Raw genomic sequence first — 57,671 nt, 5'->3', positions numbered from 1 at the left:
CGGCGAGCGAGACGGCGTCGGCGAAGATCCGCCGGGTGCTGCCCAAGCAGGTGGCCCGCCGGCTCGACGTACTCCTGGACTCGCTGGCCTTCACGGATCAGCCCGGTGGGTTCGACACCCCGGACGCCGACGTCCTGCTCACCCTCGCCGACGCGGTGAGCCACTGCCGGCCGGTCGCGATGAGATACACCGGCGGCGACGGCCGGCGCAGCGAACGCACGCTGCACGCCTACGGGATCGTCGCCCACGCGGGCCGGTGGTACGTCACCGGGCAGGACGCGGGGAGCGGTGAGGACCGTACGTTCCGGCTCGACCGCATCGCGGACGCGCGGACGCTGCCCGGGTCGTTCGCACCACCCGAGGGACTCGACCCGGCCCAGCGGGTGGTGACGGGCTTCGCGACGGCCGAGTACCGCTACGAGGTGGCCCTGCGGATCCAGGGGACGCCCGAACAGATCCGCGCCCGCCTCCCCGCGAGCGTCGCCACCCTGGAGGAGGCCGACGAGGGCTGGCTGCGCGTGCGGCTCCGGGCGGAGCACCTCGACTGGCTCCCCCCGGTCCTGGCCTCCCTCGACCGCCCGTTCGTCATCGAGACCCCCGAAGAACTACGCACCCTGACCACCACATTCGCCACCCGCCTGACCTCCTACGCCAACCACCCCTGACCCAAGGGGCGCAGCCCTGAAGGGGCGCGGGGAACGGCGCAATCTTCGGCCTTCCGCCGTCAAGGGCGCGGGGAACGGCGCAGTCTTTGTGTTTTTAGGGGCGCGGGGCTGTGTCGATATGCGGCTCCGCCGCGTGCGCGCGACCAGCCACAGCGAACCCGCACCCGAAGAACCACGCCCAGCCGCCCCAGGAACCCAGGTTCACCCCGAGAACGCCTCGGCGAACGCCCCGGCCTCCTGCTCCACCCCGCTGCAATTCGTCGCCGCGTCGTCCGAGGCCGCATCGTCCCCTTCACACCGCTGGTCCCGGAACGTCGACCACATCGACACCCACGCAACCCCCTTCTCCTCCGCGAACGCCCGCACCTCCGCCGCGTCCGCCAAGGAGAACGTCTCGTTGTCCACGTCGTTCACACCCAGCATCGACGTCAGGGCGAGCCCCTTCCACGCCCCGGAGTCCGACAGCCCGAAGACCTTCTCCAACTGGTCGTGGGCCGCCTGCGCCGACGTCTTCGCGTAGTCGCCCATGTCCTCGTCGTACGAACTGCCGTAGTTCATGGTCATGATGTTGACCGTGGAGACCACGACGCCGTTGTCGTTGGCGGACTCCAGCAGCGCCACGCTGTCGTCGTCGAGCCCGGACGGCATGACGGGCAGCGTGAAGGTCACCGACAGATCCGTGCGCTCCTTCTGCAGCAGCGCGATCGCCTCGGAGCGCAGCGCCACCGAGTCGGAGTCGGCCAACTGCGTGCCCTCGACGTCGAAGTCCGCCTCCGTCGCCCCGGCCGCGTCGAGCGCCTTCCCGTACGCGGCGGCCAGCGCCGACGCGCTGTCACAGGTCGAGGCCAGCTCCTTCCCGGACGCCCCGCCGAAGGAGACCCGCACGGCCGAGCCCGACTCCGTCAGCGCCGAGATACGGGATTTCACCGCCGAGTCGCCGATCGCGGTCGTCCCGTTCCAGGAAGGCGTACAGGCGCTGCCGTCCGCGATGACGAAGGCGAGGTTGTACGTGGAGGGGGAGCCGGCCGAGTCGTTGTCGGAGGCGGTGGTGGCGCTGACGTACGGGGCGTAGGCGGTGCCAGAGGAGTCGCCGGACGCACTCCCGGAGGGTGACGCGCTGTTCTGCGGACGGCTCGTGGAATCCGGGCCGGAGGAGTCGTCCGTCCCCGAGGAACACCCCGCGGTGGCCAGGGCGATGACACAGGCGAGCCCGGCAGCCGGCTTCAGGAAAGTCCTCATCGCGCGTGCTCCCACTCTCGTGATTCTCGTCTCAGGATGGAAACAAACCGCGTTTCCGAAGTGAAAATGTCTCACGGACGGCCCCGCTCCACGAAGACAGCATATTCAGGGGAACCGCACGGAAACCGCCCGGCAAACAGGGCCAACCGGACATGAATATAGGGACATTGGGCACCTTCTCGGCGCCCGCCGCCCTGTCCGGCGATCAAGGATTCTCTCAGGGAAAAGACAGACTCGGTCGTTTCTCATGGCCGTCTCACAACAGAATCAGAGTTTCGGACACATAAAGGCTCCCTAATATCCGGGGAATGCATTCCGAGCCTGCCATCGAATCCCGCGCCGCCGTGCGCGGCCGCCGCCGCAAACGCGGCAACGGGCCTGAGGACGGTCCCGTGTTCGTTGACAACTCCGGTCGCAGGGCCAGGCTTCTGCGCCGGATCGGCACCCTCCTCGGTGTCGTCTGTATCGGGTACGCGGTCGTGCTCGGCATGGCGTTCATGGGGTGGGGCCCCTCGCTCACCCCGTCCTCGCTGCTGCCCTTCGGGGACGGCGGTCCGAACGGCAGTCAGAACTCCGGACCCGGCGGCGGGCTCCAGCCGCAGGGCGGTACCGGCAGCCCGCCCGCGCGGCCCACCGGCGCCCCGCCCTCGGGCGTCGCGACCGGCGCGGCACCCACCGCCGCCCCGACGGCGTCCGTCTCCGCCCCGTCCGCGTCCGCCTCCGCGGCCGCCAACTGACCGGAACGGACCCACATCCATGGCTACTACGACGCCCTCGCGCGGCCGCAGGCGGGCTCCCTCCCGGATGACGCGGGCCGCGGGCAAGGCAGCGGCGCTGCAGAAACCGCGTGTCATCCTCGCCCTGCTGCTCCTGCTCGCGCTCACCAGCGTGATGCTGCTGGACGGCTATCTGCGCTCGGAGGTCGGCGGCGACGAGCGCGTACGCAGCGACGCCAGCTCCAGCAAGGTCCCGGACGACGTCATCGACGGCGGGCCGATCCTCTCCTTCAGGAACGGTGAGCCACGGTCCACGTCCGTCCCGGAGAAGACCATCGCGCTGACCTTCGACGACGGCCCCAATCCCACGTGGACGCCGCAGATCCTGAAGATCCTGGAGGAGAACGACGTCCCGGGTACGTTCTTCCTGGTCGGCTCGATGGTCTCGCGCTACCCGTCGATCGTGAACGACCTGGTGGACCAGGGCAACGAGGTCGGCATCCACACGTTCACGCACGTCGATCTCTCGTACCAGAGCAACGCCCGGATCGAGCGGGAGATGGACCAGACGCAGCTCGCCCTGGCGGGTGCGGCGGGCATCACGACGACGCTGTTCCGTGCCCCGTACTCCTCGGAGACGGACGCCATCGACAACTACAGCTGGCCCGTCTACAAGAAGCTCGGTGCCGAGGGCTACACCAGCGTCTTCGTCGACACCGACAGCGACGACTGGAAGCGGCCCGGCGTCTCGAAGATCATCAAGTGGGCCACTCCGGCGGAGAACAAGGGCGCCTCGGTGCTCTTCCACGACGCGGGCGGCGAGCGTTCGCAGACGGTGAAGGCGCTCGGCACGTACATCAAGAAGATGAAGGCGAAGGGCTACTCCTTCACCACCATCAGCGGTGCCACCCAGCAGGCGGACGCCGCGGAGCAGCAGTCGGACGCCGCGGACCAGCAGGCGAACGGCGGGCAGCCGGGCAGTGGCGAGGCGCCCGGCGGCCGGCAGGGTCAGGGGCAGCAGGGCCAGGGGGCCCAGGGCGGCAACGCGCTCCAGGCCGCCCACCGCACCGCCACCGGCACCACCCTCTACGAGGGCAAGGCGCTCGTCGCCGCGGTCGCGGTCGCCGAGTGGACCGTACCGGGGCTCGCGACCGGGCTCGCGATCGTGGGCGTCGCCGTCATGGGCCGCTTCGGGATGATGCTGATCCTCGCCCGCAGGCACTACCGCAAACGCAACAGACGCCGGTTCAGCTGGGGGGAGCCCGTCACCCGGCCGGTCAGCGTGATCGTGCCCGCGTACAACGAGAAGGAGTGCATCGCCAACACCCTGAGGTCGCTGGCGCAGAGCACCCATCCGATCGAGATCATCGTGGTGGACGACGGTTCCACGGACGGCACCAAGGAGATCGCCGAGGCGCTCGGCATGCCGAACGTGCGCGTCGTCCGCCAGGAGAACGCGGGCAAACCGGCTGCCCTCAACAACGGTGTGCGGCAAGCCAGTTACGACATCGTCGTGATGATGGACGGCGACACCGTCTTCGAGGCGGACACCGTACGGCAGCTGGTCCAGCCCTTCGCCGACCCCGGCGTCGGCGCGGTCGCGGGCAACGCCAAGGTCGGCAACCGCAACACGATCATCGGCGCCTGGCAGCACATCGAGTACGTGATGGGCTTCAACCTCGACCGCCGCATGTACGACCTGCTGCGCTGCATGCCCACCATCCCGGGCGCGATCGGCGCGTTCCGCCGGGAGGCCGTGCTCGCGGTCGGCGGGATGAGCGAGGACACCCTCGCCGAGGACACCGACATCACCATCGCCATGCACCGGGAGGGCTGGCGGGTCGTCTACCAGGAGCACGCCAAGGCCTGGACCGAGGCACCCGGCTCCCTCAAGCAGCTGTGGTCCCAGCGCTACCGCTGGTCGTACGGGACCATGCAGGCGCTGTGGAAGCACCGCAAGTCCCTGATCGACAAGGGTCCCTCGGGCCGCTTCGGCCGGGTCGGGATGCCGCTGGTGGTGATCTTCCAGATCGTCACGCCCGTCTTCGCCCCGCTGATCGACGTGTTCACCGTCTACTCGATGATCTTCATCGACTTCAGGGCGTCGCTGCTCGCCTGGCTGGCCGTCCTCGGCGTGCAGCTCGTCTGCGCGGCGTACGCGTTCCGGCTCGACAGGGAGAAGTACCGGTATCTGCTGATGATGCCGCTGCAGCAGCTCGCGTACCGGCAGATGATGTACCTCGTCCTGATCCACTCCTGCATCACGGCCCTCACGGGCGGCCGGCTGCGCTGGCAGAAGCTGAAGCGCACCGGAGAGGTCGGCACGCCGGCGGGGGTGGGCTGATGGGCTCGCACCGCCGGGGCGGACCCCCGGTCGCGGGGCCCGCCGCGGTCGCGGACACGGCCCGCCTGCCGCGGGTGGAACCGGAGCCCTTGCCGCAGTCCCCGTCGGAAGCCCCGTCGGAAGCCCGGTCGGAGGCCCGGTCGGAGTCCCTGCCCGAGGCGCGTACCGGGAAGGGGCGTGACCGGTACTTCGACACCCTCCGGGCCGTCGCCCTCGTCCGTGTCGTGACCTACCACACCTTCGGCTGGGCCTGGGCGGGCATGGTCCTCCCCTCCATGGGGATCATGTTCGCGCTCGCCGGCACCCTGATGGCGAAGTCCCTGGAGCGGCCCGCCCCCAAGGTGATCAGGAGCCGGATCCGCCGGCTCCTGCCGCCCTTCTGGTTCTGGGGCTTCTTCGTCGTGGTCGCGATGCTGATCCACGGCTGGATGCCGGGCCGGCAGATCGTCTACTGGGTCGTGCCGCTGGGCGATCCGCCGGGCAACGCGTGGGGCGAGCAGGCCTGGGAGATCCTCTGGTACCTGCGGACGTACCTCTGGTTCGTCCTGCTGTCGCCCCTGCTGCTGAAGGTCTTCCGGCTGGCCCCGGTCGCCGTCCTGGTCCTCTCGCTCGCCCCGATCGTGGTCCTCCAGTTCCTCTGGGAGCCGCCGGACGACCGCTTCGGCGTCGGACTCCTCGACCTGGCCACGTACCTGTTCTGCTGGATCCTCGGTTTCGCGCACCGCGACGGCGTCCTGGAACGGCTCAAACCGTTCGCCGTCGTCGTCCTGTCGCTCGCCGCGATCGGGTACGGCGGCTGGTACGCCTTCACGCACCAGGCCGAAACCGGCTCGTACGACCTCGACGACATCCCGTACGCCCAGGCGTTCTGGTCGGCCGGGTTCGTGACCCTGCTGATGTACGCGAAGGCGCGCCTCGGGATCGACTTCGCGTGGCTGGCCCGCTTCGGGCGCCTCGACCGGATCGTGCGGATCTTCAACGCCCGCGCGGTCACGATCTACCTCTGGCACGAGCTGGCGCTGATCCTCGCCATCCCGCTGATCGACCAGTTCTGGAACGTCCCGGCCTTCGAGACGTATCTGCCGCTGGAGAGCCAGTGGTTCATGTTCGGCATCGGCTGGATCCTCATCGGCGTGTTCATCCTGCTGTGCGGGTGGGTGGAGGACGTGGCGGCGAAGTCGAAGCCGCGACTGCTGCCCTGAGCCGGGTTCACGGGATGCGTACTGCCACAATGGGTCCGTGACCCGCGCATCCCTGAACAAACAGCCGCACGAAGTCGCCTCGATGTTCGACGACGTCGCGGAACGCTACGACCTGACGAACGACGTGCTGTCGCTGGGCCAGGACCGGGTGTGGCGCAAGGAGGTCGCCAAGGCGGTCGACGCGCGGCCCGCGCAGAAGATCCTGGACCTCGCGGCGGGCACCGCCACCTCCTCCCTGCCCTTCGCGCGCACGGGCGCGTACGTCGTCCCCTGCGACTTCTCCCTCGGGATGCTCAGGGTCGGCAAGAAGAACCACCCCTGGCTGCCGCTCACGGCGGGCGACGCGACGAAGCTGCCGTTCAAGGACGACACCTTCGACGCGGTGACGATCTCCTTCGGCCTGCGGAACGTGCAGGACACGGACACCGCGCTGCGGGAGCTGCACCGCGTGACGAAGCCCGGCGGACGTGTGGTGATCTGCGAGTTCTCGCACCCGACGTGGGCGCCGTTCCGCACGGTCTACACCGAGTACCTGATGCGCGCGCTGCCGCCGGTTGCCCGCGCGGTCTCCTCGAACCCCGAGGCGTACGTCTATCTCGCCGAGTCGATCCGTGAATGGCCCGACCAGCCCGCCCTCGCCGAGCGGCTGATCAAGGCCGGCTGGTCGAAGGTGGCCTGGCGCAACCTCTCGGGCGGCATCGTCGCGCTGCACCGCGGTTTCAAGCAGGACTAAGGGCTGTCCCGTAGGGCCCGTCCGGCAGTTCCTGTCCGCCGCAGGCGGTTCCGGGCGGCTGCCCGGCGCTCACCCGAGGAGTGCGAAGGGGTCGTGCGGAGGGTCGAGTTCGCGCTGCAGGCCACCCGACGGCGGCTGCGGCAGCCGCGGCTCACGTACACCCGCGCCCCCGCCGCCCTCACCCTCGCCGAGGTCGAACCACACCGTCACGACCGCCCCGCGCGGCACCTCGGAACCGGGCAGCGGGTACTGGCGTACGACGTAGTCGACGACCATCAGGTCGAAGTCGGGCCGGTCGGGCGCGGCGAGGAGCACCCCACGCGCCTCGGCCGTCTCGCGCGCGTCCACGGCCATCAGGCCGACGAGCCGCGGTACGCGCACTTCGGGTGTCTTGCGTGGTATGCGCACAGACGTCACCCCCAGCGGTACCGGCAGGGTAAGCCCTTGCCGGGCCCCGCCGGAAGGCGTCGGCGGGCGGACCGCCGCCGGCCCGGGCCCTTCAGAGAGCCAGCCGGTAGCAGTGCCCGAACTGCTTCGACTTCGGTGAGGTGAACGTCTCCGCCAGCTCCATGCCCAGGCGTCTGGTCACCGCGATCGAGCGTTCGTTGCGGGAGTTCACCATGGCCACCACGCTCGTGACGCCCGTCGCGCGCACCCGGTCCAGCGTGGCCTGCGCCGCCGCGGTCACGTACCCCTTGCCCCAGTACTCCCGGCCGAGCCGCCAGCCGATCTCGATCTCGCCCTTCGGACCCCACTCGTACGGCCACGGCTGGGCGCCGGTGAAGCCCATGACCCGGCCCTCCTCGTCGAGCATGGTCCAGAAGCAGAAACCGTGCTCGGCGTCGTGCCGGCGCTGGCGGGCGGTCAACTCCTCGTAGACGGACAGTTCGGCGGATTTCCCTCCGTGGAACTCCATCACGTCCGGGTGGTCGAAGGCCCGGTGCCAGGCGAAGGCGTCCTCGTCGGTGGGGACGCGCAGGTGTACCACGGGGAGAGCTCGGTTCACGGGGCAGCCCTTCAGCCAGGTGATCAGTACCGCTGCATAGACTGCCCATGTCCCGTGCCCGTCAGCACGCGGATTTCGAGACTTCGCGCTACGAGATTTTCGAGCCTTCGAGCCTTGGGGAGACCCCGCCGTGACCGAGTCCCAGTCCCAGCCCCTCTCCGAACACGCCGCGCCCCTGTCCGAACACTCCGCCGATGTGATCGTCGTCGGGGCGGGGCCGGCCGGTTCCACCACGGCGTACTACCTGGCCAAGGCCGGGCTTGATGTCCTGCTCCTCGAAAAGACGGCGTTCCCGCGGGAGAAGGTGTGCGGCGACGGACTGACGCCCCGCGCCACCAAACAGCTCGTCTCCATGGGCATCGACATCTCGGAAGAGGCGGGCTGGCTCCGGAACAAGGGGCTCCGCATCATCGGCGGCGGCGTCCGCCTCCAGCTGGACTGGCCGGAACTCGCCTCCTACCCGGACTACGGACTCGTCCGCAAGCGCGACGACTTCGACGAGCAGCTGGCCCGCCAGGCGCAGAAGGCCGGCGCGCGCCTGTACGAGCGCTGCAACGTCGGCGCCCCGATCGTCGACGACCGCACGGGCCACATCACGGGCGTCCACGCCAAGCTCGGCGACGCCGACTCCAAGGAGAAGCGCGAAGTCACCTTCCACGCGCCCCTGGTCGTCGCCGCCGACGGCAACTCCACCCGGCTGTCCCTGGCGATGGGCCTGCACCGCCGCGAGGACCGCCCGATGGGCGTCGCCGTGCGTACGTACTTCACGTCCCCGCGCCACGAGGACGACTACCTGGAGTCGTGGCTGGAACTGTGGGACCGCCGCGGGCCCGGCGAGGACCGGCTGCTGCCGGGCTACGGCTGGATCTTCGGCATGGGCGACGGCACCTCCAACGTCGGCCTGGGCGTCCTCAACACCTCGGCCGCCTTCAAGGAGCTGGACTGGCGCGAGGTCCTCAAGGCGTGGTGCGCCTCCATGCCGGCGGACTGGGGCTACACCCCGGAGAACATGACGATCCCGATCCGCGGGGCCGCCCTGCCGATGGCCTTCAACCGCCAGCCCCACTACACGAAGGGCCTGCTGCTCGTCGGCGACGCGGGCGGCATGGTGAACCCCTTCAACGGCGAGGGCATCGCCTACGCCATGGAGTCCGGGCAGATCGCCGCGGACGTCATCGTCCAGGCGCAGGCCCGCGCGACCCCCGCCCAGCGCGAACTCGCCCTCCAGCGCTACCCGAAGGTCCTCAAGGACACCTACGGCGGCTACTACACGCTCGGCCGCGCCTTCGTGAAGCTCATCGGCAACCCGAAGGTCATGAAGATCGCCGCCGAGCGCGGTCTGACGCATCCCGTGCTGATGAAGTTCACGCTGAAGATGCTCGCCAACCTGACGGACCCGACGGGCGGCGACGCGATGGACCGCATCATCAACGGCCTGACGAAGGTGGCCCCCAGGGCCTGACGGGACGCGGGGCCCGCCAGGGCCCCGTTCTCGTCCCCGTACGCACGCCGGCTTCCCCTGTGCGCGCGCATGCTTGTGGGCCGTTTCCCCCGCCGGGGAAACGGCCCACAAAAGCATTCAGGACGTGGAGTCCGAAGGCGTGTGACCGAAGGTCAGAGCACCCGGACCGCACCGCTCGCCGGGTAGCCCGACAGATCCTGGATGACGACGCCCTTCGACGGGTTCGCCGCGTCCAGGTACTGGCCGCCGCCGATGTAGACGCCCACGTGGTACGCCGAGCCCGCGCCACCCCAGTACAGGATGTCGCCGACCTGGACGTTGGACAGCGAGACCGGGGTACCGGCCACGGACTGGTCCTGGGAGACGCGCGGCAGGTCGACACCGACCTGCTTGAACGCCGCCTGGACCAGGCTGGAGCAGTCCCACGCGTCGGGACCGGAGGCGCCCATGACGTAGGCGTCGCCGACCTGAGCCTTCAGGAAGCCGATGACCGTCGCGACACTGCCGCTGGCGGGAGCCGCGACGTTGCTGCTGGCGGCCGTGGAGGCCGTCGTGAGGGTCGTGCGGCCCGCGGAGCGGGTGGCACGCTCGGCGGCCTCCTTGCGGGCCGTCTCGGCCTTCTCCTTGGCCTCGGCCTTCTTCTTCGCGTCCGCGAGGTCCGACTTGGCCTGCTTCGCGGCCTTTTGAGCAGCGGCGTCACGCTCGGCACGCAGCTGGTAGTCGGCCGCGGCCTGCTGGGTGACCTCCGCGGACTCGGCGACCTGAGCGGTCATGTCTGCCGTGAGGGTGGGCAGCTCGATGGTCTGGGTCACCGGCTCGGCCGCGTTGGCCGTTCCGGCGGCACCGGCCACTGCCAGGGTGCCGAGGACGCCACCGGCAACTCCGGCGCGCATCGCGAGCGCCGAACTGCTGCGAGGCCGGGGTTTCCGGTGGCTTCGTATGTGAGCGGTGTGGGACATAGGGACAACCGGTATCAGGGGCTCCTCCATACCTTCAAGAAACGTGTGGTGCGCCACAATTGTTCAACGGTCCCGCGAATCGGGGTCGTGACGCCCTTTATTGACGCCGTAACGGGCAATCTGGACAGTGCCCGACGCGCCTGTGATCACGGCCTTTTCGCGTTACGTCCGAATTGCCCGCGACCTACCACTCGTTGAGCCGGTTGGCCAAGCCCGGTTGTTTCCGGCCTGTTACCGATGTGACGCACGTCACGGAACGGTAGCCCCGGCGGGCGCGTTGCGCGTGCGGATCGTGGGGAGACTCGGCGCCGATCCGGAGGGCGGTCCCGGATCGGGTCGACACCGCCCTCCGCTCGTGAACGGATGCACGCGCCCGTGCCGTCCACAACGGACGTCCCAACTCCCCCCGACGTGTGAACGAGTTCCTCTATCAAGCGACCCGGTCCAACACCAATTTGCCTTGGATCCGGCTGGCTTGATAGTGCGCCAAGGCCCGGACCAGCGGCGACGAGCGGGAATGTCACCTCTGGTGATCACTCGGACGCTTCTCGTACGAAGATCGGCACTCATCCGACTTCATGATCCTTCGCCGGGTGGTGGAGATCACAAAGGCGTTGTCGTACCCCGTGTCGCAGATCACAGACCGGCAGGCATAGGATGCGGGGCAGTTGGGCTTGTGACCTGCTTCACATGTGCGCGATCTTCGTGTGAGCCGCACGGGGTTCCGCACATCTCACGACGGTCGTGAGGTTCGTGGAGCAGGGGCGACGCCTGATGCAACCGCCAGCAGTCAATGCCGACTGAGAGGAGCGAGGAGCGGTGAACGCGTATGCGCCCATCCTCGTACTGGGAGCCCTCGGGGCAGGCTTTGCGATCTTCTCCGTGGTCATGGCCACGCTTATCGGTCCAAAGCGATACAACCGGGCCAAGCTTGAGGCCTACGAGTGCGGGATCGAGCCGACCCCCACGCCGGCGGGCGGCGGGCGGTTCCCCATCAAGTACTACCTGACGGCGATGCTCTTCATCATTTTCGATATCGAGATCGTCTTCCTCTATCCCTGGGCCGTCACCTTCGACGCGCTCGGGGTCTTCGGGCTCGTGGAGATGCTGCTCTTCGTGCTCACCGTCTTCGTCGCCTACGCGTACGTGTGGCGGCGCGGCGGCCTGGAATGGGACTGAACCCGTATGGGACCGACACCCGTAAGGGCCCCGCATGGGACTGACCCCCGCAAGGGACTGAGCCCCGTATAGGGGACAGAGGAGCCATTGAGCATGGGACTCGAAGAAAAGCTGCCGAGCGGCTTCCTGCTGACCACCGTCGAGCAGGCCGCGGGGTGGGTGCGCAAGTCGTCCGTCTTTCCCGCCACCTTCGGCCTCGCCTGCTGCGCCATCGAGATGATGACGACAGGGGCGGGCCGCTACGACCTGGCGCGCTTCGGCATGGAGGTCTTCCGCGGCTCGCCGCGGCAGGCCGACCTGATGATCGTCGCCGGGCGTGTCAGCCAGAAGATGGCACCGGTTCTGAGGCAGGTCTACGACCAGATGCCGAACCCCAAGTGGGTGATCTCCATGGGGGTCTGCGCCTCTTCGGGCGGCATGTTCAACAACTACGCGATCGTGCAGGGCGTCGATCACATCGTCCCCGTCGACATCTACCTCCCGGGCTGCCCGCCGCGGCCCGAGATGCTGATGGACGCGATCCTCAAGCTCCACCAGAAGATCCAGTCCTCGAAGCTCGGCGTGAACGCCGAGGAAGCGGCCCGTGAGGCGGAGGAAGCGGCGCTCAAGGCGCTCCCCACCATCGAGATGAAGGGGCTGCTGCGGTGAGCGACGCGAACGGCAACGGCACGAACGGCGCGAATCCGGAGAAGGACCTCGGCGCCTCCAACCTCCCGGGCCAGCGCGGCGACGGCGGCGAGGAGATCCGCGTCCAGCGCGGCATGTTCGGCGCCAACAACGGCGGGGACACCTCCGGATACGGCGGCCTGGTCCGCTCGATCCGCCTCCCCGGCCCGGCCGGCCGCCCGTACGGCGGCTGGTTCGACGAGGTCGCCGACGAATTCGAAGGCGCCCTGGAGGAACAGGGGCTGGTCCCGGAGAACGCGATCGAGAAGACGATCGTCGACCGCGACGAGCTCACCTTCCACATCGAGCGCGAGCACCTGCTCCAGGTCGCCAGGACCCTGCGCGACGACCCGGCCCTGCGCTTCGAGCTCTGCACCGGAGTGAGCGGCGTGCACTACCCGGCCGACAAGGGCCGCGAACTGCACGCCGTCTACCACCTGCGCTCGCTCACCCACAACCGGCTGATCCGCCTCGAAGTCAGTGCCCCCGACAGCGACCCGCGCATCCCGTCCCTGGTCTCGGTCTATCCGACCAACGACTGGCACGAGCGCGAGACGTACGACTTCTTCGGCATCGTCTTCGAAGGTCACCCGGCGCTGACGCGGATCATGATGCCGGACGACTGGCAGGGCTTCCCGCAGCGCAAGGACTATCCCCTCGGCGGTATCGCCGTCGAGTACAAGGGCGCCCAGATCCCGGCTCCGGACCAGCGGAGGTCGTACTCATGAGCACGCAGTCAACGAGCGCGCAGTCGGCGGACGCGCAGTCGGCATCGGCGCGGGAGACCACCGAGGGAACCGTCTACACGGTCACCGGTGGCGACTGGGACGAGGTCGTCGAGACCGCGGCCAGGGCCGACGACGAGCGCATCGTCGTCAACATGGGCCCCCAGCACCCGTCCACCCACGGCGTGCTCCGGCTCATCCTGGAGATCGAGGGCGAGACGGTCACCGAGGCCCGCTGCGGCATCGGCTACCTGCACACCGGCATCGAGAAGAACCTCGAATACCGGACGTGGACCCAGGGCACCACCTTCGTGACGCGCATGGACTACCTGACGTCCTTCTTCAACGAGACCGCGTACTGTCTCGCCGTCGAGAAGCTCCTCGGTATCGAGGACCAGATCCCGGACCGCGCGACGATCATCCGGGTGCTCCTGATGGAGCTGAACCGGCTCTCCTCGCACCTGGTGTGCATCGCCACCGGCGGCATGGAGCTGGGCGCCACCACGATCATGATCTACGGCTTCCGTGATCGTGAACTCATTCTCGACATCTACGAACTCATCACCGGCCTGCGCATGAACCACGCGTTCATCCGCCCCGGCGGCCTCGCCCAGGACCTGCCCCCGGGCGCGGTGGACCACATCCGCGAGTTCGTGAAGAAGATGCAGAAGAACCTTCCCGAGTACGACAAGCTCGCCACCGGGAACCCCATCTTCAAGGCCCGTATGCAGGACGTCGGCCACCTGGACCTGACCGGCTGCATGGCCCTCGGTGCCACAGGACCGATCCTGCGGTCCGCAGGCCTCCCGCACGACCTGCGCAAGGCCCAGCCGTACTGCGGCTACGAGACGTACGACTTCGACGTCCCGACCACGGACACCGCCGACGCGTACGGGCGCTTCCTCATCCGGCTGGAAGAGATGCGCCAGTCGCTCGCGATCGTCGAGCAGTGCCTGGACCGGCTGGAGCCCGGTCCGGTCATGGTCACCGACAAGAAGATCGCCTGGCCCGCCCAGCTCGCGCTCGGCCCCGACGGCCTCGGCAACTCGCTCGACCACATCAAGAAGATCATGGGCACCTCCATGGAGGCCCTGATCCACCACTTCAAGCTGGTGACCGAGGGCTTCCGCGTCCCGCCGGGACAGGCGTACGCGGCCGTCGAGTCACCCAAGGGGGAACTCGGGGTGCACGTCGTGTCCGACGGAGGCACCCGCCCCTACCGGGTCCACTACCGGGACCCGTCCTTCACCAACCTGCAGGCCATGGCGGCGATGTGCGAGGGCGGCCAGATCGCCGACGTCATCGTGGCCGTCGCCTCCATCGACCCCGTGATGGGAGGCGTCGACCGGTGACCACCATTCCTTCCGGGCCGGGCGTACAGCCACAGGGCACACAGCCGCAGGGTGTCAGCCTGGGCATGCCCCAACTGCCCGCGCCCGACTATCCGGCCGACGTCCGGACCCGGCTCGAAGCGGACGCGCGCGAGGTCGTCGCCCGCTACCCGGACTCCCGGTCCGCCCTCCTTCCGCTGCTGCACCTCGTGCAGTCGGAGGAAGGCCATGTCACGCGCACGGGGCAACGGTTCTGCGCGGAGATGCTCGGCCTCACCACGGCCGAGGTGACCGCGGTCGCGACCTTCTACTCCATGTACCGCCGCAAGCCGAGCGGCGACTACCAGGTGGGCGTCTGCACCAACACGCTGTGCGCGGTCATGGGCGGCGACGCGATCTTCGAAGCCCTCCAGGAACACCTGGGCGTCGGCAACGGCGAGACCACCGGCGACGGCAAGGTCACCCTGGAGCACATCGAGTGCAACGCGGCCTGCGACTTCGCGCCGGTCGTGATGGTCAACTGGGAGTTCTTCGACAACCAGACCGTGGCCAGCGCGAAGGGCCTCGTCGACGACCTGCGCGCGGGCACCGAGGTCGAGCCGACCCGCGGCGCCCCCCTGTGCACCTTCAAGGACACCGCCCGCATCCTGGCGGGCTTCCCCGACGAGCGCCCCGGCGCGGTCGAGGCGAGCGGCGGCGCGGGCCCCGCCTCGCTGGTGGGTCTGCGGCTGGCCAAGGGGGAGACGGGTCCCGCGCGCGTGGTGCATCCGCGCGGGTCCAAGGCCGCCGGATCGTCCACGGCCCCCGGTTCCTCCCGGGACGGGGCTCCGGCCGACCCGTCACCGGCCGACCCGTCACCGGCCGACCCGTCACCGGCCGACCCGTCACCGGCCGACCCGTCGCCGTCCGGCCAGCCCTCGTCCAAGCACCTCAGTTCGCACGACGCACCGCAGGACACGTCGGCCTCCGACCCGGACCACCCGGCCGGGCCCGCCGCCGAGGAGGGGGAGTGATGACCTTGTCCACTCAGTACGGGGGCACCTCCCGGCCGGAGACCGGAGCGGACCCCGAGAAGGTGCTCGCACCGGTGCTGTCGGCCTTCTGGGACGAGGACGAGTCCTGGACGCTGGACACCTACCGTCGGCACGACGGGTACGAGGGCCTGCGCAAGGCGCTCGCCATGTCACCGGACGACCTCATCGCCTATGTGAAGGAATCCGGACTGCGCGGCCGCGGCGGCGCCGGATTCCCGACGGGAATGAAGTGGCAGTTCATTCCCCAGGGCGACGGAAAGCCTCACTATCTAGTTGTCAACGCCGACGAATCGGAGCCGGGGACCTGCAAGGACATCCCGCTCCTCTTCGCGAACCCGCACAGCCTCATCGAGGGCATCGTGATCGCCTGTTACGCGATCCGTTCTTCGCATGCGTTCATCTATCTGCGGGGTGAAGTCGTCCCCGTGCTGCGGCGGTTGCACGAGGCCGTACGCGAGGCGCACGAGGCGGGCTACCTGGGGGAGAACATCCTGGGCAGCGGACTCGATCTCCAGCTCACCGTGCACGCGGGCGCGGGCGCGTACATCTGTGGTGAGGAGACCGCACTCCTCGACTCGCTCGAAGGCCGCCGTGGGCAGCCGCGACTCCGTCCCCCTTTCCCTGCGGTCGCGGGACTTTATGCCTGTCCCACTGTGGTGAACAACGTCGAGTCGATCGCGTCGGTTCCCGCGATTCTCCACAAGGGCAAAGAATGGTTCCGCTCGATGGGAAGCGAGAAGTCCCCGGGCTTCACGCTCTACTCGCTCAGCGGCCACGTCACCAGCCCCGGCCAGTACGAGGCCCCGCTCGGCATCACCCTCCGTCAGCTCCTCGACATGAGCGGCGGCATCCGGGCCGGACACCGCCTCAAGTTCTGGACGCCGGGCGGCTCCTCGACCCCGATGTTCACCGACGAACACCTCGACGTCCCCCTCGACTACGAAGGAGTGGGCGCCGCGGGTTCCATGCTCGGCACGAAAGCACTCCAGTGCTTCGACGAGACGACCTGTGTCGTACGGGCCGTCACCCGGTGGACCGAGTTCTACGCCCACGAGTCCTGCGGCAAGTGCACGCCCTGCCGCGAAGGGACGTACTGGCTCGTGCAGCTGCTGCGCGACATCGAGGCCGGCAAGGGCGTCATGTCCGACCTCGACAAGCTGAACGACATCGCCGACAACATCAACGGCAAGTCCTTCTGCGCCCTCGGCGACGGCGCCGCCTCACCGATCTTCTCCTCCCTCAAGTACTTCCGTGAGGAGTACGAGGAGCACATCACGGGTCGCGGCTGCCCCTTCGACCCCGCCAAATCGACGGTCTGGGCCGACAAGGACAAGCACACGGAGGTGAACGCATGACCGTGACCACGAGCGCTCCCTCCGGAGGCGGGGAAGCGGCGGTCCCGCCGGAGGACCTCGTCTCGCTGACCATCGACGGCGTCGAGATCAGCGTGCCCAAGGGCACCCTGGTCATCCGCGCCGCCGAACAGCTCGGCATCGAGATCCCCCGCTTCTGCGACCACCCCCTCCTCGACCCGGCCGGCGCCTGCCGCCAGTGCATCGTCGAGGTCGAGGGCCAGCGCAAGCCCATGGCGTCCTGCACGATCACCTGCACGGACGGCATGGTCGTCAAGACCCATCTCACCTCTCCTGTCGCCGAGAAGGCCCAGAAGGGTGTGATGGAGCTGCTGCTCATCAACCACCCGCTGGACTGCCCCGTCTGCGACAAGGGCGGCGAGTGCCCGCTGCAGAACCAGGCCATGTCGCACGGCGACTCCGAGTCCCGCTTCGAGGGCAAGAAGCGGACGTACGAGAAGCCCGTCCCGATCTCCACCCAGGTGCTGCTCGACCGCGAGCGGTGCGTGCTGTGCGCCCGCTGCACCCGGTTCTCCAACCAGGTCGCGGGCGACCCCATGATCGAACTGATCGAGCGGGGCGCGCTCCAGCAGGTCGGCACCGGCGAGGGCGACCCCTTCGAGTCGTACTTCTCCGGGAACACCATCCAGATCTGCCCGGTCGGGGCGCTCACCTCGGCGGCGTACCGATTCCGCTCGCGGCCCTTCGACCTCGTCTCCTCGCCCTCGGTGTGCGAGCACTGCTCCGGCGGCTGCGCGACCCGCACCGACCACCGGCGCGGCAAGGTCATGCGGCGCATCGCGGCCAACGACCCCGAGGTCAACGAGGAGTGGATCTGCGACAAGGGGCGGTTCGGCTTCCGGTACGCGCAGCAGCGGGACCGGCTGACGACACCTCTGGTGCGCGGCGCGTCCGGTGAGCTGGAGCCCGCCTCCTGGCCCGAGGCACTGGAGGCGGCGGCCCGGGGACTCCTGGCGGCCCGCTCCCGGTCCGGCGTCCTCACCGGCGGCCGGCTGACCGTCGAGGACTCCTACGCGTACAGCAAGTTCGCGCGCGTGGCCCTCGACACGAACGACATCGACTTCCGCGCGCGCGTGCACAGCGCCGAGGAGGCCGACTTCCTGGCCGCCCGCGTCGCCGGCCGCGGCCGGGACCTCGACGGTACGGGCGTCACGTACACGCTCCTGGAGAAGGCGCCCGCGGTCCTGCTCGCCGGATTCGAGTCCGAGGAGGAGGCGCCCGGCGTCTTCCTGCGGCTCCGCAAGGCGTGGCGCGGACACGGGCAGCAGACCTTCTCGCTGGCCACGCACGCGACCCGCGGCCTGGAGAAGGCGGGCGGCACCCTGCTGTCGGCCGCCCCCGGCACCGAGACCGCGTGGCTGGACGCGCTCGCCTCCGGCACCGGTCTGGAGGACGACGGGGCGAAGGCCGCCGAGGCACTGCGCCTGGCGGGCGCCGTGATCGTCGTCGGTGAGCGGCTGGCCTCCGTGGCGGGCGGGCTCACCGCCGCCGTACGGGCCGCCGCCGCCACCGGCGCCCAGCTGGTGTGGATTCCGCGCAGGGCCGGCGAACGCGGCGCGATCGAGGCGGGGGCGATGCCCTCGCTGCTGCCCGGCGGACGCCCGGCCACCGACCCGCGCGCGCGGGACGAGGTCACCCAGGCCTGGAAGATCGGCGCGCTTCCGCACCGGCACGGCCGCGACACCGGACAGATCGTCGAGGCCGCCGCCACCGGCGAACTCTCCGCGCTCGTCGTGGCGGGCGTCGAGGTCGCCGACCTCCCCGACCCCACGCGCGCGCGTGCGGCCCTGTCCGAAGTGGGCTTCCTGGTCTCGCTCGAACTGCGTCCCAGTGAGATCACCGAGCACGCGGACGTCGTGTTCCCGGTCGCCGCGGTCGCGGAGAAGGCGGGCACCTTCCTCAACTGGGAAGGCCGGGCCCGTCTCTTCGAGGCCGCTCTCAAGCCCGACCAGATGACCCGCCGGGTGGCGCCCACCGACGCGCGCGTCCTGCAGATGCTGGCCGACGCCATGGACGTCCACCTGGGGCTGCCCGACCTGCGGACCGTGCGCGCGGAGCTGGACCGGCTCGGCGCCTGGGACGGGCCGCGGGCCACCGAACCGCTGGAGACCGCGGCGCAGTCGCCGCGGCCCGCCGCCGGTGAGGCCGTGCTCGCCGGACACCGGCTGCTGCTCGACCAGGGCCGCCTCCAGGAGGGCGACGAGGCGCTCGCCGGGACCCGGCACGAGGCCCACGCGCGCGTGTCGCCCGCCACGGCCGCCGAGGCGGGCGTCAAGGACGGCGACACGCTGGCCGTCACCGGGCCCTCGGGAGCGGTCGAACTCCCGCTGCGGATCACGCAGATGCCCGACCGGGTGGTCTGGCTCCCACTGAACTCCGCCGGGGGAGGCGTCGCCTCGGACACGGGCGCGACCCCCGGCGCCCTCGTCCGCATCGGACCGGCGACGCTCGCCGGCGAGGCCCCCAAGGAGGTGGAGGCATGACCCCGAACCTCACCGCGCCGGTCCACCTGGCCGCGGAGGACCTCTCCGTGTTCGGCCGGGACGTCTGGTGGCTCGTCGTCATCAAGGCGGTCTTCTGCTTCGCCTTCCTGATGCTCACCGTGCTCTTCTCCATCGTGTGGGAGCGCAAGGTCGTCGCCTGGATGCAGCTGCGCATCGGCCCCAACCGCCACGGCCCCTGGGGCATGCTCCAGTCGCTCGCCGACGGCATCAAGCTGATGCTCAAGGAAGACCTGATCGTCAAGCGCGCGGACAAGGTCGTCTACGTCCTCGCGCCGATCGTGGCGGCCATCCCGGCCTTCATGGCGATCGCCGTGATCCCCTTCGGACCGGCCGGCAACGAGATCTCGATCTTCGGCCAGCGCACCACGATGCAGCTCACCGACCTGCCGATCGCGATGCTCTACATCCTCGCGGTCGCCTCGGTGGGCATCTACGGCATCGTGCTCGCGGGCTGGTCCTCCGGGTCCACGTATCCGCTGCTCGGCGGCCTGCGCTCGTGCGCGCAGATGATCTCCTACGAGATCGCCATGGGCGCCGCGTTCGCGTCGGTGTTCCTGTACTCCGGCTCGATGTCCACCTCGGAGATCGTCGCCCAGCAGGAGGACCGCTGGTTCGTCGTCCTGCTGCCGGTGTCGTTCCTGATCTACATCGTGACGATGGTCGGCGAGACCAACCGCGCCCCCTTCGACATGCCGGAGTCCGAGGGCGACCTGGTCGGCGGCTTCAACACCGAGTACTCGTCCATCAAGTTCGCGCTGTTCATGCTCGCCGAGTACGTGAACATGGTGACCGTCTCGGCGGTCTCCGTGACGCTCTTCCTGGGCGGCTGGCGGGCCCCCTGGCCGATCAGCACCTTCTGGGAGGGCGCCAACCACGGCTGGTGGCCGATGCTGTGGTTCGTCATCAAGGTGCAGCTGCTGCTGTTCTTCTTCATCTGGCTGCGCGGCACGCTGCCCCGCGTCCGCTACGACCAGCTGATGAAGCTCGGCTGGAAGGTCCTGATCCCGGTCTCCGTGGTCTGGCTGATGCTCGTGGCGACCGTACGGACCCTGCGCAACGAGAACTACGACTTCGCCGACATCGCCCTGTACGTGGGCGGCGGCGTCCTCGTCCTGCTGCTGCTCTCGTTCGTCGTCGACATGTTCCGCGAACGCAAGGACGCCGAGGGCGCCCGGGAGGCGCTGGACGAAACCGCCGCCTTCGACCCGATGGCGGGCGGCTATCCCGTGCCGCCGCTGCCCGGACAGGAGTTGCCGCCGGTGCCCAGGCGCCGCCCGCGCCGGGAGCGGGAGTTGATTGTCAGTGGTGGCGTGAATACTGACAGTGACGGATCCGATGGACCTCGTGACGGAAAGGAGGCGTCCGATGGCTGACGAGCAGAAGGAGACCAAACCCGGTTTCCAGAATCCCGTCGCAGGCTTCGGCGTGACCTTCAAGGCCATGTTCAAGAAGCGGCTGACCGAGCAGTATCCGGAGCAGCAGAAGACCACCGCACCGCGCTTCCACGGCCGGCACCAGCTCAACCGGCATCCGGACGGCCTGGAGAAGTGCGTCGGCTGCGAGCTGTGCGCCTGGGCGTGTCCCGCCGACGCCATCTATGTGGAGGGCGCGGACAACACCGAGGAGGAGCGCTACTCCCCGGGCGAGCGGTACGGACGCGTCTACCAGATCAACTACGCCCGCTGCATCCTGTGCGGCCTGTGCATCGAGGCGTGCCCCACGCGCGCGCTGACGATGACCAACGAGTTCGAGCTGGCCGACAGCAGCCGCGCCAACCTCATCTACACCAAGGAGCAGCTGCTCGCCGGTCTGGAGGAGGGCATGGTCGAGTCGCCGCACTCGATCTTCCCGGGCACGGACGAGCAGGACTACTACCGGGGGCTGGTGACGGAGGCCGCGCCGGGCACGGTGCCGCAGGTCGCCGTCTCCAAGGGCGAGGTCCCGCAGGAGAGCGGGTCCACCTCCGGTCCGGACGAGCCGGCGTCGGAGCAGGTGATCGGCCGATGACCGCGCAACTGGCCGCGCACTCCGGCTCCCTGGCCGCCGACGCCACGACGTCGCTGGCGGCCTACTCGACCTCCACCGGCGAGGCCGTCCAGTTCTGGATCCTCGGTACGGTCGCCGTGATCGGCGCCCTGTGCACCGTCCTCATGAAGAAGTCCGTGCACAGCGCGCTCTGCCTCGCCGGAACCATGATCATCCTGGCGGTGTTCTACCTCGCCAACGGCGCCTACTTCCTGGGCATCGTGCAGGTCGTCGTCTACACCGGCGCGATCATGATGCTGTTCCTCTTCGTGGTCATGCTCGTCGGTGTCACCGCGGCGGACTCCCTGAAGGAGACCATCAAGGGCCAGCGCTGGCTGGCCCTCCTGTGCGGCCTCGGCTTCGGCGTCCTGCTGTGCGCGGGCATCGGCAACGCGTCACTGAACGAGTTCGAGGGCCTGGCCCAGGCCAACGCCGGCGGCAACGTGGAGGGCCTGGCCGCCCTCATCTTCACGAAGTACGTCTTCGCCTTCGAGATCACCGGCGCCCTGCTCATCACGGCCGCCGTCGGCGCCATGGTGCTCACCCACCGCGAGCGCACCGAGCGGGCCAAGACCCAGCGCGAGCTGGCCGAGGAACGCGTACGGGCGAACAAGCAGCTTCCGCCGCTGCCCGCACCCGGCGTGTACGCCCGGCACAACGCGGTGGACATCGCCGGTCTCCTTCCGGACGGCACCCCGTCCGAACTGACCGTCATCAGCACGCTGCGCGAGCGCGGCCAGATCCGCGATGTGTCGGACCAGGCCATCAAGGACCTCAAGGCGCTCGAACAGCGTTCCGGGGAGCGGCTCGGCCGCGAAGGCCGCGAAGAGGAGGCCGCGAAGTGAACCCCGTCAACTACCTGTACCTCGCCGCCCTGTTGTTCACGATCGGCGCCTCGGGCGTCCTGATCAGGCGGAACGCGATCGTGGTGTTCATGTGCATCGAGCTGATGCTCAACGCCTGCAACCTCGCGTTCGTCGCCTTCTCCCGGATGCACGGCAATCTCGACGGCCAGATCATCGCCTTCTTCACGATGGTCGTCGCCGCCGCGGAGGTCGTGGTCGGGCTCGCGATCATCGTGTCGCTGTTCCGTTCCCGCCACTCGGCCTCGGTCGACGACGCCAGCCTGATGAAGCTGTAAGGGGTCGCTGAATCGTGGACAACCTGATTGCGCTGCTGGTGGCAGCGCCTCTGCTCGGAGCGGCCGTACTGCTGTGCGGCGGCAGGCGGCTCGATGCCGTCGGCCACTGGATCGGCACGGTCCTCGCGTCCGCCTCCTTCGTGATCGGCGCGATCCTCTTCGTCGACATGCTGGGCAAGGACGAGGAGCACCGGGCCCTCGCACAGCACCTGTTCAGCTGGATCCCCGTCGAGGGCTTCCAGGCGGACGTCGCCTTCCAGCTCGACCAGCTGTCGATGACGTTCGTGCTGCTGATCACCGGCGTCGGCTCGCTCATCCACGTGTACTCGATCGGGTACATGGAGCACGACGAGCGCCGCCGCCGCTTCTTCGGCTATCTGAACCTGTTCCTCGCGGCGATGCTGCTGCTCGTCCTCGCCGACAACTACCTGCTGCTGTACGTCGGCTGGGAGGGCGTGGGCCTCGCCTCGTACCTGCTCATCGGCTTCTGGCAGCACAAGCCCAGTGCCGCGACCGCCGCGAAGAAGGCCTTCCTGGTCAACCGCGTCGGTGACATGGGCCTGTCGATCGCCATCATGCTGATGTTCACCACCTTCGGGACCTTCGCCTTCGGGCCGGTCCTGGAGGCCACCGGAGAGACCGGCGAGGGCAAGCTCACCGCCATCGGGCTGATGCTGCTGCTCGCCGCGTGCGGCAAGTCGGCCCAGGTGCCGCTGCAGTCCTGGCTCGGCGACGCGATGGAGGGCCCGACCCCGGTCTCGGCCCTCATCCACGCCGCGACCATGGTGACCGCGGGTGTGTACCTGATCGTCCGCTCCGGGGAGATCTTCAACGCCGCGCCGGACGCCCAGCTCGTCACCACCGTCGTCGGAGCGGTCACGCTCCTCTTCGGTGCGATCGTCGGTTGCGCCAAGGACGACATCAAGAAGGCGCTCGCCGGTTCGACCATGTCGCAGATCGGCTACATGATCCTCGCGGCGGGCCTCGGCCCGATCGGGTACGTCTTCGCGATCATGCACCTGGTGACGCACGGCTTCTTCAAGGCCGGGCTCTTCCTCGGCGCCGGTTCGGTCATGCACGGCATGAACGACGAGGTCGACATGCGCAAGTACGGCGGCCTGCGCAAGCACATGCCGGTCACCTTCGTGACGTTCGGCCTCGGCTACCTCGCCATCATCGGCTTCCCGGGCCTGTCCGGCTTCTTCTCCAAGGACAAGATCATCGAGGCCGCCTTCGCCAAGGGCGGCACCGAGGGCTGGATCCTCGGAAGCGTGGCCCTGCTGGGCGCGGCCATCACCGCGTTCTACATGACGCGCGTGATGCTGATGACGTTCTTCGGTGAGAAGCGCTGGCAGCCCGACGAGCACGGCCACGAGCCGCACCCGCACGAGTCGCCGAGGTCCATGACGATCCCCATGATCGTGCTGGCCTTCGGATCGGTCTTCGCGGGCGGCTTCTTCGGCATCGGCGACCGCTTCCTGCACTGGCTGGAGCCCGTCACCGAGCACGCGCACGGACACCCGCCGATCGGCGCGACCACCGTCACCCTCTCCACGATGGTCGTGCTCGTCATCGGCGTCGGCCTCGCCTGGCTCCAGTACGGGCGCCGTCCCGTCCCGGTCGTCGCCCCGCGCGGCTCCCTGCTCACCCGGGCCGCCCGCCGCGACCTCCTCCAGGACGACTTCAACCACGTCGTCCTGGTGCGCGGCGGCGAGCACCTCACGCGCTCCCTGGTGTACGTCGACCACACCCTGGTCGACGGGGTCGTCAACGGCACGGCGGCCTCGATGGGCGGTCTGTCCGGACGGCTCCGCAAGCTGCAGAACGGCTACGCGCGCTCGTACGCCGTCTCGATGTTCGGCGGTGCGGCGATCCTCATCGCCGCGACCCTGCTGATGAGGGCGGTCTGATACCGATGTCCTTTCCTCTGCTGACAGCGACGGCGGCCCTCCCGGCGATCGGGGCGATCGCCACGGCCGCCGTGCCGGCCGCCCGCCGCACCGCGGCCAAATGGCTGGCGCTGCTCGTCTCGCTCGCCACCCTGGCCCTCGCCGTCGTCGTCCTGGTCCGCTTCGACCCCGACGGCGACCGCTACCAGCTCACCGAATCGCACTCCTGGATCAAGGACTTCGGGGTGCGGTACGAGCTGGGCGTGGACGGCATCGCGGTGGCGCTCATCGCGCTGACCGCCCTGCTCATCCCGTTCGTGATCCTCGCGGGCTGGCACGACGCCGACCCGCTGGAGACCCACAGCAGCCGGTGGCGGCCGACCCAGGGCTTCTTCGCCCTGATCCTCGCCGTCGAGGCGATGGTGATCATCTCCTTCGAGGCCACCGACGTCTTCCTCTTCTACATCTTCTTCGAAGCCATGCTCATCCCGATGTACTTCCTCATCGGCGGCTTCGGGGACCGGGCCCACGCGGGCTCGGACGAACACGCGGCGGCACAGCGTTCGTACGCCGCGGTGAAGTTCCTCCTCTACAACCTGGCCGGCGGCCTGATCATGCTGGCCGCCGTGATCGGCCTCTACGTGGTGGCGGGGAACTTCTCGCTCCAGGAGATCGCCGAGGCGCGGGCCAACGGCTCGCTGGACATGGCGACCAACACCGAACGATGGCTGTTCCTGGGGTTCTTCTTCGCCTTCGCGGTGAAGGCGCCCCTGTGGCCGCTCCACACCTGGCTGCCCAACGCCATGGGGGAGTCCACCGCCCCGGTCGCCGTACTGATCACCGCGGTGGTCGACAAGGTCGGCACCTTCGCGATGCTGCGCTTCTGCCTCCAGCTCTTCCCGGAGGCCTCGAAGTGGGCGACGCCCGCGATCCTCGTCCTCGCCCTGATCAGCATCATCTACGGGGCGCTGCTCGCGGTCGGCCAGCGGGACATCAAGCGCCTGGTGGCGTACGCGTCGATCTCCCACTTCGGGTTCATCATCATGGGCATCTTCGCGATGACCAGCCAGGGGCAGTCGGGCGCGACGCTCTACATGGTCAACCACGGGATCTCGACCGCCGCCCTGATGCTGGTCGCCGGGTTCCTGATCACACGGCGCGGCTCGCGTCTGATCGCCGACTACGGAGGGGTGCAGAAAGTCGCCCCGGTGCTCGCGGGCACCTTCCTGATCGGCAGCCTGGCGACACTGTCGCTGCCGGGACTCGCGCCGTTCGTGAGTGAGTTCCTGGTCCTGATCGGCACGTTCGCGCGCTACCCGGTGATCGGCATCATCGCCACCTTCGGCATCGTCCTCGCCGCGCTCTACACACTCGTCCTCTACCAGCGGACGATGACGGGCCCGGTGAAGCCCGAGGTCTCGGCCATGCCCGACCTCAAGGTGCGGGAACTGGTGGTGGTCGCCCCGCTGATCGCCCTGCTGATCTTCCTCGGCGTCTACCCGAAGCCCCTCACCGACATCGTCAACCCGGCGGTCAAGCAGACCATGTCCGACGTACACAAGAAGGACCCCAAGCCCGAGGTGGAGGCCGCCAAGTGAGCGCTACAGCCGTCCACAGCCTGTGGACAACGGCGGCCGACCCGATCCAGAAGATCGACGCGCCGCACATCGAGTACGGGCAGCTGTCGCCCACCCTGATCGTCATCGGGGCGGCGGTCATCGGCATCCTCGTCGAGGCCTTCGTGCCCCGCAGGTCCCGTTACTACGTCCAGGTCTTCGTGTCCGTCGTCGCTCTCGCCGCCGCGTTCGCCGCGGTGGTCGCCCTCGCGGCGAGCGGATACGGCACCACGAAGGCCGGGATCGCCGCGATGGGCGCCGTCGCGGTCGACGGCCCCGCGCTCTTCCTGCAGGGCGTCATCCTGCTGGCCGGTGTACTGGGCGTGTTCACGTTCGCCGAACGGCGCCTCGATCCCGTGGCGCACGGCAACCGCGTCGACTCCTTCGCGGCGCAGGCCGCCTCCGTACCGGGCAGCGACAGCGAGAAGGCCGCGGTCAAGGCGGGATTCACCACCACCGAGGTGTTCCCGCTGCTGCTCTTCGCCATCGGCGGCATGCTCGTCTTCCCCGCGGCGAACGACCTGCTGACCCTCTTCATCGCGCTCGAAGTCTTCTCGCTGCCGCTGTACCTGCTGTGCGCCGTGGCCCGCCGCAAGCGGATCATGTCGCAGGAGGCCGCGGTCAAGTACTTCCTGCTCGGCGCGTTCGCCTCCGCGTTCACCCTCTTCGGCATCGCCCTGCTCTACGGCTACGCCGGCTCCGTGTCGTACGCGACGATCGCCCAGGTCGTCGACGGCACGGTCGAGACGGTGAACCCGGCCCTCGCCGACACCATGGGCAACGACGCGCTGCTGCTCATCGGCGCCGCGATGGTCGTCATGGGCCTGCTCTTCAAGGTCGGCGCGGTGCCGTTCCACATGTGGACCCCGGACGTCTACCAGGGCGCACCGACCCCGGTGACCGGCTTCATGGCCGCCGCGACCAAGGTGGCCGCCTTCGGCGCGCTGCTGCGCCTCCTGTACGTCGTCCTGCCGGGCCTGCGCTGGGACTGGCGGCCGGTGATGATGGGCGTCGCGGTCGTCACCATGCTGGGCGGCGCGATCGTCGCGATCACCCAGACCGACATCAAGCGGCTCCTCGCGTACTCGTCGATCGCGCACGCGGGATTCATCCTCGCGGGTGTCATCGCGATGACACCGGACGGTGTGTCGTCGGTGCTCTTCTACCTGGGCGCCTACTCGTTCGTGACGATCGGCGCGTTCGCGGTCGTCACCCTCGTCCGCGACGCGGGCGGCGAGGCCACGCACCTGTCCAAGTGGGCCGGACTCGGACGCAGGTCACCGCTGGTGGCGGCCGTGTTCGCGGTCTATCTGCTGGCCTTCGCGGGCATCCCGCTGACCTCCGGGTTCGCGGGCAAGTTCGCCGTGTTCAAGGCGGCGGCCGAGGGCGGCGCGGGCGCGCTGGTCGTGGTCGGTGTGATCTCGTCGGCCATCGCGGCGTTCTTCTACATCCGCGTGATCGTGCTGATGTTCTTCAGCGAGCCGCGTCCGGAGGGACCCACGGTCGCCGTGCCGTCGCCCCTGACGATGACGGCCATCGCGGTGGGCGTGGCGGTCACGCTGGTGCTCGGTGTGGCGCCGCAGTACTTCCTGGATCTGGCGGGGCAGGCGGGCGTCTTCGTCCGCTGAGGCAGCCCGGTCCGTGGGCCCCGGTTCCGCTCGGAACCGGGGCCCACGGCGTTCTCCGGGCGCGGTCCGGCGGGCACGCCGCGCAGATACTCCGTCGCAGCCTGTGGATAACTCCGACGCTGTCGGTGCGGACCCCTATCGTGGACGCAGCGGTCGAGGCACGACGTACGGGGGACGGGACGATGGGCGGGACGGGTGTGATGACAGAGGTGGCGGAGAGCGAAGCGCTCGGAACGCTCCACCGGGTCTTCGGTTACGAGGCCTTCCGCGGCGAGCAGGAAGCCGTCATCGAGCATGTGGTGAGCGGCGGGGACGCCGTCGTCCTCATGCCCACGGGCGGCGGAAAGTCGCTCTGCTACCAGATTCCGGCCCTGGTCAGACCCGGCACGGGCGTGGTGGTCTCCCCGCTGATCGCGCTGATGCAGGACCAGGTGGACGCGCTGCGGGCGCTCGGCGTGCGCGCCGGGTTCATGAACTCCACGCAGGACTTCGACGAGCGGCGCACGGTCGAGGCCGAGTTCCTCGCGGGCGAGCTCGACCTGATCTACCTCGCGCCGGAGCGGCTGCGCCTGGAGTCCACGCTCGACCTCCTCAAGCGCGGGAAGATCTCCGTCTTCGCGATCGACGAGGCGCACTGCGTCTCCTCGTGGGGCCACGACTTCCGCCCCGACTACCTCTCGCTCTCCCTGCTCGGCGAGCGGTGGCCGGACGTGCCGCGCATCGCGCTGACCGCGACGGCCACGCACGCGACGCACACGGAGATCACCGAGCGGCTGGGCATGCCGGACGCCCGCCATTTCGTGGCCAGCTTCGACCGGCCCAACATCCAGTACCGGATCGTGCCGAAGGCCGACCCCAAGAAGCAGCTGCTGGCCTTCCTCCAGGAGGAGCACGCGGGCGACGCGGGCATCGTGTACTGCCTGTCGCGCAACTCGGTCGAGAAGACGGCCGAGTTCCTCGCCCGCAACGGCATCGCCGCGGTGCCGTACCACGCGGGCCTCGACTCGGGCACGCGCGCCGCCCACCAGTCGCGGTTCCTGCGCGAGGACGGCCTGGTGGTGTGCGCGACCATCGCCTTCGGCATGGGCATCGACAAGCCGGACGTCCGGTTCGTCGCCCACCTCGACCTGCCCAAGTCCGTCGAGGGCTACTACCAGGAGACGGGCCGCGCGGGCCGCGACGGAATGCCGTCCACGGCCTGGATGGCCTACGGCCTGAATGACGTCATACAACAGCGCAAGATGATCCAGTCGGGCGAGGGCGACGAGGCGTTCCGCCGCCGGGCGGCCTCGCATCTCGAAGCGATGCTCGCGCTGTGCGAGACCGCCCAGTGCCGGCGCGGTCAGCTGCTCACCTACTTCGGCCAGGACGACGTGGCCGAGGCGTGCGGGAACTGCGACACCTGCCTGGTCCCGCCGGAGACCTGGGACGGCACGGTCGCGGCCCAGAAGGTGCTGTCCACGGTGGTGCGGCTGCAGCGTGAGCGGGGGCAGAAGTTCGGGGCGATCCAGATCGTCGACATCCTGCTCGGCCGCAAGACGGCCAAGGTCATCCAGTTCGACCACGACCAGCTGTCCGTGTTCGGCATCGGAGAGGAGCTGGACGAGGGCGCGTGGCGCGGTGTCGTCCGGCAGATGCTGGCCCAGGGCCTCCTCGCGGTCGAGGGCGCGTACGGGACGCTGGTGCTGACCGAGGCGAGCGGCACGGTGCTGCGGCGCGAGCGTGAGGTGCCGCTCCGCAAGGAGCAGCCGAAGCCGGCTACGTCCCGCGGTTCGTCCTCCTCGTCCGGTTCCGGCCGGGCCGAGCGCAAGGCCAAGGCGGCGGCAGCGGCGGCCGAGATGCCCTCCGACCTGCTTCCCGCCTTCGAGGCCCTGCGCACCTGGCGCGCGGGCCAGGCCAAGGAACAGGGCGTCCCGGCGTACGTCATCTTCCACGACGCGACCCTGCGGGAGATCGCCACGCTGTGGCCCACCTCGGTCCCGGAGCTGGGCGGCATCAGCGGCATCGGCGAGAAGAAGCTCGCGACGTACGGGGAGGGCGTGGTCGGGGTGCTCGCATCCCTGGAGAAGCCCGCGGGAACCCCGGAGCCGCCCGCACCACGCCGCAGCGACGGCGACCCCGACCTCCACTGGCCGGAAATGGAACCGGAGCCGGAACCGGAGGACTGGATGTAGCCGTCACCCCGCGCCCTCCAGGGGCGCGGGGGCTGGGGCGACAGGCCCCTGCCCTTCAGGGGCGCGGGGAACGGCGCGCTCAGCCCCCACGCACCCGCACCCGGCACACGACCGCAAGCCCACGCGCCCTTCAGGGGCGCGGGGAACTGCGCGACCGGCCCCCACCGGCCCGCAGCCACGAACTGCCCCGCAGCAGGCGGACGACTACGCGCCCGCCACGACGCGCCCGGTCACCTCGCCGAGACCGACCCGCGTGCCGTCAGGGCCGGGAGCCCACGCCGTCAGCGTCACGACATCCCCGTCCTCCAGGAACGTCCGCTTGCCGGTGGGGAGTTCGAGGGCGTCCCGCCCGTTCCAGGTCAGCTCAAGGAGCGAACCCCGTTCGCCGTCGGACGCCCCGCTGACGGTGCCCGACCCGTACAGGTCGCCCGTGCGCAGCGAGGCCCCGTTCACGGTCATGTGGGCCAACTGCTGCGCGGCGGTCCAGTACATCGTGGAGAACGGCGGCTCGGACACCACATGTCCGTTGACGGCGACGGAGATGCGCAGGTCGTAGCCGCCCGGGTCCTCCGCGGCGTCCTCGGTGGTGTCGTCCAGGTAGGGCAGGAGGGGGTGCGTGCGCGCGGGGGGCGCGACCCGGGCGTCCTCCAGTGCGTCGAGCGGCGTGATCCAGGCCGACACCGACGTGGCGAAGGACTTGCCGAGGAAGGGGCCGAGAGGGACGTACTCCCAGGCCTGGAGGTCGCGCGCGGACCAGTCGTTGAGGAGGCAGAGCCCGAAGACGTGGTCGCGGAAGTCGCCCAGCGGCACGGGCGTGCCCATCGGGGAGGGCGTGCCGACGACGAAGCCGACCTCCGCCTCGATGTCGAGCCGGACGGACGGGCCGAAGACCGGCGCCGGGTCCGCCGGAGCCTTGCGCTGGCCCGAGGGGCGTACGACGTCGGTGCCGGAGACCACGACCGTGCCCGACCGGCCGTGATAGCCGATGGGCAGATGCTTCCAGTTGGGGGTCAGGGAGTCCTCGGCGTCGGGGCGGAAGATCTGGCCGACGTTCCGGGCGTGGTTCTCGGAGGCGTAGAAGTCGACGTAGTCGGCGACCTCGAAGGGGAGATGGAGGGTCACCTCGGAGAGCGGGTGCATCAGGGGCGCGACGGTCTCGCGGTGCGCGGGCACCGTCACCCACGCGGTGAGCGCCCGCCGGACGTCGGACCACGCCGTGCGGCCGGCCGCGAGGAGCGGGTCGAGCGTGGGGCGGGCGAGCAGGGCGGCGTACGGGGAGCCCAGTTCCACCGCGGCGGCCCCCGCGTCCAGGACGTGGTCACCCAGCCGGACGCCCACGCTCCGGCGGCCGGCCCCGTCCGGAGAGCCGTCCGGGGAGCTGTTCAGGGAGAAGACGCCGTACGGAAGATTGTGCGGGCCGAAGGGATCGCCCTCGGGGACATCGAAGGGGGGCATGGGGTGCTGCCTCGCTTTCCGTGTGGGTGGAGCACACGTTACGGGGAGGCGCCGCCCGTGGGCAGTGTCTAAAGAGTTCGCAATGTCCGATTAAGGGTGGGGTCGGAGTGGTTCATTCCGGCTTAGCTTCCTTCAGGGGGGCACGGACGGGGTGGGTCCGGGTCCAGGGATGTGTGGGACACGTGGGGGGACCCGTGGCCAAAAGCTCTGCCGGCGTGCCGCTCTGTCTGGATCGGGAAGTACCCGGCCTGATCGTGAAGTTCGGCGACTACCCGCTGCACCACGGCGGAGTGGGCGCGATCCGCAGCCTCGGACGGCTGGGGGTACCGATGTACGCGATCACCGAGGACAGATACACGCCTGCCGCGGTCTCGCGCCATCTGCGGCGCGCGTTCGTCTGGCCGACCACGGGGACGGAGCGGGCGGAGCGGCTCGTCGAGGGGCTGCTGCGGGTCGGGCGCGGGATCGGCCGTCCCGCGGTCCTCATCCCGACCGACGAGGAGGCCGCGGTCCTGATCGCCGAGCACCAGGCCGAACTCGCGGGCGACTTCCTGTTCCCCAGGGTGGTGGCCGGGCTGCCCCGGCGCCTGGCCAGCAAGCAGGGACTGCACGAACTCTGCGTCGAGCACGGCGTACCCAGCCCGGAGGCGGCGTTCCCGGACTCGTACGGGGAGATCGAGGACTTCGCGGCGAAGGCGAGGTTCCCGCTCGTGGCGAAGAACCGCGAGGCGTTCGTGCGCCGCGCGCGGCCCGCCGTGCACGGGACGACCCGCATCGCCACCCAGGAGGGACTGTTACGGCTCGCCCGCGACTGGGGCGAGCGGCCCGGCGTGATCCTTCAGGAGTATCTGCCCCGGGAGGACGCCGAGGACTGGATCGTGCACGCCTACTTCGACGCGGACTCGGCGCCGCTCGCGATGTTCACCGGCGTCAAGGTCCGCTCCTGGCCCCCGCACGCGGGCATGACGGCCAACGCGTACGTCGTCGACAACCCCGAACTGGCGGACCTGGCGGCGCGGTTCATCAAACAGATCGGTTTCAGCGGCGTCATCGACCTCGACCTGCGCTTCGACCGCCGCGACGGCCGGTACAAACTGCTCGACTTCAATCCGCGGATGGGCGCCCAGTTCCGGCTCTTCGAGAACGAGTCGGGGATCGACGTCATCCGCGCCATGCATCTGGATCTGACCGGCCGGGCCGTTCCGGAGGGGGAACAGCTCGCCGGCCGGCGCTACATCGTGGAGAACATCGACCTGCCGGCCCTGCTCGCGTACCGCCGCAGCGGCTATACGACACCGCACGCTCCCGACCGCCCGAGCGGTACGGAGCTGGCGTGGCTGGCGGCGGACGACCTGCGGCCGTTCTTCACGATGCTGGCGCGCTTCGTACGGCCCGGCGTGAAGCATCTGTACCAGCTGTGGAGGGACGGCCGCCGCGGCGCCCGTGTGGCACCCGGCCACCGATGACCACGGCCGGTCCGCGACAGGCCGGCAGCGCAGGGGAGAAGAAGGCCCGCAGCCGTGGCAGGGCGGGTGCGGGGTGCGCACGGAAGGACGAAGTGGCGTTCTGGGGAGGGGACTTCGTGATGGAGCCGGTGGCAGTGATCGGTGCCGGGCCTTTCGGCCTGTCCACCGCCGCGCATCTGAGGGCGCGCGGCATTCCGGTACGGGTGTTCGGTGAACCCATGGTGAGCTGGCGGGCGAACATGCCCGAGGGGATGCTCCTGAAATCGACCCCGGCCGCCTCGAACATCGACGCCCCGCAACCGGGGCACGACCTCGTCGACTACTGCGACGCGGCGGGCGTTCCCCGCCTGGTCACGGACGAGGACATCATCCCGGTCGAGACGTTCGTCGCGTACGGGGAGTGGTTCCGGCAGCGGCTCGTGCCGGAACTGGAACAGGTGCGCGTCGTCTCGGTCGACCGACGTGGCGACCTGCGGGGCTTCGAACTCAAGCTGGACTCGGGGGAGGTGTTCACCGCGCGGGCGGTCGTCGTCGCGACCGGTCTGTCCGGCCTCGCGCACCTGCCCCGCGAACTCGCCGTGGCCGCACCCGACGGACCGACGCCCACCGGCCCCGTCTCGCACAGCTCGCAACTGCACGACCTGTCCCGGTTCGCCGGCCGGGAACTGATCGTCGTCGGCGCGGGCCAGTCCGCCCTGGAGACGGCGGCGCTCGCCGCCGAGTCGGGCGCACAGGTGCGCGTGGTGGCGCGCGGAAAAGGGTCTGTCGACTTCGGCGCGCCCCCGTGGCGGCAGCCGCTGCGGCGCCCGGAGTCGCCCTTCGGCCGGGCCTGGTCGCTGTGGGCCCTCACCTACTACCCGCACCCGTACCGTCATCTGCCGCCGGGAATCCGGCACTTCCTCGTCCGCAGTGTCCTCGGGCCCCTCGGCGCCTGGTGGTTGCGCGACCGGTTCGAGGGAAAAGTGCGGGTGAGCGAGGTGGCGCGGATCCTCCGTGCCTCCGGGGAGGCGGCCGGGCGGCCTGCCCTCACTGTCCGGACCCTCGGCGGTCGCGTCGAGGAACTGTCCGCGGACCACATCGTCGCCGCCACCGGCTACCACGTCGACCTCGCCGCGATGGACTTCCTCGGCCATGAGCTGCGGACACGGCTGGCCGTCAGCCGCGGAACACCGAGGCTGGGCGCCGGATTCAGCTCCTCCGTGCCCGGTCTGTACTTCACCGGACTGCCGGCCGCGGCCTCGTACGGCCCGGTGATGCGGTTCGTGTGCGGGACGGAGTTCGCCTCGCCGCGGCTGGTCCGGCACCTGGCGGCGCGGCACCGCTGAACCAGGGGCGCGAACGCACGCGGTGGGAGCGCGCGGGCGCACGCGGGCGGTCGGGAAAGGGGCGTGAATCGGGTCGGCGGAGTGGCCGATATGTCATGGGATCGGCCTGAACTCCAGGGGTCTGCTGGGGCCCGCGACGACGCGTGAGGCGGTCGAGGTGCCGGACGACGTCCGGTTCCCGTCGAGTCGCTGGGGGATTCGATCCGTATTCTCTGATCATGGCCCCACCGATTGCATATTCACTCATCGCCACTGACCTGGACGGGACGCTGCTGCGCGGCGACGACACCCTCTCGGACCGGTCGCGCGCGGCGCTGGCGATGGCGGTCGGGGCAGGCGCCCGGCACCTCGTGGTGACGGGGCGCCCCGCCCCGCGCGTACGGCCGCTGCTGGACGAACTCGGCAGCCAGGGGCTCGCGGTGTGCGGACAGGGCGCACAGTTGTACGACGCCGGCGCGGACCGCATGCTGTGGTCCGTCACGCTCGAACGTGAGCTGGCGGAGGTGGCTCTCGGCAAGATCGAGGCGGAGGTCGGCGAGGTGTACGCGGCCGTCGACCAGGACGGGGTCGACGGACTCACGCTCATCGAGCCGGGCTACGAGATGCCCCACCCGACGCTGCCCGCGGTACGGGTGCTGCGGCGCGACGACCTCTGGACCCGGCCCATCAGCAAGGTGCTGCTGCGCCACCCCCTGCTCTCCGACGACGAGTTGGCGTCCGCCGCCCGTGGAGCGGTCGGTTCCCTCGCCACCGTGACGATGTCCGGGCCCGGTACCGTCGAACTCCAGCCATGCGGCATCACGAAGGCCACGGGTCTCGCGCTCGCCGCCGGCCGTTTGGGCCTGACGTCGGCGCAGACCATCGCCTTCGGGGACATGCCGAACGACATCCCGATGTTCGACTGGGCGGCGCGCGGGGTGGCGATGGCCAACGCGCATCCCGAACTCAAGTCCGTCGCCGACGAGATCACCCTCTCGAACGAGGACGACGGCATCGCGGTGGTCCTGGAGCGCATGTTCTCCACCGGCCGGACCGACCACGCGGACGGGACCGGCCGGACCGGCGGGACGGGCCCCCGTATCGGCCGGCAGGCCGGTCCGGGAGCCCGCTCGGGCGTCGGTCAGTAGGCGCCGAAGACGTTGTCGATCGAGCCGTAGCGCGCGGCGGCGTAGTTGCACGCCGCCGTGATGTTGGCGACCGGGTCGAAGGGGTCCAGCGACGTACCGGTCACGTGGTACGCCGAGAAGGTCGGGTCGATGACCTGCAGGAGCCCCTTCGAGGGCGTACCGGCGACCGCGTTGGAGTCCCAGTTGTTCATGGCCTGGGGGTTGCCCGACGACTCGCGGATGATGTTGCGGTGGATGCCGTCGTAGGTGCCCGGGATGCCCTGCTGGGCCATGACGTCCAGCGACTGCCTGATCCAGCCGTCGAGGTCGTCCGTGTAGGTCTTCGCGGAGGCCGGGGTGACGGCGGACGCCGTGGAGGCCTTGGACGCCGTGGCGGTCTTCGCCGGGGTCCCGCCGTTCTTCGTGCCCACGGTCAGCTTGAGGCCGGGCCGGATGGCCGACGGGTCGTCGCCGATGACCGCGCGGTTGGCCTTGTAGAGCTTCTTCCAGTCGCCCGTGGTGTGCGCCTTGGCGATCTTCGACAGGGTGTCGCCCTGGACCACCTTGTAGGTGACCAGCGAGACCTGCGGGACCGCGTTCGGGGTGGCGGCCTGGGCGCCGGTGGCTCCTACGAGGGGGAGCGCGAGTGCGGCTCCGCCCGTCCCGGCGGCGACGATGCCACGGGTGAGGGTGCTGTTTCTGGGGCGGCGGTGCTTGCCTCGTGCGGGCATGGCGAATGTCCTCTCCGGCGCCTGCGAGGTGAGCTGTCGGGTTCGGGCGGGAGATGCCCGGCCGCGTGGGGTGCGCGACTTGACCCCTAGCCGTTCCGCGATACGGACCGGCGGCTTACCTGGGTCCCCCGCTCCTGCCGTACGCGAGTGAATGGGTGACTGGGATTTCCGGGCGGCGGCAGGATTAGGCGATCCGTCCGGAGTGACGTGAACGTATGCGAGAGCACATGCCGTGAACAAGCCCCGAATTCGCGCAGCGACGGCTTTGAACTGCCATGTCGGGCGAATATCTCTTGATCAAAACGGAAGGCGAAGTTCAACTTGCTTTCCGCAAAGGGAAATCGACGGAACCGGCGAAACGATCACCGCACGCGGGCGTGACTCAATTCACTGGCACAGGAGGCCAATGTCCATAAAAAAGGTGATACGCAATATTCTGTGGACGCCGGATACCGGGCGCCGCGGGCGGTTCCAGGGGTGCGTGAACCCGTCCCGGCTCATCCCGCCGTACGCGGAATCCTTTTCTCCCAGGTGCGGTGGAACACCACTTCGTCGCCGTCCTTGCAGATCACTTCGTTCGAAGTGATGAAGTCCGTCTCGTCGCAGGTGATTTCGGAGTGCGTCTCGACACTCGCGTCCCACGGCATTTCCGGCCGGTGCAGCCGGACGGACCAGTCGGACCTGGTGCGCGCGGACAACGGGTCCGACTCATTGATCGTGTACGTCTCCAGCGCGTCCTCGGTGAATTCGAGTCCGTCCGGATAGACGCGGGTGCCGCCGTACCGCGGATCCACTTCCAGGCGCCATTCACCTTTGGCGACATCGCGGACCACGAGGCGTTCGGGGCGCGGTTCGTCCAGGGTGGCGGGGAAGTTCACACCGAGCGGAGCCGACTGCTCCGGTTCCTCGAAGACGATGGAGGGGTCCGACTCCTGGGCGCGGACCGGCAGTTCCAGCACGCTGCCCGACGGAGTGAGGGTGAAGCCCGCCTCCGAGCCCGGCTGGGGCCAGATCCACGGCCAGTACGCGGAGGAGACCGCGAGCCGGATGCGACGGCCCGGCGGGAAGGCGTGGCCGATGCCGTTCAGTTCGAAGAGCACATTCTCCGTAGCGCCCGGTTCCCAAGGAACCACCTGGTCACGGCCATGACGGGCTGTCAGGTTCAGGACGCCTCGGGTGACCAGGGTCGAGGAGCCGTCAGGAGCCACGTCGCACAGACGGGCCACTACATGGCCGCGCGTCGCCGGAGAGGTGAGCCTCAGGCGCACGCGCGGGCGGCCCAGTACCCAGATCTCCTCGGGTACTTCGAACTCGAAGCACACCGACCGCGCGTCCTCCTCCCGCTGGTCCGGCGGCAGGTCCGCGTCGTTGCCGAAGGGGAAGAAGCGGCCGGCGTCCAGCCCGGTGTGCTGCGGGGAGCGCACCACCACGGGGGCGCCCTGGAGCGCGTACGGGACGTGGGCGACCAGCGGGGAGGGCCAGGCGGGGTCGCCGACCCAGCGGCCGGGCAGCACCGGGTACACCGTCGCGGGCGGGTGCGAGTCGCTGACGTACGAGCGCAGCAGTGGCTCGGACATCACCCCGGAGCCGGAGCTGCTGCCGGAGCCGGAGCGGGTGCTGCTGCCGGTGCCCGTCTCGGCGTCGGTGTCGGCGTCGGTGTCCTTCAGCCAGTGGTCCCACCAGCGCAGCGTCTCCTGGAGGAAGCCGATGGCGGGGCCGGGCGGCAGCCCCCGGTCGGGGTACTGGTGCGACCAGGGCCCGATCAGGCCCCGTACGCGGTCCGGCGGGAGGTGTTCCACGAGGCGCAGCACGGTGTCCCGGTACGGGTCGTGCCAGCCGCCGACCGCGAGCACGGCCGCCCGGATCGCCGAGTAGTCCTCGCAGACGCTGCCGCGGCGCCACTGCTCGTCCCTCGTCTGGTGGGCGAGCCAGGTGTGCAGGAACGGATCGACCGACGCCAGTCGTTCCACCCACAGGTCGCGCCAGGACGCGCCCGCGTACGCGGGGTCGGGCGGGCGCGACACGAACGCGAGCATGGTCGCCGCCCACGCGTGCATGTCGACGGCGAGTACGGAACCACCCATGTAGTGCACGTCGTTGTCGTAGCGGTCGTCCGACGAGCAGACCGTGACGACGGCCTTGAGCGGTTCGGGCGCGAGGGCCGCGATCTGGAGGGAGTTGAAGCCGCCCCAGGAGATGCCGAACATGCCGACCGAGCCGGAGCACCAGGGCTGGGCGGCGAGCCAGTCGACGACCTCGACCCCGTCGGCCAGCTCCGTCGCGGAGTACTCGTCGCCCGGCAGGCCCTCGGAGTTGCCGTGCCCGCGGACGTCCACGCGCACGGAGGCGTAGCCGTGGCCCGCGTACCAGGGGTGGCGCTGCCAGTCGCGCGGGGCGGTCCAGTCGGTCAGCCGGTACGGGAGGTATTCGAGCAGGGCCGGTACGGGTTCGCCGGTGAGCGGACGCCACACGCGCGCGTAGAGCTTGGTTCCGTCCGTGAGGGGAATGCGGATGTCCTCGTGAAACGTCTCGCAGGGGAAGGACGTACGGATGCGCATGGGTGTCACCTCAGTGGACGGGGTGCATCGTGCGGCGCAGCCAGGACGCCGCGGCGATCACGAGCAGACCGGCGGCCACGGCGATCGCGCCGTTGACGCCGAAGTACGCGGGCTTGGAGACGTCGTCGTAGAGCTTCACGGTCTGGGCCTGGATGCCGTTGGCGAGGGCCAGCGAGAGGAACCAGAGGGACATGGTCTGGCTGGCGAAGGCCTTCGGGGCGAGCTTCGTGGTGGCCGACATGCCGGAGGTCTCCAGGAGGATGTCGCCGAGCCCCAGCAGGAAGTACGAGCCGACGATCCACCAGACGGACATCAGGTAGTCGTCGCCGTCGTGGCCGGAGGTCGGCAGCACCATCAGCAGGAACGACAGCCCTCCCAGCACCACGCCGAACGCGATCTTGTTGGAGGCGTGCGGCTGGCGGTGTCCCATCCGCACCCAGAGCGCGGCCACCACGGGGGCCAGCGCGACCTCGAAGGCGCCCAGGGCGGACGCGTACCAGCCGGCGGGGAAGTCGAAGCCGAGGATCGTCGTCTCGGCGTTCGACGCGGCCAGCAGGATCATCGTCGAGTACGCCTGGAAGAGGATGAAGTTGAAGACCGTGGAGGCCAGGAAGAGGACGATGTACGGGCGCAGCCGGCCGCGTTCCTCCGGGGTCACCCGCGGGCTCCTGAACATCACCGCGAAGTACACCACCGGCGCGATCACCGAGATCAGCGTCAGCAGGTCCACGAAGCGGTCCATGGTGAGCACTCCGGAGAGGGCCAGCACGACCGCGAGTGCCGCCGCGGCCAGGAGCCCCAGGACGATCAGCCGGACCGCGCGGCGCATGGCGCGGGGCGGCAGCGCGAACTCGGCCGCCTGGCTGCGTCCGGCCAGGTGACGGCGGCCCGCGACGTACTGGATCAGGCCGAGGGTCATGCCGACGGCCGCCGCGGAGAAGCCCCAGTGCCAGCCCCGGTGGTCGCCCAGCCAGCCGGTGATCAGCGGGCCCGCGAAGGCGCCCGTGTTGATGGCCATGTAGTAGAGCGCGAAACCGGCGTCACGGCGGTCGTCGTCGGTGCGGTAGAGCTTGCCGACCATGGTGGCGACGTTGGGCTTCAGCAGGCCCGTGCCCGCGCTGATCAGTCCCAGGCCGGCCCAGGTGGCCGCCGCGGTGGGCACCGCCATCGCGTAGTGGCCGCAGGCGATCAGGATCCCGCCCCACAGGACCGCCCGGTACGAGCCGAGGACCCGGTCGGCGAGCCAGCCGCCGGCCACCGAGACCAGATAGACGAGCGTCCCGTACGCGGCCGAGACGGAGGCGGCCGTTCCGGCGGACATGCCCATGCCTCCGTGGGCGACCGTGTCCGCGAAGTACAGGACGAGGATCGCCTGCATCCCCAGGAACGAGAAGCGCTCCCAGACCTCAAGGCCGGAGAGGGTGAGCAGGCCTCTGGGCTGGCCGAAGAAGGCGTGGTCGTCGGCGGCGTCCGGGGGTCCGTCCCCGGGCTCCGGGTCGGGTGCGGAACCGGTTTCGATCGCACTGTGGGACAAGATCCACCACTTCCCGCACCACTTCCGGAAAAGCCATCCTCTTCAGGAGGTATCCGTCAGTCAGGAGGTATCCGTCAGTTGTCAGTCATATCGACAGATCACGAACATACCTTCCGCGGTCCGATACCGCCCGGCCTGACCGAAGGTGCAAAAGGGATCAGCCGGAGGGTGTCCGGCAGGGTGGTGGCAGGTGACGGGCGGGCGCTCATCGTGATCGAAAGACGACCGGATACGCTGACTTGAGAGCCGGCAGCGACACATCGACAAACACCCACAGCACAGAGCACACCCAGAGCATCCAGAGACCGCCGTTGAGAGCGTCAGCAGACAGGAGACCCTCGTGACCGTCGTCGGGCCGTTCGGGCTGAGCGTGCGGGACCAGGCTCTCGAAGCCGATGTCCAGGCCGGATTGGCGGCTGTCGAGGAGGGACTGCTCGAAGCGACCAAGAGCGAGGTCCCGTTCATCACGGAGGCCGCGCAGCACCTCGTGCGCGCGGGCGGCAAGCGGTTCCGGCCGCTGCTCGTGATGCTCGCCGCCCAGTTCGGTGATCCGTACGCGCCGGGGATCGTGCCCTCGGCGGTCGTCGTCGAGCTGACCCACCTCGCCACGCTGTACCACGACGACGTGATGGACGAGGCGGACGTGCGCCGCGGGGTGCCCAGCGCCAACAGCCGCTGGGACAACTCGGTCGCGGTCCTCACCGGCGACTTCCTCTTCGCGCGCGCCTCGCACATCCTGGCCGACCTGGGCCCCGAGGCCGTACGGGTCCAGGCGGAGGCGTTCGAGCGGCTGGTCACCGGCCAGATCCTGGAGACGGCGGGACCGCGCGACGGACGCGACCCGGTCGACCACTACATGGACGTGCTCGGCGGCAAGACCGGCTCCCTGATCGCCGTGGCCGGCCGGTTCGGCGCGATGATGTCGGGCGCCGACGAGACGGTCGTCGACGTGCTGACGCAGTACGGGGAGCGGCTCGGCGTCGCCTTCCAGCTCGCCGACGACGTGCTGGACATCGCGAGCGACTCGCGCGAGTCCGGCAAGACCCCGGGCACCGATCTGCGCGAGGGCATCCCGACCATGCCCGTCCTGCGGCTGCGCGAGCGCGTCGAGCGGCTGGGACTCGCCGAGGACATCGCCCTCGCCGAACTGCTCGCCTCCGACCTGACGGACGACGCACGGCACGCGGAGGCGCTGGCCAGGCTGCGCGTCCACCCCGCCCTCGACCAGGCCCGCCGCGACACCGTGCGGTACGCGGAGGACGCCCGCGCCACGCTGGCGCCTCTCCCGGAGTGCGACGCGAAGGCGGCTCTGGTGGAGCTGTGCGACGCGGTGGTGCACCGCGCGGGCTGACCTGCGCGTCTTTTCGCCGCCGCGTGATCGTCCGGCGGGATTCCAGGGCGCACGACCCGGGTGTGTGGCTCAGGTCACACATCTGGATTAAGTCCAGTCTGAGATTCGTTCCGCAATCCAGTGCAGAGGCCGACGCAGGGGGCGTCGGCGGGATCACGGGGAGAAAACGAATCATGGGGACGATCGTCACGTTCGCGCAGCGCCGCAGGAAGCTCGTCATGACCGGTGTCGCGGTGGCCGCCGCGGCCGGTGTCGCCGCCGCAGTACTCCCTGCGGTGGCCGACAGCGACAGCTCCGGCCGGGGCGCGGATTCGAGCACGGGCGCGGACCACGCGGGGCACGCGGGTCACGGTGAAGGGTCCATCGGGGTGCGGAGCGGCTCTCTCGCCGGCGGCAAGGGCGGCACCATCCTCGCCGCCAGTCTGAACGGCGCGAACGAGGTACCGGTCCAGGGCGGCCCCGCGGTCGGCGACAAGGACGGCGCGGCGCTCGAATTCGTCAAGGTCAAGGGCGACAAGGTGTCCGTCGCCGTCAAGTGGCGCGGCACCGGCAAGCCGGTCATGCTCCACATCCACCAGGGCGCCAAGGGCGTCAACGGCGGCGTCAAGGTCGACTTCACCAAGCTGCTGGACGACGCCCGGGGGCGCACGGTCACCGGCACGGTCAAGGTCGGGGACGCGGCCCTGCTCGGGAAGCTGAAGGCCGACCCGGGCAGCTTCTACGCCAACCTGCACACCGCCGAGTTCCCGGGTGGCGCCGTCCGCGGCCAGCTCCACAAGGTCACCACGGACTTCGACTTCCGGCACGCGCCGAACAACTTCCAGGCCTCCGTCGTCAAGGGCAGGCAGATCTACGAGTGCAAGAAGTCGGCCGACGGCACCAAGGCCTTCGCGCAGCGTGATGTGAGCGCCGTGCTGGGCGGGCCCATCGCCCACTCGTTCGTGAAGCCCAACTCGGGTACTCCGCAGTGGATCGCCGCCGACCGCAGCGCGGTGACCGGCGCGCTGATCTCCAAGACTCCGAACGGCGACAGGAACATCCCCGAACTGGACCTCAGGGCCGTGCAGTCCGGCAGGCACCGGGGCCTGCTCGCGGGCACCGCGGAGATCCTGCGCCTGAACACCGTGGGCGGGGTGGCTCCGGCCGGCTCGTGCAAGGTGGGGACGGTCGTGGGAGTGCCGTACGGGGCGGACTACGTCTTCGTCAACCGGTAGGCACAGCGGCTGTCGTCAGCCCGTGGGCAAAGGGCGGGCGAAGGGTTTCACCGCGCTTCGGCGTGTTACACGGACGGCGTCCTTCCCGTTCGACCCCTACGGGTCGGGAGGGGCGCCGTCCACCCATGTCATACCCCAGGTGTACAAGGAGTTGGCTCCGAGGTCTGACGCTTTCGACCGGCCGATTTGGTCGGATGGGACACACCACTTCACAGCAGTTCGGGTGACAATGGCGGCCAGGGTGGACGAGTGCGTGGACGGTTAGCCGCCGCCGACAACGGAGGTAGGGCACACATGGCACCGTACGGATCCGACGACAGCACGACCGACGACGAGGCGGAGGACAGGCGCGGCGGCCGGCAGAAAGCCGCCCGGTATGTCGTCCCTGTCGCGGTGGTGGGGGTGGCCGCGGCGACCATCGGGCTGGTCCCGGCGTTCGCGGGCTCCGGCGACCCCGACCTGCCGAAGGTCAGCGCCCAGCAGCTCATCGAGAAGATCGCCGCCTCGGACGTACAGCAGCTGTCCGGCACGGTGAAGATCAGCACGGACCTCGGTCTGCCGGACCTCGGCGGCCTGGAGAGCAGCCTCGGCGGCGCTGCCACGGGTGGCGGACGCGACGGCTCGGGCTCGTCCGCGGACCCGTCGTCCAAGCTGATGGAACTGGCGTCCGGTACGCACACCCTGCGGGTCGCGTCCGACGGCGAGGACAAGCAGAAGGTGTCGCTCCTCGACAAGGCCGCCGAGTACAGCGTGATCCACAACGGCGACGAGGTGTGGGCGTACGACAGCAAGTCGAACGAGGCCTACCACGTGAAGGACGCCGCTTCCTCCGGCTCCGCGGAGAAGGGGCCGAAGGACAGGTCCGAGGATGTGCCGGCCACGCCCAAGGAGCTGGCCGAGGAGGCGCTGAAGGCGTCGGACGACACGACGTCCGTGACCGTCGACGGCACGGCGCGGATCGCCGGGCGGGACGCCTACAAGCTGCTGATCGAGCCGAAGCAGTCCGGTTCGACGGTCGGCGCGATCTCCATCGCCGTGGACGCGAAGACCGGTCTGCCGCTGAAGTTCACGCTCACCCCGGCGAGCGGCGGCGCGGCCGTCATCGACGCGGGCTTCACCAAGGTCGACTTCTCCAGGCCGGCCGCGTCCACCTTCGACTTCACCCCGCCGAAGGGCGCGAAGGTCACCGAGGGCGACGAGTCGACGTCCCACGGCCCGGCGGGCAAGGGCGGCGTGGACAAGGGAGGCAAGGGTGACAAGGGTGACAAAGCGCGTCCCGGGAACGGCGGCGAGGACCTGGGCAAGGAGTTCCAGGGCCTGAACGTCATCGGCGAGGGCTGGAGCTCCATCGCCCGCTTCGACACCGGCGGCGAGGGCCTGCCGTCGGAGAACGCCGGCGGGGGCGACGCGGGCCGTTTCCTGGACTCGCTGGGCGACAAGGTGAGCGGCAAGTTCGGCTCGGGCACGGTCTTCTCGACCCGCCTGGTCAACGCGCTGATCACGGACGACGGCAAGGTCTACGCCGGTGCGGTCACCAAGGACGCGCTGGTGAAGGCGGCCGACGCGGCGAAGTAGGCCCCGTACCTGTCGGCCCCCCGACGGCGGGGTCCCCCGAGGGCAAGGCGAAGTGAGGGAGTCGATGGCGGAACTGTCCACCGCGGACGGGGACACGACGGGCGACGGCGGCACGGTGGACCCACGCGACACGGGCGACACCGTGATCGCCACCCGTGCGCTGACCAAGCGCTACCGCGGTGGACAGCTCGCCGTCGACGGCCTCGACCTGGCCGTCCCGGCGGGCAGCGTCTTCGGCTTCCTCGGACCGAACGGCTCGGGGAAGACCACCACCATCAGAATGCTGATGGGCCTGATCGAACCGACCTCCGGCACGGCCCGTGTCCTGGGCCGGTCCATGCCGCGCGCCACGGGGACCGTCCTGCCGCACGTGGGCGCGCTCATCGAGGGCCCCGCGCTCTACGGCTTCCTCTCCGGCCGCGACAACCTCCTGCGCTACGACTCCGCCGACCCGGCCGCCGACCCGCGCACCCGGCGCACGCGCGTGGCGAGCGCGCTCGACCGGGTCGGACTGACCGCAGCCGCGGGCAAGAAGGCGAAGGCCTACTCGCTGGGCATGAAGCAGCGGCTGGGGCTCGCGGCCGCGCTGCTGCAGCCCCGGAAGCTGCTCGTGCTGGACGAACCGACCAACGGACTCGATCCGCAGGGGATGCGGGAGATCCGCGCCCTGGTCCGTGAGCTGGCCTCGGACGGCACGACCGTGTTCCTCTCCTCGCACCTGCTCGACGAGATCGAGCAGGTCTGCACGCACGCCGCGGTGATGGCGCAGGGCCGGCTGATCACCCAGGGCCCGGTGGCCGAGCTGGCGGCGGGCGCGCGCAGCCGGCTCGTCGTGACCACACCCGATCCGGGCGACGCGGCCCGGGTGCTGAAGGAACAGGGCCTGAGCGATGTCGTGCTCGCCGAGGACCGGGTGAGCGCCGATCCACCGGACCGCGACCTCGCCGAGGTGAACGCGGCACTGGTCACGGCGGGCGTCCGCGTCCGCGGTTTCGGGATCGAGCGGGCCTCGCTGGAGGACGCGTTCGTGGCGCTCACGGGGGAGGGCTTCGATGTCGCGGGCTGAGACCGCCGAGCCGTCGGCGGCGGAGAAGAGCACGCGGAGAGCCGCCCCGGGACGGGCGCCGAGCCCGCTGTGGACCCTAGGCCTGCTGCGCAACGAGCTGAGCACCACGCTCCGCCGCTGGCGGACGATCGCCCTGCTCGGGGTGCTCGCCGCGGTGCCGGTGCTGGTCGGCATCGCGGTCAGGATCGAGACGAGCGACGGGTCGTCCGCCGGAGGCGGCGGGGGAGAGGGGCCCGCGTTCATCGCGCAGATCACCAACAACGGACTGTTCCTGGTGTTCACCGCGCTGGCCGCCACGCTGCCGTTCTTCCTGCCGATGGCGGTCGGCGTCATCGCGGGCGACGCGATCGCGGGCGAGGCCAACGCCGGGACGCTGCGTTATCTGCTGGTGGCACCGGCGGGGCGGACGCGCCTGCTGATCACCAAGTACGCGACCACGCTGGCCTTCTGTGTCATCGCCACCCTCGTCGTGGCGACCTCGGCGCTCGTCGTCGGCGCGCTCCTGTTCCCGCTGGGCGAGCTGACGACGATCTCCGGCACCCGCATCAGTTTCGGCGAGGGGCTGGGCCGGGCCCTGCTGATCGCGCTGATCGTGGCCGCGTCACTGATCGGGATCGCGGCGCTGGGCCTGTTCGTCTCGACCCTCACGAACAGCGGGATCGCGGCGATGGCGACGACCGTCGGTCTGCTGATCACCGTGCAGATCCTCGACCAGATCCCCCAGCTGCACGCGATCCAGCCGTACATCTTCTCGCACTACTGGCTGTCCTTCGCCGATCTCATGCGCGACCCCGTGTACTGGGACGACCTGATCCGCAACCTGGAACTCCAGGGGCTGTACGCGGCGGTGTTCGGCGCGGCGGCCTGGGCGCGGTTCACGGCGAAGGACATCACCGCGTAGAGCGGCGCCCGCCCCTGAGACCGGCCCCCGGCTCTCGGCTATCGGCCCCCGACTCTCAGCTCTCGTAGGGGAAGCGGGCGAGCGGGGCTTCCTGGGCGAAGAACGTCTTGGCGGCGGCCAGGGCTGCGGAGTCGTTCAGTACGTCCCCGGGCCTGCTGCCGTTGCCGAGGAGGACCCCGCCGAAGCGCATCCCCAGGTAGGCGGCCGAGTGGTTGAGGGTGCCGATGAGGGGATCGGCGACCTCTTCCTCCTCGTGCGCGAGCGCGGTGACGCCCCACAGGGTGCGTCCGGCCATCGTCTTCTTGAAGTCGATGCCGGGGGTGCGCAGCCAGCCCGACCAGTGGTCGAGATAGCGCTTGGTGGACGCGGACACGGAGTACCAGTACAGCGGTGAGGCGATGACGAGGTCCGTCGCCGCGAGCGTCGCGTCGAGAAGCGTCGCCCGGTGATCACCGGACGGCCGGACGTGGTCGCTGTCGTGGCGCAGGTCCTCGAAGTCGGGCAGGGGGTGCTCGGCCAGATCGATCCAGCGCCGGGTGGCATCGGCGGGCAGCTGCTCGGCGGCCTTGCGGGCCAGCAGCTCCGTATTGCCGTTGCCGCGGCTGCTGCCCAGGAGGAAGAGGAAGTGGCGGGTCATGAGGGCTCCGTCATGTAGGGCGTCCGACGACTACACGCGTATGCAGTATATGCACACGCATGCAGTCGTCGACAGGTCCTACCCCTGTGACGGGCCGGGCCGGGTTACTCCGACAGCTCCCACACCGCGTACGCGAGGGCGTCGCTGTTGCGGTTCAGGGCGGTGTCGTTGATGTTCGTCGTCGTGTCGCACGAGGAGTGGTAGCAGCGGTCGAACGCCACGCCCGCCGTGCCGCCCCACTTGGTCACCTGGGCCGCGGTCTTGCGGGTGCTGGCCCCGGTGAAGAGGCCGCCGACGGGGATGCCCGCGCTCTTGAAGTAGGCGTGGTCCGAGCGGCCGTCGCCCTCGGTCTCGATCTCGGTCGCGACACCGAGACCGGTGAAGTAGTCCTTGAAGGTCTTCTCGATGGCCGGGTCGTCGTCGTAGACGAAGTAGCCGGGGTTCGGCGACCCGATCATGTCGAAGTTCAGATAGCCGCTGATCTTCGCGCGGTTGGCGGTGGTGAGGCTGTTGACGTAGTAGCGGGAGCCGACCATGCCCAGCTCCTCCGCGCCCCACCAGGCGAACCGCAGATGCTTGGTGGGCTGGTACTGCGCCCGGGACACGGCGAGCGCGGCCTCCAGGACGGCCGCCGAACCGGAGCCGTTGTCGTTGATGCCGGGCCCCGCGGAGACGCTGTCGAGGTGGGAGCCCGACATGACGACCTGGTTGGTGTCGCCGCCGGGCCAGTCGGCGATCAGGTTGTAGCCGGTGCTGCCGGAGGAGGTGAACTGCTGGATGGCGGTGGTGAATCCGGCCGCGTCCAGCTTGGCCTTCACGTAGTCGAGAGACGCCTTGTAGCCGGTGCGGCCGTGGGCGCGGTTGCCGCCGTTGGCGGTGGCTATGGACTGCAGCTGGGTGAGATGGGCCTTGACGTTGGCCACGGGTATGTCCGGTGCGGCGGCCACGCGCGCGGGCGCGGCGTCGGCTATCGCGCTCGTCGTGAGCAACGCGGCGATCGCCAGTGCGGCGGCACCCGTGGCGCGTCCGGGAACAGAGAGCTTCATGTGGGGGGCTCCGAATTCCTTTGGATTCCTTGGATTCCTTGCGGAAATTGGTGCCTGATGGTGAAGCTGAGGTTGACGTTCCGTCAAGAGCACAATCCGGTCAGCGGCGTTCGCATAGCGGATACGGCTCAGTGGAGGCAGAACTCGTTGCCCTCCGGGTCGGCCATCACGACCCACTCGCCCGAGGGTTCCCTCACCTCGCGGACGACCGTCGCGCCGAGCCCGGTCAGCCGCGCGACCTCCGCGTCCCGCTGCCCGTCCTCGGAGTGCAGGTCGATGTGCAGCCGGTTCTTCACGGTCTTGGGCTCCGGTACGCGCTGGAACAGCAGCCGCCGCCCGAGCCCCACGCCGCTCTCCTCCTGGTACGGGTCCTGCGGGTGCCGTACGCCGGTCGCGTCCCGCCAGGCGCGGCGGCCGTGCGACTCGACGACCAGCTCGGGGGGTGCGGCGCCGACGCTCAGCAGCCGCTCGATCAGCGAACTGTGGTCCTCGACGACGTAGTTGAGGGCGGCGCCCCAGAAATCGGCCTGGGCGTGCGGGTCGGTGGTGTCGACGACGAGTTTCCAGTGCATGGGTTCGGTCATGGTGACCATTTATAGGCAGAACCTGTGCGAGGTGGAGCCCATTGGGCGTGATGGGGGCGGGCCTCAACGATTGCGCAGTTCCCCGCGCCCCTAAGTCATTCAGCCTCTCCGGCGTTTGAGGAGCGGGGGTTCGGGGGCGGAGCCCCTGAGGCAGGTACGGGACGGGTAGGGGCGGCGGGGGCGAGGAAAACCCCTCAGACGCCCCCCTCGAACTCGCCATACTGTTCGTATGACCGCAGACGTCTTGGTCCAGCGCACCCGCGTCGTCGTCGTGGGCGCCGGCCCCGCCGGGCTCACGCTGGCCAACATCCTGCGGGCCGCCTCCGTGGACTGCGTGGTGCTGGAGAACGAGAGCCGGCAGTTCATCGAACAGCGTCCGCGCGCGGGGTTCCTGGAGGAGTGGGCGGTCCGCGCGCTGGACGGACGGGGCCTCGCGGACCGGCTGCTGCAGAACACGGTCGTGCACACCGAGTGCGAGTTCCGGTTCGCGGGGGAGAGCCACCGGTTCCCGTACACGGACGTGTCGGGGCAGCGGCACTACGTCTATCCGCAGCCGCTCCTGGTGACGGACCTGGTGCGGGAGTACGCGGACGTCCGCGGCGGCGACATCCGCTTCGGCGTCCGTGACGTCGAGCCGGCCGGGACGGACACCGACCGGCCCTCGGTGGCGTACACCGATCCGGAGACGGGCGAACGCGTGCGGCTCGACTGCGACTTCGTCGCCGGGTGCGACGGCGCGCGCGGGGTGACCCGCGACCACATGCCGGCGGAGCACGTCACGGTCGCCCGGCACGACCTCGGCATCGGCTGGCTGGCCCTCCTCGCCGAGGCGCCCCCGTCCTCCGACTGCGTGGTCTTCGGGATCCATCCGCGCGGGTTCGCCGGGCACATGGCCCGCAGTCCGCAGGTCACCCGTTACTACCTGGAGTGCCCGCCGGGCGACGACCCGGAGAACTGGTCGCACGACCGCGTCTGGTCCGAGCTGCACGAACGGCTCGCGGCGGACGGGTCCCGGCCGCTCGTCGAGGGCGAGCTGATCGAGAAGCGGGTCCTGCCCATGCACAACTACGTGGTGGAGCCGATGGCGTACGGGCGGCTGTATCTGGTGGGGGACTCGGCCCATCTGCTCGCACCGATCGGCGCGAAGGGCATGAACCTCGCGATCCACGACTCCCTGCTGCTCGGCGACGCGCTCGTCGCGCACTACGGCAAGGGGGACGACAGCGGGCTGCGCGGCTACTCGCAGAGGTGTCTGCGGCGGGTGTGGCAGTACCAGGAGTTCTCGCAGTGGCTGTCCGAGGTGTACCACGGTGTCTCGTCCGGCGATCCGTTCCGTGCGGGGATCGCGCGGGCGAGGATGCGGCGGACCCTGGGCTCGCCCGCCGCCGCGGCCGGATTCGCCGAACTGTTCCTCGGCAAGGACACCGACTACTGAGGCCGTCGAGCTACTGAGGGCGGCTCGCCTGCTCCTGTTCCCGCTCGGCCGCCTCGGGCAGCGACGCCTCGGCCGCCGCCTCCGCGGTCGCCGTGGCCGCGGCGATCGCCGCGTTCCGCAGGGCCGTCCGCGACCGGCCGGCCGTCCGCAGCGCGTCCCAGGTCAGCAGCGACAGCGCGGCCCACACCAGGGCGAACCCGGCCCACCGCTCGGGGGGCATCGCCTCGTGGAAGTACAGGATGCCGAGCAGGAACTGCAGCACGGGCGCCAGATACTGCAGCAGGCCCAGCGTGGACAGCGGCACCCGGATCGCCGCCGCGCCGAAGCAGACGAGCGGCAGGGCGGTCACCACACCGGTCGCGGCCAGCAGCACCGCGTGCCCGGCGCCCTCACCGCCGAAGGTCGCGTCGCCCTTGGCGGACAGCCACACCAGATAGCCGAGCGCGGGCAGGAACTGGACGGCTGTCTCGGCGGCCAGCGACTCCAGGCCGCCGAGGTTGAGCTTCTTCTTCACCAGGCCGTACGTGGCGAAGGAGAAGGCGAGACAGAGGGAGATCCACGGCGGCTGGCCGTAGCCGACGGTCAGGACGAGCACCGCGGCGAAGCCGGTGCCGACCGCCGCCCACTGCGCGGGCCGCAGCCGTTCCTTCAGGAGCAGGACGCCGATCGCGATGGTGACGAGGGGATTGATGAAGTAGCCGAGGGACGCCTCCACCACATGGCCGCTGTTCACGGCCCAGATGTAGACGCCCCAGTTGACGGTGATCACGGCCGCCGCGACGGTGATCAGGCCCAGCTTGCGCGGCTGGCGCAGCAGCGGGAGGGCCCACGACCAGCGGCGCATCACCACGAGGGCGATCAGTACGAAACCGAGGGACCAGACCATGCGGTGGGCGAGGATCTCTCCGGCGCTCGCGGGTTCGAGGAACGGCCAGAAGAGGGGGACGAGCCCCCACATGCCGTACGCCGCGAAACCGTTCAGCAGACCGATCCGCTGTTCGCCCTTGGACTCCGGACCCGCGTCCGGACCTATGTGCTGCTCGCCCTCGGACTTCACCGGTACGGCCCTTCTTTCGTGGTGGCTCCAAACTCAAAGAAGGTAGCGCCAAGCACCCCCGTACGTCATGCCCGTATCGCCATACGGTCATGACAGGCGGGGGTGCGTATCCCGTGCGGGTTCGGTCGCGGGTACGTGTCCGGCCGGGGCGGGGCTCAGCCCTTGAGCGCCGCCGCGACCGACTCCGCGATCGGCGTGGTCGGACGGCCGGTCAGCCGGGAGAGGTCGCCCGAGTCGACGATCAGCTCGCCCTTCTCGATGGACACGTCGACACCGGCGAGGATCTCGGCGAACGGCGCGGGCAGGCCGGCGCCGGTCAGGATGCCCTTGAACGTCTCGGCGGGGACGGCGTTGTACACGATCTCCTTGCCGGACGCCTGCGCCACCGCGGCGGCGTACTCGGCGAAGCCGAAGGCGGTGTCGCCGCCCAGCTCGTACGTCTTGTTCTCGTGGCCCTCGCCGGTCAGCACGGCCACGGCGGCGGCGGCGTAGTCCGCGCGGGAGGCGGCGGAGATCCGGCCCTCACCGGCGGCCTGGACGACGGCGCCGTGTTCGAGGACGGGGGCGAGGTTCTCGGTGTAGTTCTCGTTGTACCAGCCGTTGCGCAGGAGGGTGTACGTCACACCGGACTCCAGGATCGCGGCCTCGGTGCCCCGGTGGTCGTCGGCCAGCGCCGCGGTCAGGGTGCCGGGGGCGCTGGTGTACGCGAAGAGCGCGACCCCTGCGGCCTTGGCGGCGTCGAGGACGACCTTGTGCTGGGCGACCCGGCCCTTGTCGAACTCGTTGCCGGAGACGAGCAGCACCCGGTCGCCGGCGGAGAAGACGTGGTCGAAGGTCTCGGGAGCGTTGTAGTCGGCGACCGCGAGGCGCACGCCGCGGGCGGCGAGCTCCGCGGCCTTCTCCTTGTTGCGGACGACGGCGACGACCTGGTCGGCCGGGACCTTCTCCAGCAGGCCCTCGATGACGTGCCGGCCGAGGTGTCCGGTGGCTCCGGTGACGACAATGCTCATGGTGGAAACAACTCCTTGTGGGGTGGGTACGTACTCACCATAGGAGCTGCACTAACTCTGGGAAAGTACCCACTTTGAAGTAAGGTACCTCCATGACGGTAAGTACATCGGAAGAGAACAGCGCCGTGGTGGCCGGCCCGGCGGCGGCGAGTCCGATCGTGGACAAGTACTCCACCGGCGAGGGGATGTGTCCCTACCGCCTCGTCCTGGAGCACGTCACCAGTCGCTGGGGCGTCCTCGTCCTGATCGAGCTGAGGGAGCGCCCGTACCGCTTCAGCGAGCTGCGCCGGGCGATCGGCAGGGTCAGCGAGAAGATGCTCACGCAGACCCTGCAGACCCTGGAACGCGACGGGCTCGTGCACCGCGACGCGAAGCCGGTCATACCCCCGCGCGTCGACTACTCCCTCACCGACCTGGGCCGAGAGGCCGCCGAACAGGTCCTGGCCCTGGCGCTGTGGACCGAGCAACGGATGGACGCGGTCGAAAAAGCACGCCAGGCATACGACGAGGCCCGGTCCTAGGAACCGGGCCTCACGTGACCGGGCCGCACCCCGTCAGCTCCGGGGTCGTGCCCCGTCAGGGGCGCGGGGAACTGCGCGATCGGCCACGACGCACCCGCAGCCGACGAGCCGACCCCTCCGCGGAGCGGCAGGAAAAACCCCTATCCGACAACCGTCCACGCATCCCCACCCGTGAGCAGCGCGGACAGATCCCCCTTGCCGTTCTGCTCGATCGCGGAGTCGAGCTGCTCGGCCATCTGCGTGTCGTACACCGCCCGGTCGACGGCCCGCAGCACCCCGATCGGCGTGTGGTGCAGCGTGTCGGGGTCGGCGAGCCGGGACAGCGCGAACGCCGTGGTCGGCGAAGCGGAGTGCGCGTCGTGGACCAGGATCAGCGGCTCGTTCTCCGGCGTGACGGTGACGACCTTCAGATCCCCGGTCACCGCGTCGCGCACGACCCCCTTGGAGCCGAGGCCGTCCTCCAGCGGGGCGCCGAAGCGGATCGGCCGCCCGTGTTCCAGGCGGATCACCGCCTCCTCGGCCTGCCGGCGGTCCTTGAGGACCTCGAAGGCGCCGTCGTTGAAGATGTTGCAGTTCTGGTAGATCTCGACGAGGGCGGTGCCCGGATGGGCGGCGGCCTGCCGCAGGACCTCGGTGAGGTGCTTGCGGTCGGAGTCCACGGTCCGCGCCACGAACGACGCCTCCGCGCCGATCGCCAGCGACACCGGGTTGAAGGGCGCGTCCAGCGAGCCCATCGGCGTGGACTTGGTGATCTTCCCGACCTCGGAGGTCGGCGAGTACTGGCCCTTGGTGAGCCCGTAGATCCGGTTGTTGAACAGCAGGATCTTCAGGTTCACGTTGCGTCGCAGCGCGTGGATCAGATGGTTGCCGCCGATGGACAGCGCGTCCCCGTCGCCGGTGACGACCCACACCGACAGGTCCTGCCGTGACGAGGCGAGCCCGGTCGCGATGGCGGGCGCGCGGCCGTGGATGGAGTGCATCCCGTACGTGTTCATGTAGTACGGGAAGCGGGATGAGCATCCGATGCCCGAGACGAAGACGATGTTCTCCTTCGCCAGGCCGAGTTCGGGCATGAAGCCCTGTACGGCGGCGAGGATCGCGTAGTCACCGCAGCCGGGGCACCAGCGCACTTCCTGATCGGACTTGAAGTCCTTCATGGACTGCCTGGCCTCGGCTTTGGGCACCAGAGTGAGCGCCTCGATCGTGCCCGAGCCTTCCGTGGTCGTCTCAGCCATCGATGGCCTCCTTGAGAGCCGTGGCGAGCTGCTCAGCCTTGAACGGCATGCCGTTCACCTGGTTGTACGAGTGGGCGTCCACCAGGTACTTCGCCCGGACCAGCGTGGCCAGCTGGCCGAGGTTCATCTCGGGGATGACCACTTTGTCGTAACGCCCCAGCACCGCGGCGAGATTCCGCGGGAAGGGGTTGAGATGGCGCAGATGGGCCTGCGCGATGTGCTCCCCGGCGGCCCGCAGCCGGCGTACCGCCGCGGTGATCGGTCCGTAGGTCGAACCCCAGCCCAGGACCAGCGTGTTCGCCGTCCCGGTGAGGTCGTCGACCTCCACGTCGGGGACGTCGATGCCGTCGATCTTGGCCTGCCGGGTACGGACCATGAAGTCGTGGTTGGCCGGGTCGTAGCTGATGTTGCCCGTGCCGTCCTGCTTCTCGATGCCGCCGATGCGGTGCTCAAGACCCGGCGTGCCCGGGATCGCCCACGGCCGGGCCAGCGTCTTGGGGTCGCGTTTGTAGGGCCAGAAGACCTCGGTGCCGTCGTCCAGCGTGTGATTGGGACCCTGCGCGAACTGCACCCGCAGATCGGGCAGTTCATCGGTCTCGGGGATGCGCCACGGCTCCGAGCCGTTGGCCAGGTAGCCGTCGGAGAGCAGCAGCACCGGCGTGCGGTACGCGAGCGCGATCCGGGCCGCCTCGACGGCCGCGTCGAAACAGTCGGCGGGTGTACGGGGCGCCACGATCGGCACCGGTGCCTCGCCGTTGCGCCCGTACATCGCCTGCAGCAGGTCGGCCTGCTCGGTCTTGGTCGGCAGCCCGGTCGAGGGCCCGCCGCGCTGGATGTCGATCACCAGCAGCGGCAACTCCAGGGAGACCGCCAGCCCGATCGTCTCGCTCTTGAGCGCCACACCCGGACCGGACGTCGTGGTCACCGCGAGCGACCCGCCGAAGGCCGCGCCCAGCGCCGCGCCGATCCCCGCGATCTCGTCCTCGGCCTGGAAGGTGCGTACACCGAAGTTCTTGTGCCGGCTCAGCTCGTGCAGGATGTCGGAGGCGGGAGTGATCGGGTACGAGCCCAGGTACAACGGCAGGTCGGCCTGCCGGGAGGCGGCGATCAGCCCGTACGACAGCGCCAGGTTCCCGGAGATGTTCCGGTAGGTGCCCGTCGGGAAGGCCTGGGTGGCCGGCGCGATCTCGTACGAGACGGCGAAGTCCTCGGTCGTCTCGCCGAAGTTCCAGCCCGCCCTGAACGCGGCGATGTTGGCCGCCGCGATATCGGGCTTCCTGGCGAACTTGGTCCGCAGGAACTTCTCGGTGCCCTCGGTCGGCCGGTGGTACATCCACGACAGCAGACCCAGCGCGAACATGTTCTTGCTGCGCTCGGCCTCCTTGCGGGTGAGGTCGAACGACTTCAGCGCCTCGACGGTCAGCGTGGTCAGCGGCACCGGGTGCACGGAGAACCCGTCCAGCGAACCGTCCTCCAGCGGGCTGGCCGCGTACCCGACCTTCGACATCGCCCGTTTGGTGAACTCGTCCGTGTTGACGATGATCTCCGCGCCGCGCGGAACATCGGCGATGTTCGCCTTCAGCGCGGCCGGATTCATCGCCACCAGCACGTTGGGCGCGTCGCCCGGCGTGAGGATGTCGTGGTCGGCGAAATGCAGCTGAAAAGAAGAAACGCCCGGCAGTGTTCCTGCGGGCGCACGGATCTCGGCGGGGAAGTTCGGCAGTGTCGAAAGGTCGTTCCCGAACGATGCCGTCTCGGAGGTGAAACGGTCTCCGGTGAGCTGCATACCGTCACCCGAGTCCCCCGCGAACCGGATGATCACCCGATCGAGCCGGCGTACGTCCTTCTCACCCGCCGGTTTGCGCTGTTCTCCTACGACGGCTCCGTCGGCCTGCTCAGCTGGACTGCTGACCTGACTGGTCACTGAAGTGAACCTCCTTCGAGGCGGCTGTCCGGGTGAGGCCCTCCCGCAGGCCTCCACCCCGGGCCCAACCCTACGTCGGCAAGGGGTGCCCGCCCCGGGAAGCTCTCATGACGGACGCCGTTTCGAGACTGTCGTACATCCTGTTTTGCCACGATTGCTCCGCCCCCCGGAGTTACCTGTGAAGACGCTCCGTACACATTCTCGGTTCTCACACTCGGACCACGCTGTATCTCTGACGCGGGCCCCCGACACGGAACCCTGGCACAGTGTCAGCTTCCCGGGACATCAGGTGGCTCAGAACTTCAGGTAGTACAGAACTTCAGGTGGTTCAGGACTGCAGTCGGTTCAGGACTTCAGGTAGGTGAGGACCGCGAGGACGCGCCGGTGGTCCCCGTCGCTCTGGGACAGGCCCAGCTTCATGAAGATGTTGCTCACGTGCTTCTCGACCGCCCCGTCGCTGACCACGAGCTGCCGGGCGACCGCGGAGTTGGTCCGTCCCTCGGCCATCAGTCCCAGGACCTCCCTCTCGCGCGGAGTGAGCCCCGCGAGGACGTCCTGCTTCCGGCTGCGCCCGAGCAGCTGCGCGACGACCTCGGGGTCGAGAGCGGTGCCGCCGCGGGCCACGCGGACGACCGCGTCCACGAACTCCCGCACTTCGGCTACCCGGTCCTTGAGAAGATAGCCGACGCCGGTGGTGGAACCGGCCAGCAGTTCGGTGGCGTACTGCTCCTCCACGTACTGCGACAGCACCAGGACGCCGAGCCCCGGATGCTGCTTGCGCAACTGCACGGCCGCCTTCACGCCCTCGTCCGTGTGGGTCGGCGGCATCCGGACGTCCGCGACGACGACGTCCGGCAGCGCGTCCTGCGCCGCGAACTCCGTGATCGTCTTGATCAGCGCGTCCCCGTCCCCGACGCCGGCGATCACGTCGTGCCCGCGGTCGGTCAGCAACCGGGTCAGGCCCTCCCGCAGCAGCACTGAATCCTCGGCGATGACCACGCGCACTCTGTCCTCCACGATTCTCGGCCCCCCAGCCCGTCCCGCACATACGTCCGCACCCAGCATCCCAGCATCGGGGCTTGTGCGCGGCACGTTTCCCCTCGCGGGGGCGGCAGCGCAGTTCCCCGCGCCCCCATCCAGGGGCGCGGGGAACGGCGCAATCTTTTGATCTTTTGGGGGGCCGGGGGCGAAGCCCCCGGTTTCGGGAAGGGGCGGGACTGGGGAAGAAGAACCCGCTCCCCGGGAAGCGAGACCTCAGGCCGCCCGCCAGGGCAACTCCGCGGTCACCCGCGTGGGCCCGGCCACCGGCGAATCGACCACGAGAATCCCGTCCACCGCGTCGAGCCGCCCGGCGAGCCCCGCGAGCCCGGACCCCGCCCCGGCATCGGCCCCGCCGACCCCGTTGTCGACGACCTGGATCATCAGCCGGTTCTCGATCCGCCACACATCGACCGTCGCCCGCGTGGCCCGCGAGTGCTTGCTGATGTTCTGCAGCAGCTCGGACACCGTGAAGTACGCGATCCCCTCGATGGCGGGCACCGGCCGGGCCGGCAGATCGACCTCGACCTGCACGGGCACGGTGCACCGGGAGGCGACCGACGACAGCGCGGCGTCCAGCCCGCGGTCGGTCAGCACGGCGGGATGGATCCCGCGGGCGAGATCCCGCAGCTCCTGGAGCGCCGTCTTCACCTCACCGTGCGCCTCGCCCACCATCCGCGCCGCCGCCGCCGGATCCTCCGCCAGCTTCTCCTTCGCCAGCCCCAGATCCATCGCCAGTGCCACCAGCCGGGCCTGCGCCCCGTCGTGCAGGTCGCGTTCGATGCGCCGCAGGTCCGCCGCCGCCGTGTCGACCACGACACCCCGGTCCGACTCCAGTTCCACGACGCGGGTGGCCAGCTTCGACGGGCCGAGCAGCCCGCCCACGAGGAGCCGGTCCACCAGGGTCAGCGCCCGTACGATCCACGGCGTCGCGAGCGTGAGCAGCAGCCCGACCAGCGCGGTCACGGTGATCTCGAAGGGGTTGTCCAGGTAGACGCGGTGCGCCTCGTCCCCGTACAGCTGCAGTCCGTCCTGTCCACCGGACATGGGGAAGACCCAGAACCACAGCGGGTACGTCAGCAGGGTCCAGCCGGTCGTCCAGAGGGTGATGGCGACGGAGAAGGCGAACACGGCCCACGGGAAGTGGATGACCGTGTAGAGGAGGTGGCGCCAGGACGCGCCGCTCTTCAGCGTCGCCCCCATCCACCCCATGGGGCTCTGCTTGCGCATCCGCAGCGGCTCCGGCGCGGCGACGTCGAGCCCCAGCAGGCCGCGGGCGCGCGCCCGTTCC

The 57,671-nt window shown here is 69.8% G+C and carries 48 protein-coding genes and 1 riboswitch (2 of these 49 cut by a window edge); of the genes, 31 read left to right on the top strand and 17 right to left on the bottom strand.

The window, feature by feature from the left end; genetic code table 11:
- On the top strand, positions 1 to 665 hold the 3' portion of the coding sequence (locus ACZ60E_RS30130; protein ID WP_469444493.1) for a helix-turn-helix transcriptional regulator. The gene continues 298 nt to the left of window position 1, outside the view; the window shows 665 of its 963 coding nt (coding positions 299–963); the start codon falls outside the window, past its left edge; it ends in the stop codon at positions 663 to 665.
- A 201-nt stretch (positions 666 to 866) separates the two neighbouring features.
- Here the strand turns inward: ACZ60E_RS30130 and ACZ60E_RS30125 are convergent, their stop codons facing one another.
- Positions 867 to 1,904, bottom strand: coding sequence for a chitinase (locus ACZ60E_RS30125; protein ID WP_469444491.1), 1,038 nt, complete (start codon positions 1,902 to 1,904; stop codon positions 867 to 869).
- Positions 1,905 to 2,212: 308 nt separating this feature from the next.
- Between ACZ60E_RS30125 and ACZ60E_RS30120 the strand changes: the two genes are divergently transcribed.
- The 4 genes from ACZ60E_RS30120 to ACZ60E_RS30105 are packed head-to-tail and all read left to right on the top strand — an operon-like array spanning position 2,213 to position 6,899.
- Positions 2,213 to 2,641: a hypothetical protein gene (locus ACZ60E_RS30120; protein WP_384806039.1), complete on the top strand. Its 429-nt coding sequence runs from the start codon at positions 2,213 to 2,215 to the stop codon at positions 2,639 to 2,641.
- A 19-nt stretch (positions 2,642 to 2,660) separates the two neighbouring features.
- Complete coding sequence (locus tag ACZ60E_RS30115) at positions 2,661 to 4,964, top strand: bifunctional polysaccharide deacetylase/glycosyltransferase family 2 protein (RefSeq protein ID WP_469444489.1); 2,304 nt, start codon at positions 2,661 to 2,663, stop codon at positions 4,962 to 4,964.
- Positions 4,964 to 6,166, top strand: a complete 1,203-nt coding sequence (locus tag ACZ60E_RS30110) for an acyltransferase family protein (RefSeq protein WP_469444488.1) — start codon at positions 4,964 to 4,966, stop codon at positions 6,164 to 6,166. Before ACZ60E_RS30115 ends, ACZ60E_RS30110 begins: the two co-directional genes overlap by 1 nt.
- A gap of 37 nt (positions 6,167 to 6,203) precedes the next feature.
- Positions 6,204 to 6,899 carry a demethylmenaquinone methyltransferase gene (locus tag ACZ60E_RS30105; RefSeq protein WP_469444485.1) on the top strand — a complete coding sequence of 232 codons (696 nt, stop codon included), beginning with the start codon at positions 6,204 to 6,206 and terminating at the stop codon, positions 6,897 to 6,899.
- Positions 6,900 to 6,968: 69 nt separating this feature from the next.
- On the opposite strand, the gene ACZ60E_RS30100 is transcribed toward ACZ60E_RS30105, so the two are convergent.
- Together ACZ60E_RS30100 and ACZ60E_RS30095 are read right to left on the bottom strand one after the other, a co-directional pair.
- A complete protein-coding gene (locus tag ACZ60E_RS30100; RefSeq protein WP_469444483.1) occupies positions 6,969 to 7,316 on the bottom strand; it encodes a PASTA domain-containing protein in 348 nt (115 codons plus the stop codon).
- An 82-nt stretch (positions 7,317 to 7,398) separates the two neighbouring features.
- Positions 7,399 to 7,905 carry a GNAT family N-acetyltransferase gene (locus ACZ60E_RS30095; protein WP_469444481.1) on the bottom strand — a complete coding sequence of 169 codons (507 nt, stop codon included), beginning with the start codon at positions 7,903 to 7,905 and terminating at the stop codon, positions 7,399 to 7,401.
- 130 nt (positions 7,906 to 8,035) lie between these two features.
- Here ACZ60E_RS30095 and ACZ60E_RS30090 point away from each other — a divergent pair, with 130 nt between their 5' ends.
- Positions 8,036 to 9,367, top strand: coding sequence for a geranylgeranyl reductase family protein (locus tag ACZ60E_RS30090; RefSeq protein WP_384806028.1), 1,332 nt, complete (start codon positions 8,036 to 8,038; stop codon positions 9,365 to 9,367).
- A gap of 152 nt (positions 9,368 to 9,519) precedes the next feature.
- Here the strand turns inward: ACZ60E_RS30090 and ACZ60E_RS30085 are convergent, their stop codons facing one another.
- Positions 9,520 to 10,356 carry a C40 family peptidase gene (locus tag ACZ60E_RS30085; protein WP_384801009.1) on the bottom strand — a complete coding sequence of 279 codons (837 nt, stop codon included), beginning with the start codon at positions 10,354 to 10,356 and terminating at the stop codon, positions 9,520 to 9,522.
- 789 nt (positions 10,357 to 11,145) lie between these two features.
- Here ACZ60E_RS30085 and ACZ60E_RS30080 point away from each other — a divergent pair.
- From ACZ60E_RS30080 to recQ, 15 genes are all read left to right on the top strand, one after another.
- Positions 11,146 to 11,505 (top strand): NADH-quinone oxidoreductase subunit A, encoded by a 360-nt coding sequence (locus tag ACZ60E_RS30080; protein WP_033319564.1) that lies wholly within the window; start codon positions 11,146 to 11,148, stop codon positions 11,503 to 11,505.
- Between the two features lie 93 nt (positions 11,506 to 11,598).
- Positions 11,599 to 12,153 (top strand): NuoB/complex I 20 kDa subunit family protein, encoded by a 555-nt coding sequence (locus ACZ60E_RS30075; RefSeq protein WP_018528252.1) that lies wholly within the window; start codon positions 11,599 to 11,601, stop codon positions 12,151 to 12,153.
- Positions 12,150 to 12,899, top strand: coding sequence for an NADH-quinone oxidoreductase subunit C (locus ACZ60E_RS30070; RefSeq protein ID WP_384801012.1), 750 nt, complete (start codon positions 12,150 to 12,152; stop codon positions 12,897 to 12,899). The genes ACZ60E_RS30075 and ACZ60E_RS30070 overlap by 4 nt, the downstream gene beginning before the upstream one ends.
- Entirely contained in the window at positions 12,896 to 14,248 is a 1,353-nt protein-coding gene (locus ACZ60E_RS30065; RefSeq protein ID WP_384801015.1) for an NADH-quinone oxidoreductase subunit D, read from the top strand. The genes ACZ60E_RS30070 and ACZ60E_RS30065 overlap by 4 nt, the downstream gene beginning before the upstream one ends.
- 65 nt (positions 14,249 to 14,313) lie before the next feature.
- Entirely contained in the window at positions 14,314 to 15,240 is a 927-nt protein-coding gene (nuoE, locus tag ACZ60E_RS30060) for an NADH-quinone oxidoreductase subunit NuoE (protein ID WP_469444649.1), read from the top strand.
- Entirely contained in the window at positions 15,240 to 16,616 is a 1,377-nt protein-coding gene (gene nuoF / locus ACZ60E_RS30055) for an NADH-quinone oxidoreductase subunit NuoF (protein ID WP_469444478.1), read from the top strand. The genes nuoE and nuoF overlap by 1 nt, the downstream gene beginning before the upstream one ends.
- Positions 16,613 to 19,117, top strand: coding sequence for an NADH-quinone oxidoreductase subunit G (locus ACZ60E_RS30050; RefSeq protein ID WP_469444477.1), 2,505 nt, complete (start codon positions 16,613 to 16,615; stop codon positions 19,115 to 19,117). The genes nuoF and ACZ60E_RS30050 overlap by 4 nt, the downstream gene beginning before the upstream one ends.
- Positions 19,114 to 20,511 carry an NADH-quinone oxidoreductase subunit NuoH gene (nuoH, locus tag ACZ60E_RS30045; RefSeq protein WP_469444475.1) on the top strand — a complete coding sequence of 466 codons (1,398 nt, stop codon included), beginning with the start codon at positions 19,114 to 19,116 and terminating at the stop codon, positions 20,509 to 20,511. The genes ACZ60E_RS30050 and nuoH overlap by 4 nt, the downstream gene beginning before the upstream one ends.
- On the top strand, positions 20,504 to 21,145 hold the full coding sequence (nuoI, locus tag ACZ60E_RS30040; RefSeq protein WP_210881968.1) for an NADH-quinone oxidoreductase subunit NuoI: 642 nt from the start codon (positions 20,504 to 20,506) through the stop codon (positions 21,143 to 21,145). The genes nuoH and nuoI overlap by 8 nt, the downstream gene beginning before the upstream one ends.
- Entirely contained in the window at positions 21,142 to 22,008 is an 867-nt protein-coding gene (locus ACZ60E_RS30035; protein WP_384801027.1) for an NADH-quinone oxidoreductase subunit J, read from the top strand. The genes nuoI and ACZ60E_RS30035 overlap by 4 nt, the downstream gene beginning before the upstream one ends.
- Positions 22,005 to 22,304, top strand: a complete 300-nt coding sequence (gene nuoK / locus ACZ60E_RS30030; protein ID WP_069171239.1) for an NADH-quinone oxidoreductase subunit NuoK — start codon at positions 22,005 to 22,007, stop codon at positions 22,302 to 22,304. The genes ACZ60E_RS30035 and nuoK overlap by 4 nt, the downstream gene beginning before the upstream one ends.
- Before the next feature lie 14 nt (positions 22,305 to 22,318).
- On the top strand, positions 22,319 to 24,214 hold the full coding sequence (nuoL, locus tag ACZ60E_RS30025) for an NADH-quinone oxidoreductase subunit L (RefSeq protein ID WP_384801031.1): 1,896 nt from the start codon (positions 22,319 to 22,321) through the stop codon (positions 24,212 to 24,214).
- Positions 24,215 to 24,219: 5 nt separating this feature from the next.
- Entirely contained in the window at positions 24,220 to 25,791 is a 1,572-nt protein-coding gene (locus ACZ60E_RS30020) for an NADH-quinone oxidoreductase subunit M (protein ID WP_384801034.1), read from the top strand.
- Positions 25,788 to 27,437 (top strand): NADH-quinone oxidoreductase subunit NuoN, encoded by a 1,650-nt coding sequence (gene nuoN / locus ACZ60E_RS30015; protein ID WP_384801037.1) that lies wholly within the window; start codon positions 25,788 to 25,790, stop codon positions 27,435 to 27,437. The genes ACZ60E_RS30020 and nuoN overlap by 4 nt, the downstream gene beginning before the upstream one ends.
- A gap of 182 nt (positions 27,438 to 27,619) precedes the next feature.
- The gene (gene recQ / locus ACZ60E_RS30010) at positions 27,620 to 29,611 is read left to right on the top strand and encodes a DNA helicase RecQ (protein WP_469444647.1); all 1,992 of its coding nucleotides are present in this window, start codon (positions 27,620 to 27,622) and stop codon (positions 29,609 to 29,611) included.
- Between the two features lie 204 nt (positions 29,612 to 29,815).
- Here recQ and fahA read toward each other — a convergent pair whose 3' ends face one another.
- The gene (fahA, locus tag ACZ60E_RS30005; protein ID WP_469444471.1) at positions 29,816 to 31,066 is read right to left on the bottom strand and encodes a fumarylacetoacetase; all 1,251 of its coding nucleotides are present in this window, start codon (positions 31,064 to 31,066) and stop codon (positions 29,816 to 29,818) included.
- 194 nt (positions 31,067 to 31,260) lie between these two features.
- On the opposite strand from fahA, the gene ACZ60E_RS30000 reads away from it, so the two are divergent.
- The 3 genes from ACZ60E_RS30000 (at position 31,261) to ACZ60E_RS29990 (ending at position 34,984) form a co-directional block, all read left to right on the top strand.
- Positions 31,261 to 32,532, top strand: coding sequence for a carboxylate--amine ligase (locus ACZ60E_RS30000; RefSeq protein ID WP_469444469.1), 1,272 nt, complete (start codon positions 31,261 to 31,263; stop codon positions 32,530 to 32,532).
- A 116-nt stretch (positions 32,533 to 32,648) separates the two neighbouring features.
- The gene (locus ACZ60E_RS29995) at positions 32,649 to 33,857 is read left to right on the top strand and encodes an NAD(P)-binding domain-containing protein (protein ID WP_469444645.1); all 1,209 of its coding nucleotides are present in this window, start codon (positions 32,649 to 32,651) and stop codon (positions 33,855 to 33,857) included.
- 218 nt (positions 33,858 to 34,075) lie between these two features.
- Positions 34,076 to 34,984: an HAD family hydrolase gene (locus ACZ60E_RS29990; protein ID WP_469444467.1), complete on the top strand. Its 909-nt coding sequence runs from the start codon at positions 34,076 to 34,078 to the stop codon at positions 34,982 to 34,984.
- Here ACZ60E_RS29990 and ACZ60E_RS29985 read toward each other — a convergent pair.
- The 3 genes from ACZ60E_RS29985 to ACZ60E_RS29975 form a co-directional block, all read right to left on the bottom strand.
- Complete coding sequence (locus tag ACZ60E_RS29985) at positions 34,978 to 35,694, bottom strand: transglycosylase SLT domain-containing protein (protein ID WP_384801051.1); 717 nt, start codon at positions 35,692 to 35,694, stop codon at positions 34,978 to 34,980. The two genes, ACZ60E_RS29990 and ACZ60E_RS29985, sit on opposite strands and share 7 nt — an antisense overlap.
- Positions 35,695 to 35,697: 3 nt before the next feature.
- Positions 35,698 to 35,862: riboswitch (cyclic di-AMP (ydaO/yuaA leader) on the bottom strand.
- A gap of 329 nt (positions 35,863 to 36,191) precedes the next feature.
- Positions 36,192 to 38,252 carry a CocE/NonD family hydrolase gene (locus ACZ60E_RS29980; protein WP_469444465.1) on the bottom strand — a complete coding sequence of 687 codons (2,061 nt, stop codon included), beginning with the start codon at positions 38,250 to 38,252 and terminating at the stop codon, positions 36,192 to 36,194.
- A gap of 10 nt (positions 38,253 to 38,262) precedes the next feature.
- Positions 38,263 to 39,786, bottom strand: coding sequence for a peptide MFS transporter (locus ACZ60E_RS29975; protein WP_469444463.1), 1,524 nt, complete (start codon positions 39,784 to 39,786; stop codon positions 38,263 to 38,265).
- 340 nt (positions 39,787 to 40,126) lie between these two features.
- Here ACZ60E_RS29975 and ACZ60E_RS29970 point away from each other — a divergent pair, with 340 nt between their 5' ends.
- The 5 genes from ACZ60E_RS29970 to ACZ60E_RS29950 all read left to right on the top strand — a co-directional run bounded on the left by ACZ60E_RS29970 (position 40,127) and on the right by ACZ60E_RS29950 (position 45,893).
- The gene (locus ACZ60E_RS29970; protein WP_189777027.1) at positions 40,127 to 41,137 is read left to right on the top strand and encodes a polyprenyl synthetase family protein; all 1,011 of its coding nucleotides are present in this window, start codon (positions 40,127 to 40,129) and stop codon (positions 41,135 to 41,137) included.
- Between the two features lie 173 nt (positions 41,138 to 41,310).
- Positions 41,311 to 42,351, top strand: a complete 1,041-nt coding sequence (locus ACZ60E_RS29965; protein WP_469444462.1) for a CHRD domain-containing protein — start codon at positions 41,311 to 41,313, stop codon at positions 42,349 to 42,351.
- A gap of 294 nt (positions 42,352 to 42,645) precedes the next feature.
- On the top strand, positions 42,646 to 43,926 hold the full coding sequence (locus ACZ60E_RS29960) for a LolA family protein (protein ID WP_469444459.1): 1,281 nt from the start codon (positions 42,646 to 42,648) through the stop codon (positions 43,924 to 43,926).
- A 64-nt stretch (positions 43,927 to 43,990) separates the two neighbouring features.
- Entirely contained in the window at positions 43,991 to 44,992 is a 1,002-nt protein-coding gene (locus tag ACZ60E_RS29955; RefSeq protein ID WP_469444457.1) for an ABC transporter ATP-binding protein, read from the top strand.
- Positions 44,979 to 45,893 (top strand): ABC transporter permease, encoded by a 915-nt coding sequence (locus tag ACZ60E_RS29950; RefSeq protein ID WP_384801069.1) that lies wholly within the window; start codon positions 44,979 to 44,981, stop codon positions 45,891 to 45,893. Before ACZ60E_RS29955 ends, ACZ60E_RS29950 begins: the two co-directional genes overlap by 14 nt.
- Positions 45,894 to 45,948: 55 nt before the next feature.
- Here the strand turns inward: ACZ60E_RS29950 and ACZ60E_RS29945 are convergent, their stop codons facing one another.
- From ACZ60E_RS29945 to ACZ60E_RS29935, 3 genes are all read right to left on the bottom strand, one after another.
- Positions 45,949 to 46,530 (bottom strand): flavodoxin family protein, encoded by a 582-nt coding sequence (locus ACZ60E_RS29945; protein ID WP_469444455.1) that lies wholly within the window; start codon positions 46,528 to 46,530, stop codon positions 45,949 to 45,951.
- Positions 46,531 to 46,634: 104 nt separating this feature from the next.
- Positions 46,635 to 47,576: a M28 family metallopeptidase gene (locus ACZ60E_RS29940; RefSeq protein ID WP_384801075.1), complete on the bottom strand. Its 942-nt coding sequence runs from the start codon at positions 47,574 to 47,576 to the stop codon at positions 46,635 to 46,637.
- 128 nt (positions 47,577 to 47,704) lie between these two features.
- Positions 47,705 to 48,169 carry a VOC family protein gene (locus ACZ60E_RS29935; RefSeq protein WP_384801078.1) on the bottom strand — a complete coding sequence of 155 codons (465 nt, stop codon included), beginning with the start codon at positions 48,167 to 48,169 and terminating at the stop codon, positions 47,705 to 47,707.
- Between the two features lie 220 nt (positions 48,170 to 48,389).
- On the opposite strand from ACZ60E_RS29935, the gene ACZ60E_RS29930 reads away from it, so the two are divergent.
- Positions 48,390 to 49,595, top strand: coding sequence for a 4-hydroxybenzoate 3-monooxygenase (locus ACZ60E_RS29930; RefSeq protein ID WP_469444453.1), 1,206 nt, complete (start codon positions 48,390 to 48,392; stop codon positions 49,593 to 49,595).
- Between the two features lie 10 nt (positions 49,596 to 49,605).
- On the opposite strand, the gene rarD is transcribed toward ACZ60E_RS29930, so the two are convergent.
- Positions 49,606 to 50,652: an EamA family transporter RarD gene (rarD, locus tag ACZ60E_RS29925; protein WP_384801393.1), complete on the bottom strand. Its 1,047-nt coding sequence runs from the start codon at positions 50,650 to 50,652 to the stop codon at positions 49,606 to 49,608.
- 155 nt (positions 50,653 to 50,807) lie between these two features.
- A complete protein-coding gene (locus ACZ60E_RS29920; RefSeq protein WP_384801084.1) occupies positions 50,808 to 51,662 on the bottom strand; it encodes an SDR family oxidoreductase in 855 nt (284 codons plus the stop codon).
- 185 nt (positions 51,663 to 51,847) lie between these two features.
- Here ACZ60E_RS29920 and ACZ60E_RS29915 point away from each other — a divergent pair, with 185 nt between their 5' ends.
- Positions 51,848 to 52,183, top strand: a complete 336-nt coding sequence (locus ACZ60E_RS29915) for a winged helix-turn-helix transcriptional regulator (protein WP_225891446.1) — start codon at positions 51,848 to 51,850, stop codon at positions 52,181 to 52,183.
- A 140-nt stretch (positions 52,184 to 52,323) separates the two neighbouring features.
- Here ACZ60E_RS29915 and ACZ60E_RS29910 read toward each other — a convergent pair whose 3' ends face one another.
- From ACZ60E_RS29910 to ACZ60E_RS29895, 4 genes are all read right to left on the bottom strand, one after another.
- A complete protein-coding gene (locus ACZ60E_RS29910; RefSeq protein ID WP_384801087.1) occupies positions 52,324 to 53,418 on the bottom strand; it encodes a 2-oxoacid:ferredoxin oxidoreductase subunit beta in 1,095 nt (364 codons plus the stop codon).
- Positions 53,411 to 55,342, bottom strand: a complete 1,932-nt coding sequence (locus tag ACZ60E_RS29905; protein WP_384801090.1) for a 2-oxoacid:acceptor oxidoreductase subunit alpha — start codon at positions 55,340 to 55,342, stop codon at positions 53,411 to 53,413. The genes ACZ60E_RS29910 and ACZ60E_RS29905 overlap by 8 nt, the downstream gene beginning before the upstream one ends.
- A gap of 345 nt (positions 55,343 to 55,687) precedes the next feature.
- Entirely contained in the window at positions 55,688 to 56,359 is a 672-nt protein-coding gene (locus ACZ60E_RS29900) for a response regulator transcription factor (RefSeq protein WP_384801093.1), read from the bottom strand.
- 237 nt (positions 56,360 to 56,596) lie between these two features.
- On the bottom strand, positions 56,597 to 57,671 hold the 3' portion of the coding sequence (locus ACZ60E_RS29895; protein ID WP_469444448.1) for a sensor histidine kinase. The gene runs 284 nt beyond the window's last position; only the last 1,075 of its 1,359 coding nucleotides appear in the window; its start codon lies off the right edge, out of view — the gene reads right to left on this strand; its stop codon occupies positions 56,597 to 56,599.

It is taken from the genome of Streptomyces sp. NPDC102514 (genome assembly GCF_055584525.1).
Note: the sequence above shows the minus strand (reverse complement) of the source record. Positions and strands in the feature narration are given on the sequence as shown.

Excerpts from the sequence above, each read along its gene's own strand:
- ACZ60E_RS30125 (WP_469444491.1), bottom strand. The coding sequence starts at position 1,904 with ATGAGGACTTTCCTGAAGCCGGCTGCCGGGCTCGCCTGTGTCATCGCC.
- ACZ60E_RS30120 (WP_384806039.1), top strand. The coding sequence starts at position 2,213 with ATGCATTCCGAGCCTGCCATCGAATCCCGCGCCGCCGTGCGCGGCCGC.
- ACZ60E_RS30115 (WP_469444489.1), top strand. The coding sequence starts at position 2,661 with ATGGCTACTACGACGCCCTCGCGCGGCCGCAGGCGGGCTCCCTCCCGG.
- ACZ60E_RS30110 (WP_469444488.1), top strand. The coding sequence starts at position 4,964 with ATGGGCTCGCACCGCCGGGGCGGACCCCCGGTCGCGGGGCCCGCCGCG.
- ACZ60E_RS30085 (WP_384801009.1), bottom strand. The coding sequence starts at position 10,356 with ATGGAGGAGCCCCTGATACCGGTTGTCCCTATGTCCCACACCGCTCAC.
- ACZ60E_RS30075 (WP_018528252.1), top strand. The coding sequence starts at position 11,599 with ATGGGACTCGAAGAAAAGCTGCCGAGCGGCTTCCTGCTGACCACCGTC.
- ACZ60E_RS30065 (WP_384801015.1), top strand. The coding sequence starts at position 12,896 with ATGAGCACGCAGTCAACGAGCGCGCAGTCGGCGGACGCGCAGTCGGCA.
- nuoE (WP_469444649.1), top strand. The coding sequence starts at position 14,314 with ATGCCCCAACTGCCCGCGCCCGACTATCCGGCCGACGTCCGGACCCGG.
- nuoF (WP_469444478.1), top strand. The coding sequence starts at position 15,240 with ATGACCTTGTCCACTCAGTACGGGGGCACCTCCCGGCCGGAGACCGGA.
- ACZ60E_RS30050 (WP_469444477.1), top strand. The coding sequence starts at position 16,613 with ATGACCGTGACCACGAGCGCTCCCTCCGGAGGCGGGGAAGCGGCGGTC.
- nuoH (WP_469444475.1), top strand. The coding sequence starts at position 19,114 with ATGACCCCGAACCTCACCGCGCCGGTCCACCTGGCCGCGGAGGACCTC.
- nuoI (WP_210881968.1), top strand. The coding sequence starts at position 20,504 with ATGGCTGACGAGCAGAAGGAGACCAAACCCGGTTTCCAGAATCCCGTC.
- ACZ60E_RS30035 (WP_384801027.1), top strand. The coding sequence starts at position 21,142 with ATGACCGCGCAACTGGCCGCGCACTCCGGCTCCCTGGCCGCCGACGCC.
- ACZ60E_RS30020 (WP_384801034.1), top strand. The coding sequence starts at position 24,220 with ATGTCCTTTCCTCTGCTGACAGCGACGGCGGCCCTCCCGGCGATCGGG.
- recQ (WP_469444647.1), top strand. The coding sequence starts at position 27,620 with ATGGGCGGGACGGGTGTGATGACAGAGGTGGCGGAGAGCGAAGCGCTC.
- fahA (WP_469444471.1), bottom strand. The coding sequence starts at position 31,066 with ATGCCCCCCTTCGATGTCCCCGAGGGCGATCCCTTCGGCCCGCACAAT.
- ACZ60E_RS29990 (WP_469444467.1), top strand. The coding sequence starts at position 34,076 with ATGGCCCCACCGATTGCATATTCACTCATCGCCACTGACCTGGACGGG.
- ACZ60E_RS29985 (WP_384801051.1), bottom strand. The coding sequence starts at position 35,694 with ATGCCCGCACGAGGCAAGCACCGCCGCCCCAGAAACAGCACCCTCACC.
- ACZ60E_RS29980 (WP_469444465.1), bottom strand. The coding sequence starts at position 38,252 with ATGCGCATCCGTACGTCCTTCCCCTGCGAGACGTTTCACGAGGACATC.
- ACZ60E_RS29965 (WP_469444462.1), top strand. The coding sequence starts at position 41,311 with ATGGGGACGATCGTCACGTTCGCGCAGCGCCGCAGGAAGCTCGTCATG.
- ACZ60E_RS29960 (WP_469444459.1), top strand. The coding sequence starts at position 42,646 with ATGGCACCGTACGGATCCGACGACAGCACGACCGACGACGAGGCGGAG.
- ACZ60E_RS29955 (WP_469444457.1), top strand. The coding sequence starts at position 43,991 with ATGGCGGAACTGTCCACCGCGGACGGGGACACGACGGGCGACGGCGGC.
- ACZ60E_RS29950 (WP_384801069.1), top strand. The coding sequence starts at position 44,979 with ATGTCGCGGGCTGAGACCGCCGAGCCGTCGGCGGCGGAGAAGAGCACG.
- ACZ60E_RS29945 (WP_469444455.1), bottom strand. The coding sequence starts at position 46,530 with ATGACCCGCCACTTCCTCTTCCTCCTGGGCAGCAGCCGCGGCAACGGC.
- ACZ60E_RS29940 (WP_384801075.1), bottom strand. The coding sequence starts at position 47,576 with ATGAAGCTCTCTGTTCCCGGACGCGCCACGGGTGCCGCCGCACTGGCG.
- ACZ60E_RS29935 (WP_384801078.1), bottom strand. The coding sequence starts at position 48,169 with ATGGTCACCATGACCGAACCCATGCACTGGAAACTCGTCGTCGACACC.
- ACZ60E_RS29930 (WP_469444453.1), top strand. The coding sequence starts at position 48,390 with ATGACCGCAGACGTCTTGGTCCAGCGCACCCGCGTCGTCGTCGTGGGC.
- ACZ60E_RS29920 (WP_384801084.1), bottom strand. The coding sequence starts at position 51,662 with ATGAGCATTGTCGTCACCGGAGCCACCGGACACCTCGGCCGGCACGTC.
- ACZ60E_RS29915 (WP_225891446.1), top strand. The coding sequence starts at position 51,848 with ATGTGTCCCTACCGCCTCGTCCTGGAGCACGTCACCAGTCGCTGGGGC.
- ACZ60E_RS29910 (WP_384801087.1), bottom strand. The coding sequence starts at position 53,418 with ATGGCTGAGACGACCACGGAAGGCTCGGGCACGATCGAGGCGCTCACT.